Source organism: Nonomuraea ceibae (genome assembly GCF_019396325.1).
GTDB classification, from domain to species: domain Bacteria; phylum Actinomycetota; class Actinomycetes; order Streptosporangiales; family Streptosporangiaceae; genus Nonomuraea; species Nonomuraea ceibae.
The window spans coordinates 1-46020 of sequence record NZ_JAHKRO010000077.1 but is presented as its reverse complement, the minus strand read 5'-3'; the positions used below and the strand labels follow the sequence as shown (position 1 = coordinate 46020).

At 74.2% G+C, this 46020-nt stretch carries 44 protein-coding genes and 1 pseudogene; 23 read left to right on the top strand and 22 right to left on the bottom strand.

Annotated features, from left to right (window positions below; all coding sequences use genetic code 11):
• Nucleotides 1-610 precede the first annotated feature (610 nt).
• Nucleotides 611-1177, top strand: coding sequence for a PucR family transcriptional regulator (locus KME80_RS34490; RefSeq protein ID WP_246646249.1), 567 nt, complete (start codon nucleotides 611-613; stop codon nucleotides 1175-1177).
• On the opposite strand, the gene KME80_RS34485 is transcribed toward KME80_RS34490, so the two are convergent.
• Nucleotides 1164-4106: an AfsR/SARP family transcriptional regulator gene (locus tag KME80_RS34485; RefSeq protein ID WP_219510872.1), complete on the bottom strand. Its 2943-nt coding sequence runs from the start codon at nucleotides 4104-4106 to the stop codon at nucleotides 1164-1166. The two genes, KME80_RS34490 and KME80_RS34485, sit on opposite strands and share 14 nt — an antisense overlap.
• Nucleotides 4107-4349: 243 nt before the next feature.
• A complete protein-coding gene (locus KME80_RS52190) occupies nucleotides 4350-4484 on the bottom strand; it encodes a hypothetical protein (protein WP_281427312.1) in 135 nt (44 codons plus the stop codon).
• A gap of 20 nt (nucleotides 4485-4504) precedes the next feature.
• Here KME80_RS52190 and KME80_RS34480 point away from each other — a divergent pair, with 20 nt between their 5' ends.
• The 4 genes from KME80_RS34480 to KME80_RS34465 all read left to right on the top strand — a co-directional run bounded on the left by KME80_RS34480 (nucleotide 4505) and on the right by KME80_RS34465 (nucleotide 8995).
• Entirely contained in the window at nucleotides 4505-5830 is a 1326-nt protein-coding gene (locus tag KME80_RS34480) for a helix-turn-helix domain-containing protein (RefSeq protein WP_308126044.1), read from the top strand.
• A 47-nt stretch (nucleotides 5831-5877) separates the two neighbouring features.
• Nucleotides 5878-6471 carry a copper resistance CopC family protein gene (locus tag KME80_RS34475; protein ID WP_219510868.1) on the top strand — a complete coding sequence of 198 codons (594 nt, stop codon included), beginning with the start codon at nucleotides 5878-5880 and terminating at the stop codon, nucleotides 6469-6471.
• On the top strand, nucleotides 6468-8453 hold the full coding sequence (locus KME80_RS34470; RefSeq protein ID WP_219510866.1) for a bifunctional copper resistance protein CopD/cytochrome c oxidase assembly protein: 1986 nt from the start codon (nucleotides 6468-6470) through the stop codon (nucleotides 8451-8453). The genes KME80_RS34475 and KME80_RS34470 overlap by 4 nt, the downstream gene beginning before the upstream one ends.
• A 152-nt stretch (nucleotides 8454-8605) precedes the next feature.
• The gene (locus KME80_RS34465; protein WP_219510864.1) at nucleotides 8606-8995 is read left to right on the top strand and encodes a sensor histidine kinase; all 390 of its coding nucleotides are present in this window, start codon (nucleotides 8606-8608) and stop codon (nucleotides 8993-8995) included.
• Here the strand turns inward: KME80_RS34465 and map are convergent.
• A complete protein-coding gene (gene map, locus KME80_RS34460; RefSeq protein WP_219510862.1) occupies nucleotides 8982-9830 on the bottom strand; it encodes a type I methionyl aminopeptidase in 849 nt (282 codons plus the stop codon). The two genes, KME80_RS34465 and map, sit on opposite strands and share 14 nt — an antisense overlap.
• A gap of 32 nt (nucleotides 9831-9862) precedes the next feature.
• On the opposite strand from map, the gene KME80_RS34455 reads away from it, so the two are divergent.
• Nucleotides 9863-10039: a hypothetical protein gene (locus tag KME80_RS34455; RefSeq protein WP_219510860.1), complete on the top strand. Its 177-nt coding sequence runs from the start codon at nucleotides 9863-9865 to the stop codon at nucleotides 10037-10039.
• Here the strand turns inward: KME80_RS34455 and KME80_RS34450 are convergent.
• Together KME80_RS34450 and KME80_RS34445 are read right to left on the bottom strand one after the other, a co-directional pair.
• Nucleotides 10036-10677, bottom strand: coding sequence for a cyclase family protein (locus tag KME80_RS34450; RefSeq protein ID WP_219510858.1), 642 nt, complete (start codon nucleotides 10675-10677; stop codon nucleotides 10036-10038). The two genes, KME80_RS34455 and KME80_RS34450, sit on opposite strands and share 4 nt — an antisense overlap.
• Nucleotides 10674-10952 carry a CBU_0592 family membrane protein gene (locus KME80_RS34445; RefSeq protein ID WP_219510856.1) on the bottom strand — a complete coding sequence of 93 codons (279 nt, stop codon included), beginning with the start codon at nucleotides 10950-10952 and terminating at the stop codon, nucleotides 10674-10676. The genes KME80_RS34450 and KME80_RS34445 overlap by 4 nt, the downstream gene beginning before the upstream one ends.
• A 73-nt stretch (nucleotides 10953-11025) precedes the next feature.
• Between KME80_RS34445 and KME80_RS34440 the strand changes: the two genes are divergently transcribed.
• The gene (locus tag KME80_RS34440) at nucleotides 11026-11976 is read left to right on the top strand and encodes a LysR family transcriptional regulator (RefSeq protein ID WP_219510854.1); all 951 of its coding nucleotides are present in this window, start codon (nucleotides 11026-11028) and stop codon (nucleotides 11974-11976) included.
• A 634-nt stretch (nucleotides 11977-12610) separates the two neighbouring features.
• Here the strand turns inward: KME80_RS34440 and KME80_RS34435 are convergent.
• A complete protein-coding gene (locus KME80_RS34435) occupies nucleotides 12611-13189 on the bottom strand; it encodes a hypothetical protein (RefSeq protein ID WP_219510853.1) in 579 nt (192 codons plus the stop codon).
• Between the two features lie 182 nt (nucleotides 13190-13371).
• Between KME80_RS34435 and KME80_RS34430 the strand changes: the two genes are divergently transcribed.
• Together KME80_RS34430 and npdG are read left to right on the top strand one after the other, a co-directional pair.
• Nucleotides 13372-14514 (top strand): lipase family protein, encoded by a 1143-nt coding sequence (locus KME80_RS34430; protein WP_219510851.1) that lies wholly within the window; start codon nucleotides 13372-13374, stop codon nucleotides 14512-14514.
• Between the two features lie 94 nt (nucleotides 14515-14608).
• The gene (npdG, locus tag KME80_RS34425; protein WP_219510850.1) at nucleotides 14609-15262 is read left to right on the top strand and encodes an NADPH-dependent F420 reductase; all 654 of its coding nucleotides are present in this window, start codon (nucleotides 14609-14611) and stop codon (nucleotides 15260-15262) included.
• A 6-nt stretch (nucleotides 15263-15268) separates the two neighbouring features.
• Here the strand turns inward: npdG and KME80_RS34420 are convergent, their stop codons facing one another.
• Genes KME80_RS34420 through KME80_RS34395 form a run of 6 tightly spaced genes read right to left on the bottom strand, consistent with a single transcriptional unit; the run spans nucleotide 15269 to nucleotide 20990 of the window.
• Nucleotides 15269-15874, bottom strand: coding sequence for a response regulator transcription factor (locus KME80_RS34420; protein WP_219510847.1), 606 nt, complete (start codon nucleotides 15872-15874; stop codon nucleotides 15269-15271).
• Nucleotides 15871-17073 (bottom strand): sensor histidine kinase, encoded by a 1203-nt coding sequence (locus tag KME80_RS52955; RefSeq protein WP_219510843.1) that lies wholly within the window; start codon nucleotides 17071-17073, stop codon nucleotides 15871-15873. Before KME80_RS52955 ends, KME80_RS34420 begins: the two co-directional genes overlap by 4 nt.
• Nucleotides 17074-17081: 8 nt before the next feature.
• Nucleotides 17082-17792, bottom strand: coding sequence for an ABC transporter permease (locus KME80_RS34410; protein WP_219510840.1), 711 nt, complete (start codon nucleotides 17790-17792; stop codon nucleotides 17082-17084).
• Entirely contained in the window at nucleotides 17789-18676 is an 888-nt protein-coding gene (locus tag KME80_RS34405) for an ABC transporter ATP-binding protein (RefSeq protein ID WP_219510838.1), read from the bottom strand. Before KME80_RS34405 ends, KME80_RS34410 begins: the two co-directional genes overlap by 4 nt.
• Nucleotides 18677-18721: 45 nt before the next feature.
• A complete protein-coding gene (locus KME80_RS34400; protein ID WP_219510837.1) occupies nucleotides 18722-19420 on the bottom strand; it encodes an alpha/beta fold hydrolase in 699 nt (232 codons plus the stop codon).
• A 55-nt stretch (nucleotides 19421-19475) separates the two neighbouring features.
• Nucleotides 19476-20990 carry an aminotransferase-like domain-containing protein gene (locus KME80_RS34395; RefSeq protein WP_219510834.1) on the bottom strand — a complete coding sequence of 505 codons (1515 nt, stop codon included), beginning with the start codon at nucleotides 20988-20990 and terminating at the stop codon, nucleotides 19476-19478.
• Nucleotides 20991-21050: 60 nt separating this feature from the next.
• Here KME80_RS34395 and KME80_RS34390 point away from each other — a divergent pair, with 60 nt between their 5' ends.
• From KME80_RS34390 to KME80_RS34380, 3 genes are read left to right on the top strand one after another with little or no spacing between them, the layout of a single operon-like run.
• Nucleotides 21051-22223 carry a trans-sulfuration enzyme family protein gene (locus KME80_RS34390; RefSeq protein WP_219510832.1) on the top strand — a complete coding sequence of 391 codons (1173 nt, stop codon included), beginning with the start codon at nucleotides 21051-21053 and terminating at the stop codon, nucleotides 22221-22223.
• 27 nt (nucleotides 22224-22250) lie between these two features.
• Entirely contained in the window at nucleotides 22251-22547 is a 297-nt protein-coding gene (locus KME80_RS34385; protein ID WP_308126043.1) for an ArsR/SmtB family transcription factor, read from the top strand.
• Entirely contained in the window at nucleotides 22547-23467 is a 921-nt protein-coding gene (locus tag KME80_RS34380) for a threonine/serine dehydratase (RefSeq protein WP_219510831.1), read from the top strand. The genes KME80_RS34385 and KME80_RS34380 overlap by 1 nt, the downstream gene beginning before the upstream one ends.
• 87 nt (nucleotides 23468-23554) lie before the next feature.
• Here KME80_RS34380 and panB read toward each other — a convergent pair whose 3' ends face one another.
• Nucleotides 23555-24382 carry a 3-methyl-2-oxobutanoate hydroxymethyltransferase gene (panB, locus tag KME80_RS34375; protein ID WP_219510829.1) on the bottom strand — a complete coding sequence of 276 codons (828 nt, stop codon included), beginning with the start codon at nucleotides 24380-24382 and terminating at the stop codon, nucleotides 23555-23557.
• A gap of 135 nt (nucleotides 24383-24517) precedes the next feature.
• Here panB and KME80_RS34370 point away from each other — a divergent pair, with 135 nt between their 5' ends.
• The 3 genes from KME80_RS34370 (at nucleotide 24518) to KME80_RS34360 (ending at nucleotide 28032) form a co-directional block, all read left to right on the top strand.
• On the top strand, nucleotides 24518-25771 hold the full coding sequence (locus KME80_RS34370; protein ID WP_219510827.1) for an MFS transporter: 1254 nt from the start codon (nucleotides 24518-24520) through the stop codon (nucleotides 25769-25771).
• Nucleotides 25772-25862: 91 nt separating this feature from the next.
• Nucleotides 25863-27413, top strand: coding sequence for an MFS transporter (locus tag KME80_RS34365; RefSeq protein WP_219510825.1), 1551 nt, complete (start codon nucleotides 25863-25865; stop codon nucleotides 27411-27413).
• 7 nt (nucleotides 27414-27420) lie between these two features.
• Entirely contained in the window at nucleotides 27421-28032 is a 612-nt protein-coding gene (locus KME80_RS34360) for a TetR/AcrR family transcriptional regulator (RefSeq protein ID WP_219510823.1), read from the top strand.
• Nucleotides 28033-28059: 27 nt separating this feature from the next.
• Here the strand turns inward: KME80_RS34360 and KME80_RS34355 are convergent, their stop codons facing one another.
• Genes KME80_RS34355 through KME80_RS34345 form a run of 3 tightly spaced genes read right to left on the bottom strand, consistent with a single transcriptional unit; the run spans nucleotide 28060 to nucleotide 32598 of the window.
• Nucleotides 28060-29832 (bottom strand): NAD+ synthase, encoded by a 1773-nt coding sequence (locus KME80_RS34355; protein WP_219510820.1) that lies wholly within the window; start codon nucleotides 29830-29832, stop codon nucleotides 28060-28062.
• A gap of 53 nt (nucleotides 29833-29885) precedes the next feature.
• Nucleotides 29886-31358 carry a BTAD domain-containing putative transcriptional regulator gene (locus tag KME80_RS34350; RefSeq protein WP_219510817.1) on the bottom strand — a complete coding sequence of 491 codons (1473 nt, stop codon included), beginning with the start codon at nucleotides 31356-31358 and terminating at the stop codon, nucleotides 29886-29888.
• 43 nt (nucleotides 31359-31401) lie between these two features.
• Nucleotides 31402-32598 (bottom strand): MDR family MFS transporter, encoded by a 1197-nt coding sequence (locus KME80_RS34345; protein WP_219510814.1) that lies wholly within the window; start codon nucleotides 32596-32598, stop codon nucleotides 31402-31404.
• Between the two features lie 60 nt (nucleotides 32599-32658).
• Between KME80_RS34345 and KME80_RS34340 the strand changes: the two genes are divergently transcribed.
• Entirely contained in the window at nucleotides 32659-33630 is a 972-nt protein-coding gene (locus tag KME80_RS34340; RefSeq protein ID WP_219510812.1) for a DUF5937 family protein, read from the top strand.
• Here KME80_RS34340 and KME80_RS34335 read toward each other — a convergent pair.
• The gene (locus KME80_RS34335; protein ID WP_219510809.1) at nucleotides 33621-34661 is read right to left on the bottom strand and encodes a terpene synthase family protein; all 1041 of its coding nucleotides are present in this window, start codon (nucleotides 34659-34661) and stop codon (nucleotides 33621-33623) included. The two genes, KME80_RS34340 and KME80_RS34335, sit on opposite strands and share 10 nt — an antisense overlap.
• On the bottom strand, nucleotides 34658-35203 hold the full coding sequence (locus KME80_RS34330) for an EF-hand domain-containing protein (RefSeq protein WP_219510807.1): 546 nt from the start codon (nucleotides 35201-35203) through the stop codon (nucleotides 34658-34660). Before KME80_RS34330 ends, KME80_RS34335 begins: the two co-directional genes overlap by 4 nt.
• A gap of 152 nt (nucleotides 35204-35355) precedes the next feature.
• On the opposite strand from KME80_RS34330, the gene KME80_RS34325 reads away from it, so the two are divergent.
• Complete coding sequence (locus KME80_RS34325; protein WP_219510805.1) at nucleotides 35356-36717, top strand: glutamine synthetase family protein; 1362 nt, start codon at nucleotides 35356-35358, stop codon at nucleotides 36715-36717.
• Between the two features lie 15 nt (nucleotides 36718-36732).
• On the opposite strand, the gene KME80_RS52185 is transcribed toward KME80_RS34325, so the two are convergent.
• Entirely contained in the window at nucleotides 36733-37512 is a 780-nt protein-coding gene (locus KME80_RS52185) for an ion channel (RefSeq protein WP_281427310.1), read from the bottom strand.
• Nucleotides 37513-37785: 273 nt separating this feature from the next.
• On the opposite strand from KME80_RS52185, the gene KME80_RS34315 reads away from it, so the two are divergent.
• Complete coding sequence (locus tag KME80_RS34315; protein ID WP_219510803.1) at nucleotides 37786-38499, top strand: PaaI family thioesterase; 714 nt, start codon at nucleotides 37786-37788, stop codon at nucleotides 38497-38499.
• A 125-nt stretch (nucleotides 38500-38624) separates the two neighbouring features.
• The gene (locus KME80_RS34310; protein WP_219510800.1) at nucleotides 38625-39353 is read left to right on the top strand and encodes a type 1 glutamine amidotransferase; all 729 of its coding nucleotides are present in this window, start codon (nucleotides 38625-38627) and stop codon (nucleotides 39351-39353) included.
• Here KME80_RS34310 and KME80_RS34305 read toward each other — a convergent pair.
• Both KME80_RS34305 and KME80_RS53385 read right to left on the bottom strand, forming a co-directional pair.
• On the bottom strand, nucleotides 39331-39558 hold the full coding sequence (locus KME80_RS34305) for a hypothetical protein (protein WP_219510799.1): 228 nt from the start codon (nucleotides 39556-39558) through the stop codon (nucleotides 39331-39333). The two genes, KME80_RS34310 and KME80_RS34305, sit on opposite strands and share 23 nt — an antisense overlap.
• Nucleotides 39559-39617: 59 nt before the next feature.
• Nucleotides 39618-39860 (bottom strand): annotated as a pseudogene (locus KME80_RS53385) (HXXEE domain-containing protein); the annotation flags it as partial.
• A gap of 160 nt (nucleotides 39861-40020) precedes the next feature.
• On the opposite strand from KME80_RS53385, the gene KME80_RS34295 reads away from it, so the two are divergent.
• The 3 genes from KME80_RS34295 to KME80_RS34285 are packed head-to-tail and all read left to right on the top strand — an operon-like array spanning nucleotide 40021 to nucleotide 44602.
• Nucleotides 40021-42996 (top strand): bifunctional [glutamine synthetase] adenylyltransferase/[glutamine synthetase]-adenylyl-L-tyrosine phosphorylase, encoded by a 2976-nt coding sequence (locus KME80_RS34295; RefSeq protein WP_219510796.1) that lies wholly within the window; start codon nucleotides 40021-40023, stop codon nucleotides 42994-42996.
• 33 nt (nucleotides 42997-43029) lie between these two features.
• Entirely contained in the window at nucleotides 43030-44052 is a 1023-nt protein-coding gene (locus KME80_RS34290) for a hypothetical protein (protein WP_219510794.1), read from the top strand.
• Nucleotide 44053: 1 nt separating this feature from the next.
• Nucleotides 44054-44602, top strand: a complete 549-nt coding sequence (locus KME80_RS34285; protein ID WP_219510792.1) for a GNAT family N-acetyltransferase — start codon at nucleotides 44054-44056, stop codon at nucleotides 44600-44602.
• On the opposite strand, the gene KME80_RS34280 is transcribed toward KME80_RS34285, so the two are convergent.
• Entirely contained in the window at nucleotides 44569-45423 is an 855-nt protein-coding gene (locus KME80_RS34280) for a LysR family transcriptional regulator (RefSeq protein WP_308126042.1), read from the bottom strand. The two genes, KME80_RS34285 and KME80_RS34280, sit on opposite strands and share 34 nt — an antisense overlap.
• Before the next feature lie 84 nt (nucleotides 45424-45507).
• On the opposite strand from KME80_RS34280, the gene KME80_RS34275 reads away from it, so the two are divergent.
• On the top strand, nucleotides 45508-46020 hold a 513-nt coding region (locus KME80_RS34275), incomplete at its 3' end, for an MFS transporter (protein ID WP_219510789.1).

Here is a 46020-nt window from a genome sequence, read left to right as displayed (position 1 = left end):
AGCGCGGTGTCCTCGCCCGGCCGCAGCCGGGGCCCCTCGTCGCCACGGCGCATTCCCCAGAACCGGCACCACCCCCAGACCGACAACCGGCCCCAAGCCGACAACCGCCCCTACCGATGCCGCCCCCTCCACCGGTGGCGGCGCGCTCCCCGCCGGCGGCGCGCCTTCCCGGGAGGGGGCCGGCGCCCGTGGCGGTGCCGCCCCCGGGAGGGTGGGCGCTCCCGCTGAGGGCGCGCCCGCCGCTGGTGGCGCGCCTCCCGGGGTCGGCGTTCGGGGTGGTGGCGGGCCCTCCAGGGGCAGCGCCCCTCCCCGGAGGGCGGCCGCTCCTGCCGAGGCCGCGCCCTCCACCGGTAGGGCACCCGCCGCTGGTGGCGCGCCTTCCGAGGAGGGGGGTGGCGCGCGTGGCGGTGCCGCTCCCGTAGGGGTGGGCGCTCCCGCCGGGGCCGCGCCGCCCGCCGAGAGTGCACCCGCCGCTGGTGGCGCGCCCCCTAGGGCGGTGGCTGGCCGGGTTGGTGTGCCCTCCGGAGGGGTGGGCGCTTCCGTTGCGAGTGCCGGTTCGGCTGCTCGTGCTCCTTATGGGGAGGGCGGGTTCGGGGTTGAGGTGGCGGTGTTGGAGGGGTTGCTGGGGTGGGAGGTGGTGGCGGTCGCGGGGGAGGAGGGGGCCGTGGCCGTGGTGCCGTTGCGGGGGCGGAGCGCCGGGGAGGTGGCGGCGCGGGTGCGGGCCGGGGCGGAGGTGCTGGGGGCGCTGCCCGGGGTGCGGGTGTGCGCGGGGATGAGCGGGGAGCTGACGGGGGCGGCGGCGCTCAGGGGCGGTGTCGAGGAGGCGGGGCACGCCAGGCGGCTGGCGGCGGCGCGCGGCGGCGGCGTGGTCACCAGCGACGAGATCTACACGCACGCGCTGCTCCTGGCGACGGTGCCGGGCGAGGTGCGGAGCTCGTTCGCCGCCCGCCTGCTGGGCCCGGTGCTGGAGTACGACGCCCGGCACCAGTCGGAGCTGGTGGCGACGCTGCGCGCGTTCCTGGACTGCGCCGGCTCGTGGAACGCCTGCGCCGCGCGGATGCACGTGCACGTCAACACGGTCCGCTACCGGGTGAAGCGGGTGGAGGACCTGACGGGCAGGGACCTGTCGACGATGGCCGACCGGGTCGACTTCTTCCTGGCGCTCAGGGCGGGGTGACCGCGCCGAGGAGCGCGTGCACGGCGGCGTGCTCCTCCTCGGTGATGACCAGCCACTCGGGGTTGCCCAGCTCCACGGCCAGGGGCAGCGCCTCGGTGACGTACGGCAGCGCCGCCCGGGGCGCGCCGAGCGCCCGGTGCGCCTGCGACAGGCGGACGAGGCAGCGGAGCTGGCCGATCCGAAACCAGCTCGCCCGGCGCAGCCCGAGTGCCTGCCGCAGCGGCTCCAGCGCAGCCGCCGGTTCGCCCTCGTCGAGGAAGATCTCGCCGAGCACCGTCTGGACGAGCCCTTCGTGGCTGATGTCGCCGACCCGCCGCGCACTGGCCAGCGCCTCGGTCAGGGCCTGGCGCGCCTCGGCGGAGCGGCCGAGGCCGTGGCGGGCGGTGCCGAGCATGATGAGCGCGTACCGCTCGCCCACCTGGGAGCCGATCTCCCTGGCCAGGGCGAGCTGGGCGCGGGCGTGGCTCAGGCATTCGCGGTACGCGCGCCGTACCAGGAAGGTGTTGGCGAGGTTGCCGAGCGTCCGCTGCTCGCTGAAGCGGTCGCCCAGCTCGCGGGCGAGGACGAGCTGGGCGCGCAGGTGTTCGACGGCCTCGGCGGTGCGGCGCTGGAAGCTGAGCCCGCCGGCGAGGTGGCCGAGCGCGTGGTAGGTGCTCAGCCGGTCGCCGAGCCGCCGGCTGACCCGCAGCGCCTCGCGGTTGAGCGCGATGAGGTTGGCCGAGTCGTGCGCGCCGTGCAGGTACCACTGGAGGGAGAAGACGAGGGCCACGCCGAGCCTGGCGAGCCGCTCGTCGGGGCAGGCCATGGCCTGGGCCGCGGCGGCGACGAGGTTGGGCTCCTCGCGGGCGAGCCAGTCGCGGGCCTCGTCGGCGTCGCCCACGTGGTGCGGGGTCGCGTCGACGGGGTCGAGCTCGGGCCCGTCGGGCTGGACGCGGTGCGGGTCCATGGTGGTGCTGGCCAGGCGGGCCGAGGCGATCCAGTGGCCCAGCACGCGGGCCAGCGCGGCGGCCGCCTCGCCGGGTGACAGCCGCCCAGGCGCGGCGTGGGTGTCGGCGGGCCCGGCGGGGCCGCAGGTCAGCTCGGCGGCGAAGATGCGGACGAGGTCGTGGAGCTGGTAGCGGGGCGGCGCGGCCGGGTCGGAGCCGGACTGGTCGAGGAGGTGGGCGTCGACCAGCCGCTCCAGCGCGCGTTCGGCCTCCAGGACGCCGGTGCCGAGCAGGGCGGCGGCGGCCTCGGCGGTGATGTCGTGCACGTGCGGCAGGCCGATCAGGGCGAGCGTGCGGGCGGCCAGCCGGTCGAGCGGCCTGGCGCTGCGGGCCAGCGCGTTCCAGCTCGCGGCCAGGCTGGAGCGGACGGCGAGCTCGCCGGCCTCCAGCTCGTGCAGCCGCCTGCGCTCGTCGCCGAGCCGGGCGTTGAGCGCGGCCACGCTCCAGTCGGGCCGGTCGGCCAGGCGGGCGCCGGCGATCCGCAGGGCCAGCGGCAGCCCGTCGCAGAAGCGTACGAGCCGGGCCGTCTGCTCGGGGTCGGCGGTGATCCGCTGCGCGCCGGCCAGCGTGGACAGCACGGCGGCGGCCTCGGGGCCGGCCATCCGGGGCAGGTGGATCCGCACGGAGTCGTCGCCCGCGGCCAGGCTCTCGCGGCTCGTCACGAGGATCGCGGTGCCGCGCGGCGCCGACAGCAGCGGCTGGATCTGCGGCAGCCCGGCGGCGTCGTCCAGCAGGACCAGCATGCGCCGGCCCGCCATGCGGCTGCGCCAGGCCGCGGCGGCCTCGTCCACGTCGGCGGGCACGGCGTCGCCGGCGGCGCCGAGCGCCCGCAGGAACCGGCCGAGCACCTCCAGCGGCTCCAGCCCCGGCATCCCGGTCGTGGCGCCGCGCAGGTTCACGTACAGCTGCCCGTCGGGGAAGCGGTCCTTCACCATCGCGGCGACCCGGGCGGCCAGCGCGGACTTGCCCACGCCGGGCGGGCCGGAGATGACGACCAGGGGGCTGGGCGCGGAGCCGTCCCAGGGGGCCAGGTGCGTCTGGATGCGGATGATCTCCAGCCGTCGGCCCACGAACCCGCCCAGATCGCGCGGCAGCTCCCGGGGCACCACCGGCATGCGTCCCGCCGCAGGGGCGGCCTCGGGGGAGCGGGACCGGCCGGGCGGGGGCGCTGCGGGGGCCGGGCCGGGCTCGCGCAGGGCCAGCTCGTAGGCGGCGCGCAGGGCGGCGCCCGGGTCGACGCCCAGCTCCTCGCGCAGGATGCGGCCGCCCTCGTTGTAGACCTCCAGCGCCTCGGCCCGGTTGCCGCTGCGCAGCAGGGCCAGGACGAGCAGCTCGCGCAGCCGTTCGCGGATCGGGTGGCGGCGGGTCAGGTCGCGCAGCGGCGGGAGCGCGTCGTGCGGGCGGCCGAGCCCGAGCAGGGCCTCGGCGTGCCGCTCCGCGGCGGTCAGGCGCAGCTCGGCCAGCCGGGCGCGCTCGGCGTCGGCGAAGGGGCCGGGCACGCCCGTCAGCGGGTCGCCGTGCCACAGCGACAGCGCCTCCTCCAGGCTGGTCAGCGCCTCGGCGGCGCCGTCGCGGCGCATCGCCAGCCGGGCCGACTCGACGTGGCCGGCGAAGGCGACGGCGTCGACGTGGCGCGCCTCGACCTCCAGCCGGTAGCCGCCACCGCCGCCGACCAGCAGCTCGGAGTGGCGGTGCTGCTTCCTGGACGGCTCCAGGGCGCGCCTGAGCCCGGCCACGTACGTGTAGACGCTCTGTTCGGCGCTGCGCGGAGGGTGCTCGCCCCACAGGCTCTCGACGAGGCGGGGGATCGGCACCACCTGCCCGGGGTGGGAGGCGAGGACGGCGAGGACGGCGCGCTGGCGCGGTGAGCCGGGGTCGACGGCGGCGGCGCCGCGTAACGCCGCGACCGGACCGAGGAGCCGGATGCGGACGTGCTCGGCCATGAGCGATCTCCCCGCGTGCGACGCTGCGTGATCCGGATCGTCCTGGAAGGGGCGACTAGAAGCTCTGTAGAAGAAATATAGAACTATCGTCTAGCTTGAGGGGGCTGTGCGTGATGCGGGGGCGTCCGAGGTGTCCGGACGGTCTCCCGGTGCTGTTCGCGGGCCCGGAAGACGCCTCCTTGTGCGGAAGGCGGCATCTCCCGGGCCGTTGCGTAGACTCGTGAGAGCGGGAGCCCTCGGGGGTCAGCAGCAGGGCGAGACCTCGAAATGCGCGATGGCAGGAGACGTTTCGGCCACCACGGTCGTACCATTGCTGCCAACGGCCACAACGGCCGTGAAGATGGCGGTAAGTGCGGTCAGGGCAAGACGTGTGCGCATGGGGGGTTCTCCCTCGGGCGGTGTGCGTTGCTTGGACATCATCATCTCAGGGAGCAGCGGCTGTGACCACATCAGACCTGGTCGGACTCCGTATCAAGACGGTCCGGCGACAGCGCGGCATGTCGCAGGCACAGCTCGCGCACCCTGAATTGTCGGACAGCTACGTTTCCTTGATCGAGAGCGGCAAACGTACTCCCACCCCTTCGGTGCTGGAGCTGCTCGCTCAGAAGCTGGACTGTTCGCTCTCCTATCTGCTCAATGGCGTGACTGCCGAGCAGATGGAAGATATCGAACTCGCACTCGGTTACGCGAGGCTCGCCCTCGAGAACGGAGAGGTTCGCGAGGCTCGCACGCGCTTCGCCGAGCTGCTGGAGAACAATAACCTGACAGGTCTGACGGCGCTGCGTCAAGACACCGAATACGGCCTGGCGCTCGCCGTCGAGGCGTGCGGTGACCTTGACGAGGCGATCTCCATCCTCCGCCGCCTCCAGGCCGAGGAGCTCAGCCCGGAGCGCCGTATCGAGGTCGCCATCGCCCTGTGCCGCGCCTACCGCGTCAGCGACCGGCTCAGCGAGGCGGTCAAGGTCGGCGAGGGCATCCTCGGCGGCCCGGCCCGGCCGGCCTGGTCAGACGCGCTCGTCGAGTTCGGCGCGACGCTGCTGGCCGCCTACCTCGACAGCGGCGACCTGCTGCGCGCCCGCCAGTTCGCCGGCGAGCTGCTCAACGCCGCCGACATGCTCAACACCCCCAGGGCCACCGTCGCCGCCTACTGGAACGCCGCCCTGGTCGCCGAGAGCACCGGCCACGGCGAGGAGTCGCTGAGCCTGGCCGAGCGCGCGCTCGCCGTCCAGACGGAGAACGGCCAGCCGCGCAACAGCGCCCGCATCCGCATGGCGTACGCGAGCATGCTGCTGCGGCTGCGCCCCACCGCCGTCGAGGAGGCGCGCCAGGCGCTGCTGCGCGCCCGCCAGGAGCTCGCCCAGACCTCCGCCAGCACCACCGACCGCGCCAACAGCGAGGTCGAGCTGGCCCGCGCCGCCCTCATCGCCGGCGACCACGAGCAGGCGATCGTCCACGGCGAGGCCGGCCAGGCGCTGATGGCGGGCAACTCCAGGGCCCTGGAGGCCGAGGCGCACCTGCTGCTCAGCCGCGCCAAGGGCGCGCTCGGCAGGCAGGCCGAGGCCGAGGCCGAGCTGCGCGGGGTGCGCGACTGGCTGGAGCCGCTGCCCGACTCCCGCCGCGCCGCCCGCACCTGGTACGCGGCCGCCGAGACGATGGAGGTCCTCGGCGACGCCGAGGGCAGCGCCGACCTCTACCGCCGTGCGCTCGCCTGCGCGGGATTGTAACGGCGGAGTCCGGACCGGGCGGCGGCGTCGGTAGCCTTGGGGGTGCCATGAAGAAATCCCCGCTCGCGGCCCTCACCGCGATTCTCGCCGCCCTGTTCGTGCTCGCCACCGCCGCCCCCGCGCAGGCGCACGACACGCTCAAGAGCAGTGATCCCGCCAAGGGTGCCACGGTCAAGTCCGTGGACGAGGTCACGCTCGAGTTCTCCAACAAGGTGCGGATGCCGTTCGTGATCGTGCGCGGGCCCGGCGACGCCCAGCACCAGGCCGGCGACCCCGAGTCCGACGGGCCGGTGGTGAAGCAGCGGCTCAAGGGCGAGCTGCCCGACGGCAAGTACACGATCGCCTACCGCGTCGTCTCCTCCGACGGGCACCCGATCGAGGGGGAGATCCCGTTCACGGTCAAGGGCGCGTCCCCGTCCCCGGAGGCGAGCGCCGAGAGCAGCGCTGAGGCCACCGCCGAGGCGAGCACGGCGGCCTCCGCCGCGCCCTCCGCCGCGCCGTCCAGCGCGGCGCCCGCCGCCGACCAGGCGGCGGCCGAGGAGAGCTCCGGCACGTTCCCCGTCTGGCTGATCGTCGTCGTCGGCGCGCTCGTCGGCATCGGCATCGGCTTCCTGCTCAGCGCACGGAAGAAGAAGCCGTGACCAGGGCCGCGCGTCTCGCGCTTGCGGCGGCCGGGGCGGCGCTCGCCGCCCTCGTGGTCGCCATGGTCGCCGGAGGCGCGGCCTTCCCCCGCATCATCCTCGGCGTCCCCTCCTCGGGGGTGCTCACCCGGTGGGGCCTGCCGGTGTCCAAGCTCTTCATGGACGTCGCCGGCGTGACCACCGTCGGGCTCCTGCTGGCGGCGGCGGTCCTGCTGCCCAACGGCAAGTCCGGCAAGGGCCTGCTCGGCACGAGCGCGCTCGACTACCTGCGCGCGGCCTCCTGGACCGCCCTGACCTGGGCCGGGGCCGCGTTCCTCACGATGGTCTTCAGCGTCTCCGACGTGTGGGCCAAGCCCGTGCCGGAGATCCTCAACCGCGACTTCCTCGTCGGCTACGCCACCCAGGAGAGCCCCGGCATCTCGCTCACGCTGGTGATCCTGTTCGGGGTGTCGATCGCGCTGTTCTCGCGGGGCGCCATCACCGCCGGGGCGGCGGGCGCGCTGCTGGTGTTCTCGCTGGTCACGATGCTGCCCCCGGCGCTCACCGGCCACTCCTCGTCCTCGCCCAACCACGGCCTGGCCACCATCGGCCTGTCGCTGCACCTGCTGACGCTGGCGCTGTGGGTGGGCGGGCTGGGCGTGCTCGCCCTGCACGCGGTGCGCAAGCAGCCGCAGCTCGGCGTCGCCGCCGAGCGCTTCTCCCGGCTCGCCGTGTGGCTCTTCGTCGGCGTCGGCCTGTCCGGCGTCTTCAGCGTGCTCGCCCGGCTCACCGCCGTCTCCGACCTGTGGACGTCCAGCTACGGCATCCTCCTCGTCGCCAAGACCGTCGCGTTCGTCCTGCTCGGCTACGTCGGCTGGTGGCACCGGCAGCGCACGCTCGTCGCCCTGGAGGCCGGCGCGCCGCGCGCCTTCACCCGCCTGGCCTTCGGCGAGCTGATGCTCATGCTCGCCACCATCGGCCTGGCCGTCGCGCTCGCGCGCACCCCGCCGCCGCCCGTCAGCCTGCCCGCCGACCGCGCCTTCGACCTGCTCGGCTACCCGGTCCCGCCGCCGATCTCGCTGGCCAACATCGCCTCGCTGTGGTGGTTCGACCTGTTCTTCGCCACCGTCGCCGCCCTGCTGGCCGGACTGTACGGGGCGGGCGTGGTCAGGCTGCGGCGGCGCGGCGACACCTGGTCGTGGGGCCGCACCGCGTCCTGGTTCATCGGCGTCGTGGTGCTCGTCATCGCCACGCAGACCGGCCTGGCCCGCTACTCCAAGGTCATGTTCGACGTGCACATGATCGAGCACATGACGCTGGCCATGATCGTGCCGATCTTCCTGGTCCTCGGCGGGCCCGTCACGCTCGCGCTGCGCGCCCTCAAGCCGGCCGCCGTCCGGGGCGACCGGGGCCCCCGCGAATGGCTGCTGGCGATCCTGCACAGCAGGTTCGTCCGCGTCGCCGCCCACCCCGCCATCGCGACCGCGATCTTCATCGCGTCGACCTACGCGCTCTACTTCACGCCGCTGTTCGAGGCGGCCATGCAGGAGCACCTCGGGCACATCGCGATGACGCTGCACTTCCTCATCAGCGGCAGCCTGTTCTTCTGGGTCGTCATCGGCGTCGACCCCGGCCCCCACCAGCTCCCGCACGTCGGACGGCTGCTGCTGCTGTTCGTCACCATGCCCTTCCACGCGTTCTTCGGCATCGCGCTGATGATGACCGGCTCGGTCATCGCCTCCGGCTGGTACGAGCAGCTCGACCGCTCCTGGGGCGGCCCCCTGCTGCAGGAACAGCAGAACGGCGGCGCCATCGCCTGGGGCTTCGGCGAGATCCCCACGCTGATCGTGCTGCTGGCCATCGCCGTGCAGTGGTATCAGAGCGAGGACCGCAAGGCCCGCCGCGACGACCGCAAGGCCGACCGCGCCGAGGGCGGCGACCCCGAGCTCAACTCCTACAACGACTACCTGGCCAAGCTCAACCGCCTCGACAAGACCGAATAGCTGCCGCGCGCCCTCCTGCCCCCCACCCTCCGGCCCCGGCGGGTAGCCTTTTCGGCAAGGGGGAAGGTGTGCGCGATCCGCCAGGCCGCAGGCGGGCCGCGCCCGTTCGGGGCGCTGAGGAAGGCGGAAGTCGGTTGACGGAAGAGACGCGCATGCGCGGGGGAGAGAGCCTGGCGGAGGCGCTCGAAAGCTACCTCGCGGACTGGTCGCGGCGCACCGGTGTCACCGTCGAGACGTGGGCGCTGCCCGCCGAGGACGTGCCCGCGCCCATCGGCGAAGGCGTGCTCACGGCGATGCGTGAGGCCCTGGCCAACGCCGAGCGCCACAGCGGCGCCTCCGTCGTGTCGGTCGCCGTGACCGTCAGCAGCGGGGGGCTGCGCATGACGGTCAGCGACCACGGCCGCGGCTTCGCGCCCGGCCGGTCCGGGCGCGGCATCGCCCGCATGCGGGCCGCGTTCGCCGAGATCGGCGGCACCCTCACCGTCCGCAGCGTGGAGGGCGAGGGCACCACCGTGTCAGGGGTCGTGCCTAGGCGAGAGTGAGGATCTCGCTGCCGGTGTCGGTCACCACGATCGTGTGCTCGAACTGGGCGGTGCGCTTGCCGTCCTTGGTCACGGCCGTCCACTTGTCGGGCCAGATGTCGTACTCGATCGTGCCCAGCGTCAGCATCGGCTCGATCGTGAACGTCATGCCCGGCACCAGCTCCACCCGCAGCGACGGGTCGTCGTAGTGCGGCACCATCAGGCCCGAGTGGAACGTGGTGCCGATGCCGTGACCGGTGAAGTCACGCACCACGCCGTAGCCGAACCGCTTGGCGTACGCCTCGATGACCCGGCCCACGACGTTGAGCTGGCGGCCCGGCGCCACCGCCTTGATCGCCCGCATCATCGCCTCGCGGGTGCGCTCGACCAGCAGGCGCGACTCCTCGTCGACCTCGCCCACCAGGAACGTCGCGTCGGTGTCGCCGTGCACGCCGCCGATGTAGGCGGTGATGTCGACGTTGACGATGTCGCCGTCACGCAGCACGGTGTCGTCGGGGATGCCGTGGCAGATCACCTCGTTGATCGAGGTGCACAGCGACTTGGGGTAGCCCTTGTAGCCGAGCGTGCTCGGGTAGGCGCCGTGGGAGACGAGGAAGTCGTGGCCGATGCGGTCGAGCTCGTCGGTGGTGACGCCCGGCCGGACGTGCCGGCCGACCTCTTCGAGGGCCTGACCGGCGATCCGGCCCGCCACGCGCATCCGCTCGATCATCTCGGGGGTCTTCACGTCGGGCTCGCCGGTCTTGGGGCGCTTCTTGCCGACGTACTCCGGCCGCTCGATGTGGGCGGGGACCTTTCGCATGGGCGAAATTCGGCCGGGCTGGAGCAGAGTCGTCATGAAAACCGAGTCTACGGGGCAGAATTGGTCACGTGAGCGATGGCCAGTGGTGGTTCTGCCTCAAGCACATGCGCGTCGAGCCTGACCAGGGCTGCCCCAACAAGGACCGGCTCGGCCCCTACGAGAGCGAGCAGGAGGCGGCCGGCGCCCTGCAGCGCGCCGCCGAGCGCAACAAGACCTGGGACGAGGCCGACGAGGCCGACGACTAGACCACCGCGTAGGCCCGTACGGGGAACGTGCCCAGGCCCGCGATCATCGGCGGGGCGGCGTGAAACCTGAAGCCCTCGGCGGGCAGCCCGCCCAGGCCCGTCAGGTGCTCCACCACGGGGATGCCCGCCGCCAGCAGGATCGTGTGCGCGGGCCGTTCGCCGTGCGGCGGGGTGTCGTCGATGTTGAGCGAGTCGATGCCGACCAGCGCCGCGCCACGCTCGGCCAGGCTGCGCGCCGACTCCGGCGCCAGGTAGGGGTGGCCGTGGGTGTAGGCGGCGGTGCCGAAGTGGCGGTCCCAGCCGGTGTGGATCAGCACCGCGCGGCCCCGTACGTCCAGGTCCTCGCCGACCGTCACCTCGCGCTCCTGGCCCGCGCGCACCACCAGGCCCGGCAGGTCGGCCAGCTTGTCGAGCGGGACCGCGGCCAGGTCGGGGCCGTCGGCGTAGCGGTGGAAGGGCGTGTCGACGTACGTGCCCGTGTTGCCGACGAGCGTGACCGTGCCCATGTGGAACTCGGTGCCCGGCGCGTACACCTTCCTGGAGTCCTCCCGCGACAGGTGCACGCCCAGCTCGGGACCGGGGATGCCGGGGTAGGTCACCAGGCCGGGGGTGATGCGGTGGCTCAGTTCGACGATCATCCTTGCTCCTGGGCTTCCGACGGGGTTCTGGCGGCGGCGAGGCGGGCCAGCTTGACGAGGGCGACGATGCCGATGGCCGCCCACACGAGGTTGAGCCCCGCCGACGGCCAGGCGGCGTAGTAGGCGCTGTTGACCATCAGGCCGATGGATCCGGCCAGGTTGATGAGCTGGTACGGGACCGCGTCCCCGTTCAGGCGGGACGAGGAGACCAGGTAGTAGCCGGTCAGCAGCAGCGCCGCGCCGATCCAGCCCACGACGTCGAGGAGCAGATCCATGCGCGCCATTGTCCGGATTTATAGGGTTAAAGCGCAAATAAAAGATCCTAAATGATGTCGTAAGCTGTCCTTTATGGAGATCGACCCCCGACGGCTGCGGATTCTCCACGAGGTCGCCCGCCGGGGCGGCGTCATGCGGGCCGCCGAGGCGCTGTACCTCACCCCCTCGGCGATCTCCCAGCAACTCGCCCAGCTCGAACGCGAAGTCGGCCTCCCCCTCATCGACCGCTCCCAGCGCCGCGTCTCCCTCACCCCCGCCGGGCGCGTCCTCGCCGGATACGCCGAACGCGTCGAGGACGAGCTCGCCGAGGCCCGGCGCGAGCTCACCCGCTTCACCGACCGCCTCGCCGGACCCGTCCGCATCGCCGCCTTCCCCACCGTGATCACGCACGTGCTGGTCCCCGCCCTGCGCGACCTCGCCGACCGCCACCCCCGCATCGTCCCCTCCATCCACGAGGTGTACGGCCAGCCCGCCCTCCAGGAACTCAGGCACGGCGTCGTCGACGTCCTCATCACCGAGCAGGACATGAGCCTGCCCGTGCTTGCCCAGCCGTCCCTGTCCACCCGCGCCCTCTACGTCGACGAATACCGCATCGTCGTCCCCGCCTCCTGGACCGACCCGCCCCGCGACGTCGCCGACCTCGCCGACGTCCCCTGGATCACCGGCGAACCCGGCCAGGCCAGCGGCCAGGCCCTCGACCGCCTCGCCGGCCTGCACGGCTTCGAACCGCGCAAGCTCCACGTCATCACCGAGTTCGGCCCCGCCCTCGCCCTCGTCGCCGCCGGGCACGGCGTCGCCATCGTCCCCACCCTCGCCCTCCTCGACGTCCCCGAAGGCCAGGTACGGGTGACCGACATCCGCGACGTCGGCTCCCGCCGCATCGACGCCGTCACCCGCGTCAGCCGCACCCGCTCCGGCGAACCCGACCCCGTCCAGGCCGTCGTCATCTCCGCCATCGCCACCGCCACCGCCGCCCTCGACCCCACCCTCCGCACCCACCTCCCCCAACCGCAGAACCCCTGACCCGCCTGCGCTGTTGCCCGTCGGCCCCGGCCCCCTGAGGCGCTCAGGTGACCCGGAAGGCGCGTCCGCCGGCCCTCGCCCGCTGCCTGGCCGCTGAGGGCCCAGGCCCCTTGAAGGTCCAGGCCCCCACAGCCCGCCCCCCACGGCCCGCCCGAGACGGCCCGCCTGCGACGGCCCTCCTGCGACGGCCCGCGCACGGCGGACCGGCCCCCACGGCCCGCCTGCGACGGCCCGCGCACGGCGGACCGGCCGCGTCCTGGGCTGGTCTGCCCCGTACATGCTGGTCGCCGTACGCGGGCGCCGGTCTCCGCCGTCCACCCCCTCGCCGACCCGGCGCCGGGAAGGGGGCGGTCCCAGCGCGTACGCGCGCCTCAGCCGGGCCGCCGACTGCCTCCGGGGCGGCCACCTCCGAAGGGCCCGGCACCCCGAAGGTCAGGACCTTGAAGGGACGGCCACCGCTGGAGGGCCCGGCACCCCGAAAGGCCCGGCACCCCGAAGGGTCAGGGCCCTGAAGCAACGGCCACCGCCGGAGGGCCCGGCGCCCCCGAAGGGACGGCCGCCACTGGAGGGTCTGGCCACTCCAATGGCCCGGCCGCCACCGAAGGGGCGGGCGGTCGGAGGGGCCTGAACACCCCTAGTCGGGGATGTGGGGGCCGCTTACTCGGGTGAGGAGGCGGGCGAGGCGATCGCGGAGGCCGGGGCGTTGGGGGATCTCGCCGGCGGCGGTGCTGACGAGGTGCTGGGCGCCGTCGAAGGTGACGGGCCCGCGGGCGGGGACGGCGAGCGAGTCGTGGGCGAGGCTCGACAGTTCGGGGTCGCCGGACTCCAGGGCGAGGATGGTGGCCCCGGTGCGGCGGGCGTCGTCGACGCGTTCGAGGAGCGGGACGGGCGCCTGCTGCCCGGCGACGACGAACAGCGTCTCGCCCCGGGCCGCCTGCTGGATGCGGTCGAGGGTGACGCTGAGGTGGGGCGGGGCGCCGGGGGGCGGGGACCAGCGCACCAGCGTGGGGGTGAGCTGGGGCAGGTCGGACAGGCGGGCTTCGTCGGCGAGGTGGGCGGTCAGGTGCCAGGGTTCGTCGTCGGGGGTGCCGACGAGCAGCAGGCCGCCGGGGGTGCGGGTGGTCCGGAGGGCGCGGCCCAGCTCGCGGGTGCGTTCCACCCAGCCGGTATCGGCGAGGAGCTCGCGCAGGAGGCTGACCGATCCTGAGTCCATCCACCCATGGTGCATGACTGGTGCCGTTTCGGTGACCGTTCTCCCGGATGTGCCGTTCGGGCGTCGCAAATCTTCTGACAGATGGTGTCATTTCGGGCCTTGACAGGTGGTTACTCCCGGGTAACGATCGGCTCGCGGCGCCGCCGTCCCGTGAGCGATCCCACCCTGAGGAGGGGCGGCACATGAGATTACGTGTCCGCGTCAGCATGTCCATCGCCCTGTTACTGATCATGTCCCTCGTCGCCGCCCCGGCTCGGGCGGAGTCGGCGGGGGACGTCGTCTCCGCCGAGCCGACGACCGTCTACCTGCTGCCCGGCGAACTGCTGAAGGTGCCGGTGAACGCCTGGCACGTCGTCTACCGCTCCACCTCCGCGACCGGCCAGCCCAACGCCGTCTCCGGCACGCTCCTGGTGCCCAAGGCCGGCTACCCGCTGGGCAGGCGGCCCATCGTCGGCTACGCGCCCGGCACCCACGGGCTGGGCGACCAGTGCGCGCCGTCGGCCGCCATGCGGCAGGGCACCGAGGCCGAGCTGGCGTTCGTCAGCCTGCTCCTGCTCAAGGGCTTCGCGGTCGCGGTGACCGACTACGAGGGGCTCGGCACGCCGGGCCAGCACACGTACATGGCGGGCGTCTCCCAGGGCCACGCCGTGCTCGACGCGATCAGGGCCGCGACGCGCGTGCCCGGCGCGGGGCTGTCCGACCGCGCGCCGGTGGCGGTCATGGGCTACTCGCAGGGCGGCGCCACGGCCGGCTGGGCCGCCGAGCTGCACGCCTCGTACGCGCCGGAGCTGCGGCTCAAGGGCGTCGCCGCGGGCGGCGTGCCCGCCGACCTGCACGCTGTGGCCGACCACCTCGACGGCACCGCCGACTTCGGCCTGGCCGCGGCGGCCGGCGTCGGGCTCGACGCCGCCTACCCGGAGCTCGACCTGGAGGCCGACCTCAACGAGCGGGGCCGCGCGCTGCTGGCCGACGCCGCCGACGACTGCGTGGGCGACCTGGACGAGCTCGCCGGGCTGAGCTTCGCCGACCTGAGCCCCGTCGACCTGCTGAACCAGCCCAAGTGGCTGGCCCGCCTCGCCGAGAACCGGCTCGGCTCGGCCACGCCGAGGGTGCCGCTGTTCCTCTATCACGCGCGCGGCGACGAGACGATCCCGCACGCGGTCGGCGCGACCCTGCGCGACGAGTACTGCGCCGCCGGCGCGAACGTCCGCTGGGCGTCGCTGTCGGCCTCCAGCCACGTGCTCGGCGCCGTCCAGGGCGGGCCGCTCGCGATCGAGTGGCTGGCCCTGCGCCTGTACGGGCTGCCCGCGTCGGGCAACTGCTGACCGCCACCCCACCGGGCCCGCCATCCCCGGGCCCGGTGGGCAGCGGCGGCCCCGGAGGGACGCGCTGACCTGCCGGGCTGGCATGATCGAGCCTATGACTGACGTGAGCGGGCTTTCCATCGGCATTCTCGGCGGCACCGGTGACCAGGGGAAGGGGCTGGCGCGCCGGTTCGCGCTGGCGGGGCTCCAGGTGGCGATCGGGTCGCGCAGCGCCGAACGGGCGCGGGAGGCGGCCGAGTCCATCGGCTCCGGCGCGACCGGCGGCGCCAACGCCGACGTGGCCGCCGGCGCCGACATCGTGATCGTGGCCGTCCCGTACGACGGGCACAAGGCGCTGCTCGAATCGCTGACCGCCGAGCTGGCCGGGAAGATCGTCGTGGACTGCGTGAACCCGCTCGGGTTCGACAAGCAGGGCGCCTACGCACTGCCCGTGGCCGAGGGCAGCGCGGCGCAGCAGGCGGCGGCGGTGCTGCCCGGCAGCCGGGTGGTGGCCGCGTTCCACCACGTGTCGGCCGTCGTGCTCCTGGACCCGGCGGTGGACGAGGTGGACCTCGACGTGCTGGTGCTCGGCGACGACCGGGAGGCCACCGACACCGTGCAGGCCCTGGCCGGGGTCATCCCGGGGGTGCGCGGCGTCTACGGCGGGCGGCTGCGCAACGCCCACCAGGTCGAGGCGCTGACCGCCAACCTCATCTCGGTGAACCGCCGCTACAAGGCGCACGCCGGCGTGCGGATCACCGACATCTGACGGCGGTCACAGCCAGCCGGCGTCCTCGGCGATGCGGATGGCGTCGATCTTGTTGCGGGCGCCGGTCTTCGTGATCGCGCCCGTCAGGTAGTTGCGCACGGTGCCCGGCGACAGGTGCAGGCGGGCGGCGATCTCCTCGGCGGGGGCGCCCCTGGCCGCCTCCTTCAGCACCGTCGCCTCGCGCGGTGTGAGCGGGCTCTCGCCGTACTCCATCGCCGACGACACCAGCTCCGCGTCCAGCACGCGCAGCCCGGCGGCGGTGCGCCTGACGGCGTCGGCCAGCCGGTCGCCGGGCGCGTCCTTGACCAGGAACGCCTCGATGCCGGCGGCCAGCGCGCGCCGCACCTGGCCCGGCTGGCCCAGCGCGGTCAGCACCAGGATCCGGCACGACGGGAGGCGTTCGCGCAGCTCGGCGGCGGCGGTGATGCCGTCGACGCCCGGCAGGTCGATGTCGACGATCGCCACGTCGGGGCGCGTCCGCAGGGCGGCGGGCACGATCTCGTCGCCGCGCGTGACCTCGGCGGCCACCTCGAGGTCCGGCTCCAGCCGCAGCAGCGCCGTGAGGGCGGCGCGGATCATGTGCATGTCCTCGGCCAGCAGCACCCGGATCACGCCGGCACCTCCAGCGCCAGCAGGAACCCGTCGGGGCCCGACCGCGCCGCGTGCAACGTGCCGCCCGCCTGCTCCACCCGCTCCGCCAGCCCGACGAGCCCGCCCCCGGCGGGCGGCTCCGTGACGGCCGCGTCTCCGGGGACCGGATGCGCGTACCCGCCGGACATGGCGGCGGGCAGGGTGGCGGACATGGTGGCGGGCGGGGTGACGCCGTCGTTGGCCACTTCCAGGCGGAGCCGGCCGGCGTGGGCGGAGGTGGTGATCGTGCAGGTGGTGGCGCGGGTGTGGCGCAGGACGTTCGTGGCGGCCTCGCGGACGGCCCAGGCGAGCGCCTCGTCGGCGTGCCGGGGCAGCGGCGCGTCGGCCAGGTGCGCCTGGCAGCTCACGCCGGACGACTCCAGCAGCGCCACGGCGCGGTCGACCTCGCCGGTGAGCGACAGCCTGCGGTAGCCGCGCGCCACCTGGCGGACGTCCTGGGCCGCCTCCCTGGCCACCTTGACGAGCGCGGTGACCTCGCCGTGGGCGGCGGAGGGGTCGCGGGGGATCAGGCGCGCGGCCAGGTCGCCCTTGAGCGCGATCGCGGTGAGGCTGTGGCCCAGCCCGTCGTGCAGGTCGCGGGAGATGCGCAGCCGTTCCTTGAGCACGGCCGCCTCGGCCAGCTCGGCCCTGGCCTCCTCCAGGTCGGCCGACACCCGGACGAACCGGACGAGGGCGTAGCTGAGCGCGCCGGTGATGGGGACGGTCATCAGGTAGAAGAGCATGACGACGGGCGGAAGAACCTGGAAGAGCCCGGCCCACATGTAGGCCATCATGAGGCCGACCGTCGCGGCGCCCCAGCCCAGGGGCAGGAACACCAGCGCGGCGCCGGCGAGCATCGGCGCGGCCACCGCAGAGTAGCCCGCGGGCAGCAGGTAGTCGGGCACGTAGGTGACCACCGCCTGCAGCAGCACGGTGAGCGGGAACAGCGGCGGCCGCGCGCCGCGCAGGGCGGCCCGCATGTTGACGTGGTTCAGCCCGACGACGCCCGCCATCGCGGCGCTGGCCACGAGCCCGTTCGCCAGCGTGCCGGTGAGGAAGTAGAGCAGCCCGATGATCGAGTAGGCCACGGACACGGCGATCAGCAGGCCGCTCGCCAGCCGTCGTGCGGAGGACGCGGAGGACGCGGAGGAGACGGCGGAGGAGGCCGGGGAGGACGTCACGGCCACGATTATCGCCGAGGCTCCCACCTGAACCACCGCAGCGCGACCAGCCCGGCGGCCCCCCAGGCGGCCAGGTTGAGCGCGGGCGCCAGCACGTCCCCCCGGGCGACGGCGTCGACCACGGCGCTCGTCGGCAGCAGCCCGAGCAGCGTGCCGGCCCAGCCCGGCAGCGGGATCGGCATCGCGCCCGCGCCCACCGCGGCGAGCAGGAACACCGGCATGGTGTACGCGGCGGCCAGCTCGGCACGGGGGATCGCGGCGGTGTAGGCGGCGCCGAGCACGGCCATCACGGCCGACCCGAGCACCACGGCGGCCGCGTACAGCACCGGGTCGGGCGGGAACGGCACGTCGGCCAGCACCCGCACCGCGACCGTGGACAGCGCGACGAGCGCCACGGTCTGCGTGACCGTGCTGGCGATCTGCCCGGCCAGGATCTGCGCGTCGGTCAGCCTGCTGGTGCGCAGCCGCTTGAGCACGAGCTGGTCGCGCCGGCCGGTAAGGGCGACGGCGATGTTCATGAACGTGGTGATCGACAGCAGGATCGCCAGCGTGCCCTGGAAGATCTCGGTGGCGGCGGTCACGCCCTCGGAGGTCACGTTGCGCATGAGCACCGGCATGCCGACGGCCAGCCCGACGGGCGTGACGACGGAGGCGAAGAGCATGGCCTTGTCCCGCCAGAACAGCCGGGTGCCGAGGTTGTAGGCGGCGGCGAGGGTCATCGAACGCTCCCGGGCAGGTCGAGGAAGAGGTCTTCGAGGGTGGCGGCGCGGACCTCCAGGCCAGCCAGCCGCAGGCCGCGCCCGGCGGCCCAGGTCAGCAGCGTCTGCGCCGCCAGGTCAGGGTCGTCGGCGCGGCACACGGCCAGGTCGCCTTCGCGGGTGACGGGCAGCGGCAGGCTCTCCGGGTCCACCCCGTCGGGCAGCCGGAACGCGACCCGGCCGCCCCGCGCGGCCAGCGTCTCGGCCATGCCGCCCGAGGCGACGATCCGGCCCGCGTCCATGACGGCCAGGGACGAGGCGAGCCGCTGCGCCTCCTCCAGGTAGTGGGTGGTCAGCAGGACGGTGGTGCCGCGCCCGGCGAGCTCGCGGATCACCTGCCAGGTGTCGCGGCGGCCCTCGGGGTCCATGCCGGTGGTCGGCTCGTCGAGGAAGAGCACGTCGGGGCGGCCGAGCAGGGCGAGCGCCAGGTCGAGCCGCCGCTTCTCGCCGCCGGACAGCTGCCGCACCCGGGTGCCCGCCTTGGCCGACAGCCCCGCCAGCTCCAGCGCCTCCCCGCCGGGCCGGGGCGCGGCGGTGAAGCCGCCCCACGTGTCGACGGTCTGCGCCACCGTCAGGTCGGGGAAGAACCCCGCCTCCTGGAGCATGACGCCCGTGCGCTGCCGCACGGCCGCCCGGTCGGCCACCGGGTCGAGGCCGTGCACCCGCACCGTCCCGGCGTCGGGCCGGCGCAGCCCGGTCAGCAGCTCGACGGTCGTGGTCTTGCCGGAGCCGTTCCTGCCGAGCAGCGCGAAGATCTCTCCCTGGGACACCTCGAACGAGACGTCACGCACGGCCGGGAAGCCGCCGTAGCTCTTGCCGAGCCCCCGCACCTGAATCGCTGTCATGCGGACGACTCTTCCGGAGCCGGCGCCGCGGCGGCAGTGAGGAATTCACGACCTGCGCGAGAGCTTCAGCAGGGCGGCGGTCACCCCCTCGGGGTCGACGAGCTGGTGCAGGTGCAGGCCGGGCGCGTGCAGCACCGGCCAGCCGCGCCGGCGCGCGTCGTCGGCCACGGTGTCGTACGGCGGCCCGTACCAGAGGCAGGAGCAGCGGACGGCGTCCCACCCGGCGGGCACCGGGACGGGGTCGGTGTAGAAGGCGAGCGGGAGGCGCGGCTGCTCGGCCTCCACCCGGGCCCGCGCCGCCGCGTCGGGCGGGAACATGGGGGCGACGTCCTGCTCGCCCCACCAGTCGGTCCAGCGCGGCAGCAGCCCGTCGTCGCCGGCCAGCTCGCGCAGGAACGGCAGGAAGTCGTCCTGCCCGGGGCGCACCAGGCCGCGCGGCGGCGGCAGGTGGGCGTCGGCGAACACGCACGCCACCACCCGCTCGCCCAGCCCCTCCTTGATCACCGGCACGAACAGGCCGGCGTTGCTGTGCGCGGCCAGCACGAGCGGCCCGCCGCCGGGCGCGGCCTCCTGGACCGCGTCGCGCACGGCGGCGACGACGCGCGGCCAGTAGGGCGCGGGGCCGGCCGTCACCCCGGTCAGGTCGGGCACGACGGCGGTGTGGCCCCGGCGCTCCAGCGCCGCCGCCACGGGGGCCCAGGTGGACGGTCCCACGCTGGGGCTGTGTACGAGCACGAACGTCATGTGCTCACCTTGCCGCACCCGGCCCGCCCGGCGGCGGCGTGTCAGCTACCGGCGATCAGACGACGAGCGGCTGCCGGGCGGCGGGCCTGGCCGTGCCGTCGTAGGCGTCCCAGGCGGCGGCCAGCGCGCGCACCGCCCGGGACAGCTCCTCCTCCGGGAAGAGGAAGTGCAGCCGCAGGTGACGGGGGTGGCCGCCGAGCGGGTCGAAGGAGCGGCCCGGCGGCACCGCGACCCCGTGCCTGAGCGCGACCTGGGCGAAGGAGTCGGCGTCGCCGCGCGGCAGCCGTACCCAGATCGTCTGGCCGCCCGCGGCGGGCTCGAACGACCACGACGGCAACAGGGCGCGCAGCTCGGCGCGGAGGTGGTCGTGGCGGGCGCGCAGCTCCGCCACGCGCGCCCGCCGGATGCCGTCGAGGCGGCGCAGCAGCGCGGCGGCGGCGAGCTGGCCCATCACCTCGCCGCCGAGGTCGTGCACGGCGCGCAGCCGCGACAGCCGCGACGCCAGCGCGGCGGGGGCGCGGATCCAGCCGATCCGCAGCCCGCCCCACACCACCTTCGACAGCGACGCGATCGTGATCACCTGCTCGCCGCGCGAGCCGGGGAAGCCGCGCGAGCCGGGGGAGCCCGGGGAGTACGCGGCGAGGGGCGGCGGGGTCTCGCCGGTGAAGCAGAGCTCCGCGCACACCTCGTCGTCGATCAGCGGCACATCGTGCCGGGCGGCCAGCTCGGCCAGCCGCCGCCGCGCTCCGGCGGGCATCACCGAACCGGTCGGGTTGCTCGCCGTCGGCACCGCGTACACCAGGGCGGGCCGGTCCCTCATCGCGGCGGCCACGTCCGGCACGGAGGCCGCGCCAGGATCCGGGCGGGCGGGATCGAGGGCGGGATCGAGGCGGGCCGGGCGGACGACGGCGGCGGCGTGGCGGAAGACCTCCAGCGCGCCCGGGTACGTCGGCGAGCCCGTCAGGACCGTGTCGCCCGGCGTCAGCAGCAGCCCCGCGAGCAGGGTGAGCGCCTGCTGCGCGCCGTTCGTCACGACGATCTCGTGCGGGGTGGTGGGCAGCCCCCGGCCGGTGTAGTAGTCGGCCACGGCCTGGCGCAGCGTCGCGTTCCCGGCGGGCTGGTAGCCCAGGTCGCGCACGCCGGACAGGGCGGCGGCGGCCTCCGCGTACGCCTCGGCCAGCTCGGGCGGCGGCTCGTCGGGGGCGGCGCAGGTCAGCAGCGCCACGCCGTCCGGCGGATGCAGGATGTGCATGAGCAGCGGGTTGGCGGGCACGCCGTCCAGCGAGCGGGCGGCGGACAGGTCCATCGGGGCGACCCGGGTGCCGCTGCCCTGCCGGCGCACCACCCGGCCCTCCTGCTGGAGCAGGTCGTAGGCGGCCACCACGGTGCCCCGGCCGACCGCGAGCCGCGCGGCCAGCGCCCGGTCGGGCGGCAGCGTCTCGCCCGGGGCCAGCACGCCGTCGTCGACGAGGGCCCGCAGCCGGGCGGCCAGGAGCAGGTAGAGCGGCCCGCGCCCGGACGCCCACCGGCCCAGCAGGTCGACGAGATCATCGAGATTGGCCCCATTCATGAACCAATTTTGTCAGATTGGCCCTGACTTACCACGGCATTTCCGGAGACGCTTACCGTCATGAGCGCATACCGCCCCGAAACCCGAGCGGTCCACCTGCCCCAGCCCCCGGTCGAGGGCAGCCGCCCGATCGCCGTCCCCCTGTACCAGACGTCCGGATTCGTCTTCGACGACCCCGCGGTCATGGCCGACGCGATGAGCCGCCCCGACGGCTCGTTCGTCTACGGCCGCTACGGCAACCCGACCGTCCGCTCCCTGGAGGAGGCGGTCGCCGACCTGGAGGGCGGCGCCGCCGCGATCGCCACCGGCTCCGGCATGGGCGCGATCAGCACCGTCCTGCTCGGCCTGCTCAAGCCCGGCGACCACCTGATCGCCCAGCAGGCCCTGTACGGCGGCACCGCGGCGATGATCAACGAGCTGGCGGCCAGGTTCGGGATCGAGGTCGGCTTCGTCCCCGAGAACGACCCCGACGCCCTGCGCGCGGCGGTGCGGCCCGAGACCAGGCTCGTCTACCTGGAGACGATCGCCAACCCGATGGGCCGCGTCGCCGACCTGCCCGGCATGTGCGCGGCGGCCCGCGAGCTCGGCGTCCCGGTCGCCGTGGACAACACCTTCGCCACGCCCATGCTGTGCCGCCCGATCGAGCACGGCGCCGACATCGTCCTGCACTCCACGACCAAGTACCTGTCCGGGCACACCGACGTCGTCGGCGGCCTCGCGGTGTTCGCCGACGACGCCCTGCACCGGAAGACGTGGCACTTCGCCATCGAGCTCGGCGCGTCGGCCGACCCGTTCGCGGCCTGGCTGACGCTGCGCGGCCTGCAGACGCTCGCCCTGCGCATGGAACGGCACTGCGCCAACACCCGGCTGCTGGCGACCCGGCTCGCCGAGCACCCCGCCGTGGCCGCCGTGCACTGGCCCGGCCTGCCCTCGCACCCGTCGTACGAGCTGGCGGGCAAGCTGCTGCCCGACTTCGGCGGCGTGCTGGCCTTCGACCTGACCGGCGGGCGGGCCGCGGGGGAGCGGTTCATGCGCTCGGTACGGCTCGCGCTGCTGGCCCCGTCGCTGGGCGGCGTCGAGACGCTCGTCCTGCACCCGGCCACCACCTCCCACCGCGCGCTGCCCGCCGAGGAGCTGGCACGCCACGGGATCGGCGAGGGCACGGTACGGATCGCCGTCGGCATCGAGCACCCGGAGGACCTCTGGGCCGACATCGAGCAGGCTTTGACATAGCGCTTAGGCATTTAGGAAAATGCCTAAGTGCTGTCCGATCTGCGCGCGCTCGCCAGCGAACCGAGGCTGCTCATCCTGAGCTGGCTCAAGGACCCGGTCGCACACTTCCCGCCCCAGGTCCACGGCGACCTCGTGGACGACGGGGTGTGCGCGCAGTTCATCGCGAACAAGCTGGACATGACCCAGCCGAGCGCCACCGGGCACCTGAAGATCCTGGAGCGTGCCGGGCTCATCCGCGGCAGGCGCATCGGGCAGTGGGTGTTCTACCGGCGCGACGAGGAGCGGATGGCGCAGCTCAAACGGACGATCGTGGAGGAACTGTGATGCCGGTGTCGTACGAGGACGTGGTGGCCGCCGCCGGGCGCATCGGCGGGCATGTGCTGCGCACCCCGGTCCTCGAGGTGTCGCCCGGCCTGATCCTCAAGCTGGAGCTGCTCCAGCACTCCGGGTCGTTCAAGGTGCGGGGCGCGTTCAACCGGCTGCTGTCGGCCGGGGAGGTGCCGGACAGCGGGGTGATCGCGGCCAGCGGCGGCAACCACGGGCTCGCCGTCGCCCACGCCGCCCGCGCGCTCGGCGTCCGGGCGGAGATCTTCGTGCCGGAGGTGACGAGCGCGGTCAAGGTCGCCGGGCTGCGCGCGCTCGGCGCGGAGATCACGCAGACCGGCGCCATCTACGCGGAGGCGGCCGAGGCCGCCGCCAAGCGCGCCGCCGAGACGGGCGCGCTGTCCGTGCACGCCTACGACCAGCCCGAGGTCGTCGCCGGGCAGGGCACCGCCGGGCTGGAGCTCATGGCCCAGACCGGCGGCGTCGACACCGTCCTGGTGGCGGTGGGCGGCGGCGGCTTCGCCGCCGGCATAACCGTCGGCGCCGGCGCGGCGGGTGGTGAGGGGCCGCGGATCGTGGCCGTGGAGCCCGAGCGCATCCCCACCTTCCATGCCGCGCTGGCGGCCGGGCGGCCGGTCCCGGTCGAGGTGAGCGGGGTGGCGGCCGACGCGCTGGGCGCCAGCCGCCTGGGCGAGCTCGCCTACGGCATCCTGGCCGGGGCGGGCGCGCGGAGCGTGCTCGTCAGCGACGAGGCCATCGTGGCGGCCCGCCACACGCTGTGGGCCGAGCACCGCGTGGTCGCCGAGCACGCGGGCGCCACCGCGTACGCCGCCCTGCTGTCGGGCGCGTACGAGCCCGCGCCGGGCGAGCGGGTCGCGGTGCTGGTGTGCGGCTCCAACACCGACCCGGCCACCCTCTGAGCGGGCCGGGACGGGCGTGACCCCGTCCCGGCGGCGGCGCCGTGCGAACGCGCGCGTCCCTCCCGGGACGATGGCCGGGTAGGGGCGCTAGCGGTAGGTGTGCTCGGCGGCGGGGAAGGCGCCGGAGGCGACGTCGCCGGCGAACTCCCGCACCGCCCGTTCCAGGTCGGCGTCCAGGTCGGCGTAGCGCTTGACGAACCGCGCCGGCTCGGGCGTCAGCCCCATGAGGTCCTGCCAGACGAGCACCTGGGCGTCCGTGGCGGGGCCCGCGCCGATGCCGATCACGGGGATCGCCAGCGACGTGGTCACCCGTTCGGCCAGGTCGGCGGGCACGCACTCCAGCACGAGCGCGAACGCCCCGGCCCTGGCCAGGTCCTTGGCGTCGGCCATCAGCTCGTCGCCGGCCTGGCCGCGCCCCTGGACCCGGTAGCCGCCGAGCGTGCCGACCGACTGCGGCGTCAGCCCGAGGTGCGCCATGACCGGCACGCCGGCCCCGGTCAGCGCCTCGACCTGGGGCAGCACGCGGCGGCCGCCCTCCAGCTTGACGGCGTGCGCGCCCGCCTCCTTCATGAAGCGGGCCGCCGTCTCCAGCGCCTGCGCGGGCGAGGACTGGTAGGAGCCGAACGGCAGGTCGGCCACGACGAGCGCGCGGGACGAGCCGCGCACCACGGCCGCGGTCAGCGGCAGCAGCTCGTCGACGGTGACCGGCAGGGTCGAGTCGTGCCCGTACACGACCATCGCGGCCGAGTCGCCCACGAGCAGGACGGGGATGCCCGCGCGGTCGAACACGCGGGCGGTCATCGCGTCGTAGGCGGTGACCATGGGCCACCGCTCTCCGCGCTGCTTGGCCGCGGCGAGGTCGCGGACGGTGACACGGCGGCCGGTGACGCCGCCGTAGAGGGACGGTGAAGACATGGGTCAGCCTCCAGAAACGTCTCGAGGCGCCCCGGTGGCGTCCCCGGACTCCTCCCGATGATGTCACGCGGAACAAACCGGTGGCGAAAGTGTCGGTGCTCCTTGACACAATGGCTCGGGAGGTAAGCAATCACCATGGCTATCGAACCTTACCGGCGCCTGTTCCGGCTGCCCGGTGTGGGCGTTCTGCTCCTGGTCGGCCTGCTGGCCAGGGTGCCCTCGACGGCGACGGGCATGGCCCTGACGCTGCATGTCGTCAAGGGCCTCGGGCTCGGCTACACCCAGGCCGGCGTGGTCACGATGGCGAGCACCGTGGGCATGGCCCTCGGCTCGCCGCTGTCGGGAAGGTTCGTCGACAAGTACGGGCTCCGTCCCGTGCTGATCGTCACCACGGCCGCGCAGGCCGCGTTCTGGGCGGCGGCGCCCTCGCTGCCCTATCCGGCGCTGATCCCCGCGGCGGCCCTGGCCGGGCTGCTGGGGCTGCCGGTGTTCAGCGTGATCCGGCAGTGCATGGCCGCCATGGTGCCGCTGGACCAGCGCCGGGTGGCCTTCTCGCTCGACTCGATGTTCGTCGAGCTGTCCTACATGGCCGGGCCCGCGCTGGCGGTGTTCGGCATGACCGCCTTCGGCAGCGGGCCGACGCTGGCCGTCATCGCCGTGGGCCTGACGGGCTCGGGGCTGGCGCTGATCGTGCTCAACCCGCCGGTCAGGTCGGAGGCGGAGCTGGCGGAGGCGGTCGTCAAGGTGCCGCGCCGCCAGTGGCTCACGCCCCGGCTGGCCGCGCTGCTCGGCACCACGGCCGCCGCCACGTTCGTGCTCACCGCCAGCGAGCTGGCCCTGGTCGGCAGCATCGAGGGCGCGGGCCAGACCGAGTGGATCGGGCTGGCGGTCGGCATCTGGTGCCTCTACTCGCTGATCGGCGGGTTCGTCTACGGCGGGCTGTCGCGCGGGTTCTCGCCGCTGGTGCTCATCGGCGGCATGGGGCTGCTGACCGTCCCGGTGGGGCTGGTCTCGGGCGGCTGGTGGTGGCTGGTGCTGGCGCTGCTGCCCGCCGGTCTGCTGTGCGCGCCATCGCTGTCGTCCACGGTCGAGACCATGACCCGCTGGGTGCCGGCGGCGGCCAGGGGTGAGGCGATGGGGCTGCACGGCACCGCCCTGCTCATCGGCGGCGCGGCGTCTGCGCCCATCGCGGGCGCGGTCATCGACGCGCACGGCTCGGCCTGGGCGTTCGCGGTGGCGGGGCTGGCCGCGGTGCTGATGGTGCTGGTGGCGCTGCCGTTCTGGCGAGGCGGCGCGAGCCGGGGCGACGAGGGCGGCGGCAAGGGCGGCACCGCGGCGGAGCGCCCGGACGAGGCCTCGGAGACGGTGCCGGACGAGCTGCCCGCCTGAGCTAACGAAACGATACCGTTGCGTATCGGAATGCCTTGCGATACGGTGGCGTAGCGAAACATTGCCGTATCGAAATTAAGGCTTCCCTTTGATGGACGAGAACACAGGACACCCACGCCGCTGGGCCATCCTCGGCGTGCTGGTGTTCAGCCTGCTGGCGGTCGTGATCGACAACACGATCCTCAACGTGGCGATGAAGACCATCGCCGACCCGGTGGCGGGGCTGGGGGCGACGCAGAGCGAGCTGGAATGGGCGATCAACTCCTACACGCTGGTGTTCGCCGGGCTCCTGTTCACCTTCGGCGTGATCGGTGACCGCACCGGGCGCAAGCGCATGCTGTTCGTCGGCATGGTGCTGTTCGGCCTGTCGTCACTGGCCAGCGCCTACGCCCAGGACCCCACGCAGCTCATCATGGCCAGGGCGGCGATGGGCATCGGCGGCGCGGCCATCATGCCCGCCACGCTGGCCATCATCTCCAACGTCTTCCCGCCCGGCGAGCGCGGCAAGGCCATCGGCTTCTGGGCCGGCGGCGTCGGCCTCGCCGTGGCGGTCGGCCCCATCACCGGCGGGCTGCTCATCGAGCACTTCTGGTGGGGCTCGGTCTTCCTGATCAACGTGCCGATCGTGCTCATCAGCCTCGTGCTCATCGCCACCGTCGTGCCCGAGTCGCGTGACCCCAAGCCGTCCAGGCTCGACCCGGTCGGCGTGCTGCTGTCGATCGTCGGCCTGGTGGCCGTCGTCTACGGCATCATCCGGGGCGGCGAGCTGGCCACGATCGCCTCGGCCGAGGTCCTCGTGCCCACCCTGGCCGGCCTGGCGGTGCTCGCCGTGTTCGTCTGGTGGGAGCGGCGCATCGACAACCCGGTCTTCGACGTGCGCAGCTTCGGCAACGTCCGGTTCAGCTCGGCCATCGGCATGATGGGCATCGTCTTCTTCGCGATGATGGGCGGGATGTTCTTCCTGACCTTCTACCTGCAGATCGTGCTGGACTACAGCCCGGTGCAGGCGGGGGCGCTGATGATCCCGTTCGCCGCGGCGCAGCTCATCTTCGCGCCGCTCAGCCAGCGGATCACCCAGCGGTTCGGGGCCAAGCTCTCGGCGACGGTCAGCCTGACCGTGGTCACGCTGGCGCTGGCCTCCTACGCCTTCTTCGACCAGAACACGCCGATCGTGCTCATCGAGGCGGTGTTCTTCGTGCAGGGCGCGGCGATGGCCAACGTCATGCCGCCCGCCACCACCGCGATCATGGAGTCGCTGCCCCGGGAGAAGGCCGGCGTCGGCTCGGCCATGAGCAACACCGTCCGGCAGGTCGCGGGCGCGCTCGGCGTGGCCGTGCTCGGCTCCGTCCTGTCCTCCAGCTACCGGGGCGAGATCGCGCCCGCGCTGGCCGGGCTGCCCGCCGACGTCCAGCACGCCGGTGGCGAGTCGGTCATGGCGACCGTCGAGGTCGCCCGGTCGCTCGGCGAGCGCGGCCAGGCCCTGCTGCAGCCCGCTTTCGACGCCTTCGTCCACGGCATGCACACCACGGCGTGGGTGTCGGCGGCCATCGGCCTGGTGGGCATCGCCGTCGTGGCACGCTGGATGCCGGGAAAGCCCCGGCCGGCGCAGCAGGCGGAGCAGAAGGAACCAGCGGTAGTGTGAGGCCTCGATGACCATCCGGGAACCGGTGACGACCCGCCCAGCGGGCCGCCCACGCAGCGAGAAGGCCGAGAAGGCGATCGTCGAGGCGACCCTCGACCTGATAGCCGACGGCATGGGGATCTCCGAGCTGTCCATCGAGGCGATCGCCGCGCGGGCAGGTGTCGGCAAGACGACGATCTACCGGCGGTGGTCCAACAAGGAGGACCTGGTCGTCGACGCCCTCGCCACGCTGAAGGCGCCGCTGCCGCCGCTGGCCGGTCTGTCGGTGCGCGACGACCTGATCGCGCTGGTCGACGTGATCCGGCTGGAGGGCGGCCGCTCGACGCGCTCCCGCTGCATCATGAACGTCGTGATGGGCGAGGCCGACCGGCACCCGCGCCTGACCGAGCGCTTCTTCAAGCGGGCGGTCGAGCCGCGCCGGCGGGCCATGGAGGACGTGCTGGCGCGCGGCGTCGCCACCGGCGAGCTGGACCCGGACCTCGACGTGGAGGTCGGCATGGCGCTGCTGTCGGGCGCCATGGTCTGGTACACCAAGTGGGGCCCCGCCGGCGACCTCCCGGCCGACCTGGCCGAGCGGGTCGTCGACCGGGTCCTCACCGGCCTGCTGCCCCGGCCCTGAGCCCTCGCGGCGGCCGGGGCCGGCCCGTCAGGGCGCGGCCTCGCGCCACCGGTTGGTGATGGGCAGCCTGCGGTCGCGGCCGAAGTTCTTCGGCGTGATCTTGGGGCCGGGCGGATACTGCCGCCGCTTGTACTCGGCCAGGTCCACCAGCCGGATCACCCGCTCCACCAGCGCCGGGTCGTGCCCGGCGGCGATGAGCTCGCGCGAGCCCAGGTCCTTCTCCACGTAGTCGTCCAGCAGCCGGTCCAGCACCTCGTAGGGCGGCAGCGAGTCGGTGTCACGCTGGTCGGGCCGCAGCTCGGCGCTGGGCTCCTTGGTGATGGAGTTCTCCGGGACGGGCCGTTCCGCCTCCAGCAGGAAGCCCGGGTCGGTGTGCTCGTTGCGCCAGCGGGCCAGCTCCCACACCATCAGCTTCGGCACGTCCTTGATCGGCGCGAACCCGCCGGCCGAATCGCCGTAGAGGGTCGAGTAGCCGGTCGCCAGCTCGCTCTTGTTGCCGGTGGTCAGCACCAGGTGGCCGTGCTCGTTCGACAGGCCCATGAGGATCATGCCGCGCACCCTGGCCTGGAGGTTCTCGGCGGCCAGGCCGGACAGGTCGATCTCCTTCTCGAAGGAGTTGACGATCTCGGCGATGGGCACCACCTGCGAGCGCAGCCCCTGCCGCCGCACCAGCTCCTCGGCGTCGGCCAGCGAGTGCTCGGAGGAGTAGCGCGAGGGCATGAGCACCACGTTGACCCGGTCGGGGCCGATCGCGTCGGCGGCGATCGTCGCGGTCAGCGCCGAGTCGATGCCGCCGGACAGGCCCAGGATGACCGAACGGAAGCCGTTCTTGGCCACGTAGTCGCGCACCGCGAGCACCAGCGCCGAATAGACCTCGGCGTGCGTGCCGAGCGGCTCGGCGATCGACGGGGGCTCGGGCTCGTACGGCTCGACCGGGTCCTGGGAGAGCACCAGCCGCTCCACGGTGATCGCCGTGCCGTCGCCCGCGTCGTACGGGAACGTGCCGGGCTCGGCCGAGGAGACCGGCAGGTCGAGGTCGGCGATCAGCAGCTCCTCGCGGAACTGGGCAGCCCGCGCCACCAGCTCGCCCGCGTCGCCGACCACCAGCGAGTCGCCGTCGAAGACCAGCTCGTCCTGGCCGCCGACCTGGTTGACGTAGACGAGCGCGCATCCGGCCTCGCGCGCCCTGCGGGCGCACAGCTCCAGGCGTACGTCGTCCTTCTCCTTCTCGTACGGCGAGGCGTTGGGCACGACGAGCAGGCCCGCGCCCGCTTCGCCCACGACGGCGACCGGGCCGCCCTCCTGCCACAGGTCCTCGCACACCGCGATCGCCACGTCGACCCCGTGCAGCCGGAAGATCGGCAGCCGGTCGCCGCGCACGAAGTAGCGGTATTCGTCGAACACGCCGTAGTTGGGCAGGTGGTGCTTGGCCGTGCGGGTGACGACGCGGCCCCGGTGGAGCAGGGCGGCCGCGTCGAGCGGGGCGCCCTTCGGGCGGCCGAGCCGGGGCTCCAGGCCGGCGCGGTCGACGTAGCCGACGACTACCGGCAGCTCGCCCAGCCCCTCCTCGGCCAGCCTGACCGCCACCGCTTCGAGGGCGGCGATGCTCGCGTCCACGAAGGACGTCCGCAGCACCAGGTCCTCGGCGGGATAGCCGGTGAGGAACATCTCGGTGAACACGGCCAGGTGAGCACCGCGGTCGGCGGCGTCGCGGGTCCACGCGACGAGCTTGTCGGCGTTGCCCGCCAGATCGCCGACGGTCGGGTTGGTCTGTGCCAAGGCAATGCGCAGTTGTGCCACGGGCACCAGCCTAGTACGGCCCCGTTTTTATCGTCCAAGCGACGAGAAGTCGGTCATCGCGGGACGGTCGTGCCGGGAGTCACCAGGCCCGACTCGTAGGCGGCCACCACGAGCTGCGCCCGCTGCGACAGCCCCAGATGCGCCAGCAGCGCCCGCACCGACGCCGCGGCCTCCTCCTCGGGCAGCGCGAGCGTCTGGGCGATCTGCGCGTTCGTCAGGCCGCGCGCCACCAGTCGCAGCACGTCGAGCCGGGAGTCGGACAGCCCAGCCAGCGCGGGCGGCGAGCCCGGGTCGGCGCGGCCGGCGAAGCCCGCGATGAGCCGCGTCGTGACCGCCGGGTCGATGAGCGCGTCGCCCGCCGACGCGGCGCGGATCGCCGCCACGAGCTGCTCGGGCGGCGAGGTCTTCAGGACGAAGCCGCTCACCCCGGCGCGCAGCGCGGCGTAGAGGTTCTCGTCGCTGCCGAACGTGGTCATCATGATGACCTTGGGCGGGTCCGGGTCGGCGAGGATGCGGCGGGCCGCGGCCAGGCCGTCGAGGTGCGGCATCTGGATGTCGAGCAGCACCACGTCCGGGGCGGCCTCGCGGACCGCGGCGATCGCCCGCTCGCCGTCGGTGGCCTCGCCGGCGAACTCCAGCCCGGGCTCGGCGGACAGCATCACCCGCAGGCCCGTCCGTACGAGGGCCTGGTCGTCGGCCACCAGCACCCGCAACGGCCGGCCGGCGCTCCCGGAGGGTAAGGCGGCGGCGGGGGGCGTGAAGGCGGCGGGCTGCGGGGCGGGGGCGTCGAGGCGCTGGGCGAGGATGTCGCCCTCCAGGCGCTTGAGCCCGGCCGTGAGGTCGAGGCCCAGCTCGTCGCGCCACAGCGCGCGGGCGCGGCGCAGCGCTGCCAGCGCGTCGCCCTGGCGGCCGGTGCGGTAGAGGGCCAGCGCGAGCAGCCGCCACGGCTCCTCGCGCAGCGGGCAGGCGGCGGCGTGCGCCTCCAGGTCGGGCACCAGCGCGGTGGCGCGGCCGAGCGCCAGCCCGGCGGCGGCGCGCCGCTCCACGGCGGTCAGCCGCAGCTCCTCCAGGCGGGCCGCCTCCGTCACCGCCCACAGCAGCTCGCCGAACTCGGCCAGCGCCGGTCCGCGCCACAGCGCCAGCGCCGTGTCGAGGGCCGCCCACACCTCGGCGGCGGTGCCCTCGGTCCTGGCCAGCGCCTCGAACCGCCACGCGTCGACCTGGTCCTGCCCGGCGCGCAGGGCGTAGCCGGGCGGCGCCGACACCAGCACGGCGGCCTCCTCCCGGGGAGCCCGGCCGGGTTCGAGCGCGCGGCGCAGGCGGGAGACGTAGCCCTGGATGGTCGACAGCGCCTGCGCGGGCGGCCCGGCGGGCCACAGCTCGTCGATGAGCGTGCTCACGGGCACGGCGCGGCCGCCGGCGACGAGCAGGCGCGCGAGCACCGCCCGCTGCCGCTGCCCGCCCAGGTCGAGGGGGTCGGGACCGATCCAGGCCCGGAACGGCCCCAAGGCGGTGAAGGTCAGCATGGTAGGCGCAAGCGTAGGGCCACCGGCGGCCCCGGTACAGCGGTCAGCGGCGGCGGATCGCGGGCCCGAGCGCCAGCATCGCGACGGCCGAGACCAGGCCGATGCCGCCGACCGTGAACCACAGCGCCGCCTGCCCGCCGGCCTCCAGCAGCCAGCTCCCCAGCAGCGGCGCCAGCACGGCCGCAGCCGACCAGGCGAACCCGAACAGCCCCGAGTAGCGCCCGCGCAGATGGGCGGGGGCCAGCCGGGCCACGATCGCGCCCGCGATGCCCGCCGTCACGATCTCGCCCGCCGTCCACACCACGATCGTCACCGCCAGCCAGAAGGTGGTCGTGACGAACGCCGTCAGCGCGAACCCGACGCCCATCACCGCCAGCCCCAGCGCCAGCGTCCTGGCCGGGTCGAGCCGGCCCAGCCAGCCCGACACCAGTGGCTGCACGATCACGATGAGCACCCCGTTGAGCGCCATGGCCAGCCCGAACTGCCCGGTGGTGAGCCCGGTCAGCTCGGTCATGGCCATCGGCAGCGTGGTGTACGTCTGCGCGTAGACCAGCGCGTTGCCGAGCGTCACCAGCGTGAACGCGACCATCAGCCGGTCGCGCAGCACCATCCCGAACCCGCCCGACGACTCCCGCTCGGCCGGCCGGGTCTCCGGGATCGCCCGCCAGACCAGCACCGCGAACGCCACGCAGCCCACCGCGTCCACCCAGAACAGCCAGTGGAACCCGAGCTGCGCCAGCCACCCGCCCGCCGTCATCCCGACCGAGTAGCCCAGGTTGATCGCCCAGAACAGCAGCCCGTACGCGCGCGGCCGCTCGACCGGCGAGACCAGGTCGGCGACCAGCGCGTTGGAGGCCGGCCGGTAGGCGTCGACGACCAGGCCGAGCACGAACATCGAGGCCAGGATCGCGGGCAGCGTCGTGCTGTAGCCGAGCGACAACATCATCACGGCGGTGGCCAGCATGCCGCCCGCCAGCGTCGCCCGGCGGCCGATCCGGTCGGCGAGCACCCCCGCCAGGAGCTGCGACACCAGCGACCCGGCGCCGAACACCGCCATCACCATCCCGGCGGCGGCCAGCGACAGGCCGCGCGCCTGGGTCAGGTAGACGCCGGTGAACGGCATCACCATGGTGCCGAGGCGGTTCACCAGAGTGCCGCCCCACAGGGCCCAGAACGGGCGGGGCAGCCCGCCGAGCTGCGAACGCAGGAAGGACGGCTTCTCGACAGTCGTGCTATTCACCCGCTAAGAGTGATATTGGGGGATTTGGTGGGGCGAACGATTTAGCGCACACTAAAAGGCATGTCGGTGACCTGGACTCTCAAGCCCGAGGACATGGCGCGCATCCGGTTCGCGTTCTCCCCGATGTGGGAGCTCGTGGCCAGCCTGCGCACGCTCCAGGACCCCGCCCGCCAGTCCATCCACCTGCCGTGGATCAAGTGCGTGCGGCCCCGCCTGGCGGGCCTCGACCTGGCCGAGCTGTTCGCGCTCGTGCCCGCCTCCGGCTACCTCGCCGACTTCCTCACCCCGCCGCCCGACACGCCGCTGCCCGACTTCGCCGCCGAGCTCGCCCGCGTACGCGCCACCCGCCCCGAACGCGCGGCCGCCGAGGCCGCCCGCGTCCAGGGCACCGACCGGGCGGTGCTCGACCGGTTCCTGGCCGACCCGGCGGCCGGGGTCGAACGCGTCGCCGCCGCGCTGGAGGCGTACTGGGAGACGTGCTTCGCCGAGTTCTGGCCGCGCGTCTACGGCCTGCTGGAACGCGACGTGCTGCGCCGCTCGCGGCAGCTCGCCCAGGGCGGCGCCCGAGAGCTGTTCGCCGGCCTCGGCCCGGCCGTGACCTGGACGGGGGAGCGGCTGCTCGTCGACCGGCCCTGGTGCGCCACGGGCGGGCTGCACGGCGACGGCCTGGTGCTGGTGCCGACCGCCTTCTACTGGCCGTCGGTGGCCGTCATGTCCGCGCCCTACCAGTCGATGCTCGTCTACCCGGTCCTCGGCGTCGGCACGCTGTGGGAGAGCGGGCCGCCGCCCGCGCCCGGCGCGCTCGCCGCGCTCATCGGCCGCAGCCGGGCCGCGATCCTGCTCGCGCTGGACGAGCCCAGCACCACTTCCGCGCTCGCCGGGCGGATGGCGCTCACCCCCGGCGCCGTCAGCCAGCACCTCGGCGTGCTCAGCGGCAGCGGCCTGGCCGTCGGCATGCGCGTCGGCAAGCAGGTCGTCTACCGCCGCACCCCCACCGGCGACGCGCTGGCCGCCACCGGCGCTCAGCTGTAGCGGGTGGACTCCATCAGCCAGTCCAGGTGCGCGCGCGGCGCCGCCAGATAGGCGCACGCCACCTTGCTCACGTCCCTGGCCGTACGCGGTCCGAGGTCGTCCAGCGGCAGCCGCCTGGCCGCCTCCTGCATGTCGCGGCAGCGCTCGGCGATCCGGTCCACCACCCAGGCCACCGCCTCACGCTCGCCCAGGCCCAGCTCCCGCCCCGCGATCACCACCAGGTTGTGCGCGTCGCCGCGCTCCTTGGGCCGCGACGCCACGTCGTTGCACCAGGCGGTGACGTCGCTGCAGGCGTTCACCAGCTCCTGCCACGGCTCCGACCGGTGCACCCACGCCGGCACCTCCACCCGCAGGCACGGCTCCACCAGGTCGTACAGGTAGGGGCCGACCGTGCCCCGGCGCAGCGCCGGGTAGTCGGCCAGCGACGGCGCCGCGCCCGACGCCCGGTTGGCCGCCTCCGTCCGGCAGGCGTAGTGCTGGCGCTGCAGGTTGACCGCGAACCGCCGCCGCCACTGGTCGCTCATCCGCGAGCTCGTCACCCGCCACAGATCGGCGAACGCGGCCTCCAGCGGATGCCCGGTCGAGCCCTCCAGCATGCCCTGGAACACCTCCAGCCGGCACTGCCCCTCGTCCAGCTCGTCGTCCAGGTGGAACAGCCACGTCAGCCACTGCGCGAACAGCGCCGCCGCCGCCGCGTCGAACTCGGCGAACGCCCGCCCCGCCATCCGGTGGAAGCCCACCCCCGGATCGGCGTGCAGCCCGGTGCGCCGCGCCCAGTCGATGACGGCCGCCTCGATCGCGTAGACCGCCGGATGCATGCGGCACGGCGCCGCCATCGCCGGCACCCGCTCGGTCAGCGCCAGCAGCGCCACCGCCGCCGAGCCGCCCCTGCGGGGCAACGGCAGCAGCGGCTTCCAGTGCAGCACCGACCGCAGCGCGGACCGCACCGACGCCAGCACGGTCGTGTTCGCCGCCGTGTTGGCCGTCGTGTTCGCCGTCGTGTTCGCCGTCGTGTCCCTGGTGGCGTTCACAGCGGTCCGTAGAGCCAGTTGCCCGCGGCGTTCGGATCTTCGCTCACGTAGTACTCGCGAGCCGCCAGGACCAGCTCCTCCACGGTGAGCGCCCCTCTGCCGGAGCGGTCCAGCCGCTCGAACGCCTCGTCCACGTCGTCGTAGGCGGTGCCGAACGCGGCCAGCATCGTGCGGAACTCCTTCGGGCCCACGTGCCCGTCGCCGTCGATGTCGCACAGCTCCGCGACCGCCACCGCCGCCGGCCGGAACACCTCGTCGTAGCCGCCGCCGGTGACGAACGCGGCAGTCATGCCCACGCGGAAGTCCTCCCGCGTCAGGCCCAGATCGCGGTCGCGGCCGAGCGCCTCCGACAGCGCCGTCCAGATCCCGTCGAAGCTGTCGACGAGGCTGCTGCCGGTGACCGAGGTGGGGGACTCCCCGAAACCCACCAGCAGGCGGGCGCCCAGCCCCAGCAGGTCCTCACGCGCCACGACGCCCGCGCCCCCGGCGTCGATGTGGTCGAAGGCCCGATCGAGCTTGTGATTGAGCAGGTCGATAGCCACCAATGCCTCCCCCGAGACTGACTGCGTGATCACAGTAAGTCCGGCCGGGCCCTTTGTCAGCGAGGCTCGCACCGGCGGCCCGCGTAACCTGTGCGAAACACGGACACGGCATGCTGATATGAGACCTGTACTGCCACTGACGAGGGGACGCCGTGGACCGCCAGCAGGAGTTCGTGCTCCGCACCCTTGAGGAACGCGACATCCGGTTCATCCGGCTCTGGTTCACCGACGTGCTCGGCTTCCTCAAGTCCGTCGCGATCGCCCCCGCCGAGCTGGAAGGCGCCTTCGCCGAGGGCATCGGCTTCGACGGCTCGGCCATCGAGGGCTTCGCCCGCGTCTACGAGGCCGACATGCTGGCCAAGCCCGACCCGTCGACGTTCCAGATCCTGCCCTGGCGCAGCGAGACGCCCGGCGCCGGCCGCATCTTCTGCGACATCCTCATGCCCGACGGCTCGCCCTCCCACGCCGACCCCCGCTGGGTGCTCAAGCGCACGCTCGCCAAGTGCGCCGACATGGGCTTCACCTTCTACACCCACCCGGAGATCGAGTTCTTCCTGCTGAAGAACCGGCCCGAGCCCGGCGTGCGGCCCGAGCCCATCGACTCCGGCGGCTACTTCGACCACACCCCCCACAGCTCCGGCCACGACTTCCGCCGCCAGGCGATCATGATGCTGGAGTCGATGGGCATCTCGGTCGAGTTCAGCCACCACGAGGGCGCGCCCGGCCAGCAGGAGATCGACCTGCGCTACGCCGACGCCCTCACCACCGCCGACAACATCATGACCTTCCGCCTGGTCATGAAGGAGGTCGCGCTGGAGCAGGGCATCTGGGCCTCGTTCATGCCCAAGCCGTTCACCGAGCACCCCGGCTCCGGCATGCACACCCACATGTCGCTGTTCGAGGGCGACCGCAACGCCTTCTACGAGGCCGGCGCCGACTACCAGCTGTCCAAGATCGGCCGCTCGTTCATCGCCGGGCTGCTCAAGCACGCCGCCGAGATCACCGCCATCACCAACCAGTGGGTCAACTCCTACAAGCGGCTGTGGGGCGGCGCCGAGGCCATCGCCGGGCAGGGCGGCGAGGCGCCCTCCTACGTGTGCTGGGGCCACAACAACCGCTCCGCGCTCGTCCGGGTGCCCATGTACAAGCCGCACAAGGGCGGCTCGTCGCGCATCGAGTTCCGCTCGCTCGACTCCGCCTGCAACCCCTACCTGGCCTTCGCGCTCATCCTGGCCGCCGGGCTCAAGGGCATCGAGCACGGCTACGAGCTGCCGCCGGCCGCCGAGGACAACGTCTGGACCCTGACCAGCGCCGAGCGGCGCGCGCTCGGCATCCGGCCGCTGCCGCAGTCGCTCGACGACGCCATCGCCGTCATGGAGCAGAGCGAGCTGGTCGCCGAGACGCTCGGCGAGCACGTCTTCGACTTCTTCCTGCGCAACAAGCGCAGCGAGTGGCGCGAATACCGGCGCCACGTCACCGAGTTCGAGCTGGGCCGCTACCTGCCGGTCCTGTAGACGCGGGCGGGCCGGTCAGCGGCCGTCGAGGCGCTCGGTGAGGGCCGCCAGCTCCTCGCGCAGCCGGCCCAGCTCGCCGACCGCCTGCCGCAGCTCGCCGAGCTCACGCCGCATCCCGGCCAGCTCCTCCAGCGCCTGCTTCAGCTCGGCCTCGCTGCGCCGCTCCGCCGCCGCGCTCGCCTGGAAGCGCTCCACGAACCAGGAGGCGATGGCCGCGGTCACGACGCCCAGCAGCGCGATGCCCGCCGTCATCAGGCCCGCCGCCACCAGCCTGCCCTCCGGGGTGACGGGGAAGCGGTCGCCGTAGCCGACGGTGGTCATCGTCGTCAGCGCCCACCACAGCGCGTCGCCGATCGTCTTGATGTTGCCGTCGGCGTGCGAGCGCTCGATGTCGAGCACGGCGACGCTGCCCACCAGCGCCAGGAACAGCGCCGTGCCGCTCACGTACACGACCGCGCGCACGCGCAGCGGCAGCCTGACCCGGGCCGCGACCACCTGGAGCAGCAGCAGCGCCCGCAGCAGCCAGAGCGGGCGCAGCATCGGCAGCAGCACCACCACCAGGGCGGGCACGTTGCGCACCACGAACCGCAGCCGGCGCGGCGCGAGCGTCAGCCGCACCGCGTAGTCCAGCGCGAACAGCGCCCACGCGGCGACCTGGACATACCACAGGACGCGGTCGGCCCCGGGAGGCAGGGCCGGCACGACGACGGGCAGCGCCCAGCTCGCCAGGAAGCAGACGCCGATGGCCAGGAGCGCCGGTCCGGTGCGTCGTTCCCAGAGGGTCAGCCGGTCCATGCGGGCCAGTCTGCCGGGTGCCGGGCGCGGTACAGAACGTGACCATTGTCACTTCGGCCCGGAAGTCACGTGGGAACGCCGGGCCCGCCGTATCTTTTAGCGATCACCTGAACCGTTCCACGCGGGGGAGTGGGGAAGTTCGTGTGGGTTTGTTGCGTTATGTCGTAGCGCAGGCCCCGGGTGCTGGTAGATCAACGCTTCCAGTAAAATCGGCCTGTTCTAAATGATATTTCTGGACTTAACGCCCTTAGTGGCGATATTGGAGGGTGTGGCATGACGACGGCTGCCCTGCAGACCGTGCTGACCGTTCCCGAGCGCTTCCGGGGCCCCGCGGGTGTCGCCAACGGCGGCTGGCTGGCCGGAACCCTCGCCGACGCGCTCAACGGCAAACGATCGGCGGTCGAGGTCACGCTGCACGCCCCCACGCCCCTCGACAGCGAGCTGCGCCTGGAGCACGTCGCCAACACCGTCTCCCTCTACGACGGGGACAAGCTGCTCGTCGAGGCCATCCCCGTGGCCGAGGACGTGGCCGCGCCGCCGTTCGTCGCCTTCACCGAGGCCGCCCGCGCCGAGGCCGGCTTCGCCGGGCACCGCGGCCACGCCTTCCCCGAGTGCTTCGCCTGCGGCCTGCGCGAGCCGGGCGACGGCCTGCGCATCTTCCCCGGCCCGGTGGACGGCGACGGCCTCGTCGCGGCCGGCTGGCGGGTGCCGTTCACGGTCGCGGACGAGGACGGCGTCCCCGCCTCGATCGTCGCCGCCGCCCTCGACTGCGTCACCGGCTGGGCCCACTTCCAGCCCGGCGAGTCCGCCCTGCTCGGCCGCCTGGCCGTCCAGTTCCACCGCGACGTCATCCCCGGCGGCGCCTACTCGGTCGTCGGCCGCGCCACCGGCCGCGAGGGCCGCAAGCTGTTCGGCGAGAGCGCCGTGTACGAGGTGGACGGCACGCTCGTCGCCGCCGCCCAGGCCACCTGGATCACGCCCCGCTAGCACGCCCGTCCGGTCCGCCCCTGTCGGCCGGGGGCGGACCGGAACGAGACCGCCGGATGCCGGCCGGGTCAGCCGAGGTCGCGCGCTGGTGTCGAGCGCAAGATTGTCCGGCACAATCCTGAAATATGCGCATCACCGTGATCGAGCACGAGGCCGACGCCGGGCTCGGCTACCTGGGCCGCTGGCTGGAGCTCCCCTGTGACGTCGTCCGGCCGTACCGGGGAGAGCCCGTGCCCGAAGCCGCAGCGGACGGGCTCGTCGTGCTCGGTGGCGAGGCCGCCGCCTGGGAGGACGAGCGCTGGCCCTGGCTGCCCGCCACCCGCGAGCTGCTGCGCCGCTCGGTCGCCGACGCGACCCCCACGCTGGCCGTCTGCCTGGGCGCCCAGCTCCTCACCCTGGCCTGCGGCGGCACGGTCGAGCGCGGCGGCAACGGGCTGGAGGCCGGCGTGTCCGAGCTGACCGCCCTGCCGCAGGCCGCCTCCGACCCCCTCTTCGCCGGGATCGCCGCGCGGCCCGGCCCGGTGCCGGCCGTCCAGTACCACGGCGACGCGATGACGCGCCTGCCCGACGGCGCGGTGCCGCTGATGACCGGCGCCCAGTACCCCAACCAGGCGTACCGGCTCGGCCCGGCGGCCTGGGCGGTGCAGTTCCACCCCGAGGCGACGCCGGACATCTTCGCCTCCTGGACGGCCGCCACCGGCCTGGAATCGGCCGGCCGCCTCGACGAGCAGGTCCGCGCCGCCGCCCCCGCCCTGGAGTGGGCCTGGCGCCCGCTGGCCGAGGCGTTCACCGCGACGATCCGCGCCGCCGCCCGGCAGCGCGCGGGCGACCTCAGAACCAGCGATCGCGGCTGAACCGCCGCCGCACCCGCGCCCCGGGAGCGGGGCCGTCGCCGGGGCCGTCGCCGGGACCGTTGCCGGGGCCATCAGCGGGGCGGCGGGCGGCGACGGCGTGGGCGACCGCGTGGACGCCCCCCAGCAGCAGCGGGAACGCCGCCAGCCCCGCCCAGCTCTTCGCCCGCCCGCGACGGGCACGCCGGACGCCTTGAGCCGGCGCCACGCCCACACCGAGAACGGGATCACCACCAGCGGCGACGTCACCACGCCCGGCGTGTAGCCGCGCGTGGCGGCGGCCTGGGCGAGGTGCACCACCCCGTGCGCGCCGAAGCCCAGCAGCACCGTCTGGAAGGTGGCGCTGCGCCCGCCGGTGCGCGCCCCCAGCGCCGACGCGCCGGCCATCACGCCGCCCATGAGCCCGATGGCCACGTTGACGTGCCGCTGCGACACCTCCAGGCGCTCCCACGGCACGCCCGGGAACCGCTTCTCCAGCCGGGGCCTGGCCGCCCGCGCCCAGCCGGCCATGGTGGCCAGCTCCTCCGCGTCGTGCACCATCCAGGCCGCGAGCAGCCCCCACGTCACCGTCGCCGGCACCCTCTCCACGTCCGCCCCCTTTCTACGTGACACAACGCAACGTTGCGTTTCAGTCTAGGCCGCGCCGGTCCGGGCCTGTCAAGATGGAGGGGTGCCCAGGATCGAGTCCACCGCCGCGCGCCTCGCCAAGCTCGGATTCGCCGACGGAGCCACGGCGGCGCGGCTCGTCCAGCAGGCCCCCGCCGACCTCACCGACCTGCTCGACGCGCTCGTCGGGGTCGCCGACCCCGACCTGGCGCTGGCCTCGCTCGCCCGGCTCGCCGAGAGCGACCCGGGCGCCCTCGACCGGCTCCGCGCCGACGCCCGGCTCCGCGAGCGCGTCCTCGCCGTCCTCGGCGTCAGCGCCGCCCTGGGCGATCACCTCGTACGCCACCCCGCCCACCTCGACCTGCTGGCCACACCCCGCCCGGACGATCCCCGCACAGCGCTGCTCGACGCCGTGGGCGCCCGCGCCGACCTCCAGCGGCCCGTGGCCGGACGGGACGACGCCCTGGTCGCGTTGCGCGTCGCCTACCGGGGACGGCTGGCGCACCTGGCCGCCCGCGACCTGACCAGGGAGGCGTCCCAGGCCGAGGTGACCGCGGAGCTGTCCGACCTGGCCGGGGCCGCGCTGGAGGCGGCGCTGGCCGTGGCACGCGCCGAGGTCGGCGAGGGCGGTGAGGTCGCTGAGATCGGCGAGGGCGGCGAGGGTGACGTGCGCCTGGCCGTGATCGGGATGGGCAAGTGCGGCGCCCGGGAGCTCAACTACATCAGCGACGTCGACGTGATCTTCGTGGCGGAGCCGCGCGAGGGCGCCGACGAGACCAAGGCGCTGCGCACCGCCACCCGGCTCGCGCAGGCCATGATGCGCGCCTGCTCGACCGCCACCCCCGAGGGCGCGCTGTGGGAGGTGGACGCCGGGCTGCGGCCCGAGGGCAGGTCAGGCCCGCTGGTGCGGACCCTGGCCAGCCACCTGGCCTACTACCGGCGCTGGGCCAAGACATGGGAGTTCCAGGCCCTGCTGAAGGCCCGGCCGGTGGCGGGCGACCTGGAGCTGGGCGCCGCGTACGTGGAGGCGGTCAACGAGCTCGTCTGGTCGGCCGCCACCCGGGAGAACTTCGTCGAGGACGTCCAGGCGATGCGCCGCCGCGTGGAGGCGCACGTCAAGACGGAGGGCGAGCGCCAGATCAAGCTCGGGCCGGGCGGGCTGCGCGACATCGAGTTCGCGGTGCAGCTCCTCCAGCTCGTGCACGGCCGGCTCGACCCGCTGCTGCGCCGCCGGGCGACGCTGCCGGCGCTGGCCGCGCTCTCGCGGGGCGGCTACGTGGGGCGCGACGACTCGCGCGGGCTGGCCGAGGCGTACACGTTCCTGCGCCAGGTCGAGCACCTGCTGCAGCTTCACCGGCTGCGGCGCACCCACGTGCTGCCGGAGGACCCGGCCGACCTGCGCCGGCTCGGCCGGGCGCTCGGCATGCAGGCCGACCCGGTGGGGGAGTTCACCCAGCGCTGGCGGCGCCACGCCCGGGAGGCGCGGCGGCTGCACGAGAAGCTGTTCTACCGGCCGCTGCTCCAGGCGGTGGCCCGGCTGCCGGAGTCGGAGGCCAGGCTGTCGCCGTCGGCGGCGGCGGCCCGCCTGTCGGCGCTCGGGTTCGTCGACCCGGAGGGCGCGCTGCGCCACATCGCCGCGCTGACCGCCGGGGTGTCCCGGCGGGCGGCGATCCAGCGGACGCTGCTGCCGGTCATGCTCGGCTGGTTCGCCGACACGCCCGACCCCGACGCCGGGCTGCTCGGCTTCCGGCAGGTGAGCGACAAGCTCGGCACCACGCCGTGGTACCTGCGGCTGCTGCGCGACGAGACGGCCGTGGCCGCCCGGATGGCGCGGGTGCTGGGCACCAGCCGCTACGCCGCCGGGCTGCTCATGCACGCCCCCGACGCGGTCGCGCTGCTCGGCAGCGACGACGACCTGGCCCCCAGGCCGCCGGAGTCGCTGCTCGGCGAGGCGTCGGCGGCCGTCTCCCGCTACGGCGACGACGCCGAGACGGCCGTGGCCGCGGTGCGGGCGCTGCGCCGCCGCGAGCTGTTCCGCACCGCCGTCGCCGACGTGTCGGGGCTGGCCGACATCGAGCAGGTCGGGGCCGCGCTGTCGGCGCTCAACGACGTGACGATCCGGGCCGCGCTCGGCGCCGCGCTCGGCAAGGTCGAGGCCGAGCGCCGCAGCCCGCTCCCCACCCGGTTCGCGGTCATCGCGATGGGCCGGCTCGGCGGCATGGAGTCGTCCTACGCCAGCGACGCCGACGTGATGTTCGTGCACCTGCCGCTGCCCGGCGCCGGCGAGCGCGAGGCCACCGATGCCGCCCACGCCGTCGCCAACGAGCTGCGCCGGCTGCTGTCGCTGCCCGCCCCCGACCCGCCCCTGCACATCGACCCCGACCTGCGCCCCGAGGGCAGGCAGGGCCCGCTCGTGCGCACACTCGCCTCCTACGGCGCCTACTACGCGCGCTGGTCGGCGCCGTGGGAGGCGCAGGCGCTGCTGCGCGCCCGCTTCTCGGCCGGCGACGCCGAGGTCGGCGCCGCCTTCACCGCGATGGTGGACGAGCTGCGCTACCCCGCCGGCGGGCTCACCGGCGAGGCCGTACGCCACATCAGGCGGCTCAAGGCGCGCATGGAGGCCGAACGGCTGCCGCGCGGCGCCGACCCCGCGCTGCACACCAAGCTCGGCCCCGGCGGGCTGTCGGACGTCGAGTGGGTGGCGCAGCTCCTGCAGCTCCGGCACGCCGGTGACACGCCGTCGTTGCGCACCACCCGTACCCTGGAGGCGCTGCGCGCGGCCGTCGCCGCGGGGCTGCTCGACGCCGCCGACGAGGCCGTGCTCGGTGAGGCGTGGCGGTGCGCCTCCCGCGTCCGCGACGCGATCATGCTGGTCAAGGGGCGGCCCGGCGACAGCGTGCCCGCCGACGCGCGCGAACGCCGCCTGCTCGCCCAGGCGCTCGGCTACCCGCCCGACGGCTCGGAGGACTTCCTCGACGACTACCGCCGCGTCACCCGCCGCGCCCGCCAGGTCGTCGAGCGCGTCTTCTACGAAGGTTGACACCCCCCGAGGCCCAGGGTGTAAGTATCAGAGGTGTTATCCGCCTACGTTGATCTCGCCCTCGGCCTCGTGCTGTCGTTCCTGCTGCTGTCGCTGCTGGTCAGCGGGCTGAACGAGGCGGTCGTCCGGGTCCTGTCGATCCGCAGCAAGTTCCTGTGGGCCTACCTGCGCGACACTCTCGACGGCGCCGACGCGCGCGGCAGGTCGTGGCTGCCGGGCCGGGTGCGCGACGTGTTCGCGGCGCTGCCGTTCGCCCGCGACCCCAGGCCCGCGCACGACCCGAAGCCGGCGCCCGCCGAGTCGGCCGAGGTGCCGGCGAGCGACGGCGGCGGCGCCCTGACGAGCCTGCTGTACGAGCGCGTCCGCGAGATCGACCACCCCAAGCGGGGCCGCACCAGCATCTCCAACCTGCCGCCCGGCCGCTTCTCCGTGGCGGTCATGGAGATGGCCGCCCGCGAGCCCGGCGGCGTCGAAGGGCTGCTGGAGAAGCTCAAGGCCATGGGCAGCCCGCTGTACGGCCACCTCAACGGCGTGTGGGAGAGCGCCCAGCGTGACCTCGACCGGTTCCGGCAGGGCGTGGAGAGCTGGTTCGACAGCGAGATGCAGCGGCTGTCGATGCTCTACAAGCGCTACGTCAAGTGGGTGGTGACCGCGCTGGGGCTGCTGGTGACGCTGCTGTTCACCATGGACGGCCTGGAGTACGGCAAGACGCTGCTGCGCGACAACGCCTTCCGCGCCTCGGTGACCGCCGTGTCCGGGCCCGAGGCGTACGAGGAGCTCAAGGCCCGCTGCGAGCAGGCCGACCCGGTGGGCTGCATCACCGACACGCTCAGCGAGCCGGCGCTGGTCAAGCTGTTCGACCACGCGATCGTCAGCGTGTCGATCCCGGCCGAGGGCGATCCGTCGGTGCACTGGAACGGCGGCCTGTGGTGGGACCGGCTCACCACACCGAGCCACTGGCCCGGCTTCCTGCTGACGTACGTGGCGCTGCTGTTCGGGGCGCCGTTCTGGTGGGACGTCCTGCGGCGGATCACCGGCATCCGGTCGCGGCGTTAGCATGCCGGACGTGGAGACCGAACGTCTGATCATGCGCAGGTGGCGCGAGGCCGACCGTGAGCCGTTCGCGGCGCTCAACGCCGACCCCGAGGTCATGGAGCACTTCCCGGCCACGCTGAGCCGGGCCGAGAGCGACGCCTTCGCCGACAAGATCGAGCAGCGCTTCGACGAGCACGGCTACGGGCTGTGGGCGCTGGAGGTGCGGGAGAGCGGCGAGTTCATCGGGTTCACCGGGCTGGCGCTGCAGACGTTCGACGCGCCGTTCCTGCCCGCGGTGGAGATCGGCTGGCGGCTGGCCAGGAAGGCGTGGGGCCACGGTTATGCCATCGAGGCCGCCCGCCGGGCCGCCGCCCACGCCTTCGGAGAGGCCGGGCTGACGGAGATCATCTCCATGACGGCCCTGACCAACACCCGTTCCCAGGCGGTGATGCGGCGGCTCGGCATGACCCGCGACCACTCCTGCGACTTCGAGCACCCGAGCGTCCCCGAGGGCAGCCCGTTGCGCCCGCACGTCCTCTACCGGCTCGGGCGCGGCTCGCTCATCGCGTAGAGCACGTCGCGCAGCGCCTCCTCCCGGCCGCGCGGCCAGACCAGCCGCAGTGCCAGCCGGTGCGCAGGCCGGTGCGCCCCTGGCGCGAGCGCCACCAGCGCGCCCGACGCCAGGTCGTCCTCGACGGCGAAGTCCGGCAGCAGCGCCCTGCCGAAGCCCCGCCTGGCCCACTCGCGGGCCGTGGCGACGCTGGTCAGCTCCCGGCGCGGGCCCGTCACCTCCGGCAGCCGGTCGGCGGCCTGCCGGATCGAGCAGCCGGGCGCGGAGACGAGCAGCGGGTCGCGGTCGCCGTCCGGGGCCGCGACCAGCAGCAGCTCGACCTCGCCCACGTCGGCGAAGTCCAGGTCCGGCGGCGCGTCGAAGCCCAGCGTGCCCACGGCCGGGCCCGCGTCGAGCAGCAGCGCCGCGTCCACGCCGCCGCCCGCCAGCTCGGCCAGCAGCGCCTGCCGGGGCAGCGACCGCACCTCCACGTCCAGGTCGGGCCGGCGCTCCGCCAGGCGGCGCACCACGGCGGGCAGCCGGGTGGCCGCCAGCATCTCCAGCGCCCCCACCGTGACCCGCCGCCGCGCGCCCGTGACCGCGCGCCGCACCTCCTCGGCATGGTCGAGCAGCGCCTGCGCCCGGCCGAGCAGCTCCGTGCCGTGGCCGGTCAGGCGCATCCCGCGCGGCGTCCGCTCGAACAACGACACCCCGAGCCCCGCCTCCAGCCTGCGCACCTGCTCCGACACCGACGCCGGAGCCAGCCCGAGCCCGTGCGCGGCCCCGGTGACCGTGCCCGCCCCGGCCACCGCTACGAAGCATCGCAAATGACGCAGATCCACGATGCCGAGCATACGGTCCGCCCGAACGCGCCCCACGGTCCCGGCTGTTGAACGCGCCCCCGGCCCGCCCGCAGGCTGGCCCGCATGAAGCTCCTCGGGGTCTGCCTCGCCTACTTCCTCGTCCTGCTGGACACCACCGTGCTCACCATCGCCCTGCCCGACCTGCGCGCCTCCCTCGGCGGATCGGTCGCCGGGCAGCAGTGGGCCGTCAACGCCTACACCGTCGCCTTCGCGGCCACCCTCCTCACCGGCGGGGCCGTCGCCGACCGCTACGGGGCCGCCCGGGTGTTCAGGGCGGGCGTGGCCGCGTTCGGGCTGCTCTCCCTGGCGTGCGCCGCCGCGCCCGCGCTCGGCGTGCTCGTCGGCGCGCGGGCGGCGCTCGGCGTGGCGGGCGCGCTCTGCGTGGGCGGCTCGCTCGGCCTGCTCGCCGAGCTGTACCCGGCGCCGGCCGCGCGGGCGCGCGCCACCGGCGTGTGGGCCGCCGCCACCGGCACCGCCCTCGCCGCCGGGCCGCTCCTCGGCGGCCTGCTCGTGGGGCTGGCCGGGTGGGGGGCGGTGTTCCTGGTGGACGCCCCGCTCGCCGCCCTCCGCCTGCTC

Coding starts and splice junctions, on each gene's coding strand:
- KME80_RS34390 (WP_219510832.1), top strand. CDS start 21,051: ATGAGCGCATACCGCCCCGAAACCCGAGCGGTCCACCTGCCCCAGCCC.
- KME80_RS34410 (WP_219510840.1), bottom strand. CDS start 17,792: ATGACCCTCGCCGCCGCCTACAACCTCGGCACCCGGCTGTTCTGGCGG.
- KME80_RS34445 (WP_219510856.1), bottom strand. CDS start 10,952: ATGGATCTGCTCCTCGACGTCGTGGGCTGGATCGGCGCGGCGCTGCTG.
- KME80_RS34430 (WP_219510851.1), top strand. CDS start 13,372: ATGAGATTACGTGTCCGCGTCAGCATGTCCATCGCCCTGTTACTGATC.
- KME80_RS34405 (WP_219510838.1), bottom strand. CDS start 18,676: ATGACAGCGATTCAGGTGCGGGGGCTCGGCAAGAGCTACGGCGGCTTC.
- KME80_RS34315 (WP_219510803.1), top strand. CDS start 37,786: ATGACGACGGCTGCCCTGCAGACCGTGCTGACCGTTCCCGAGCGCTTC.
- KME80_RS34395 (WP_219510834.1), bottom strand. CDS start 20,990: ATGAATGGGGCCAATCTCGATGATCTCGTCGACCTGCTGGGCCGGTGG.
- KME80_RS34485 (WP_219510872.1), bottom strand. CDS start 4,106: ATGGCCGAGCACGTCCGCATCCGGCTCCTCGGTCCGGTCGCGGCGTTA.
- KME80_RS34475 (WP_219510868.1), top strand. CDS start 5,878: ATGAAGAAATCCCCGCTCGCGGCCCTCACCGCGATTCTCGCCGCCCTG.
- KME80_RS52185 (WP_281427310.1), bottom strand. CDS start 37,512: ATGGACCGGCTGACCCTCTGGGAACGACGCACCGGACCGGCGCTCCTG.
- KME80_RS34360 (WP_219510823.1), top strand. CDS start 27,421: ATGACCATCCGGGAACCGGTGACGACCCGCCCAGCGGGCCGCCCACGC.
- KME80_RS34380 (WP_219510831.1), top strand. CDS start 22,547: ATGCCGGTGTCGTACGAGGACGTGGTGGCCGCCGCCGGGCGCATCGGC.
- KME80_RS34365 (WP_219510825.1), top strand. CDS start 25,863: ATGGACGAGAACACAGGACACCCACGCCGCTGGGCCATCCTCGGCGTG.
- KME80_RS34465 (WP_219510864.1), top strand. CDS start 8,606: ATGCGCGGGGGAGAGAGCCTGGCGGAGGCGCTCGAAAGCTACCTCGCG.
- KME80_RS34340 (WP_219510812.1), top strand. CDS start 32,659: ATGTCGGTGACCTGGACTCTCAAGCCCGAGGACATGGCGCGCATCCGG.
- KME80_RS34440 (WP_219510854.1), top strand. CDS start 11,026: ATGGAGATCGACCCCCGACGGCTGCGGATTCTCCACGAGGTCGCCCGC.
- KME80_RS34370 (WP_219510827.1), top strand. CDS start 24,518: ATGGCTATCGAACCTTACCGGCGCCTGTTCCGGCTGCCCGGTGTGGGC.
- KME80_RS34310 (WP_219510800.1), top strand. CDS start 38,625: ATGCGCATCACCGTGATCGAGCACGAGGCCGACGCCGGGCTCGGCTAC.
- KME80_RS34435 (WP_219510853.1), bottom strand. CDS start 13,189: ATGGACTCAGGATCGGTCAGCCTCCTGCGCGAGCTCCTCGCCGATACC.
- KME80_RS52190 (WP_281427312.1), bottom strand. CDS start 4,484: ATGCGCACACGTCTTGCCCTGACCGCACTTACCGCCATCTTCACGGCC.
- map (WP_219510862.1), bottom strand. CDS start 9,830: ATGACGACTCTGCTCCAGCCCGGCCGAATTTCGCCCATGCGAAAGGTC.
- npdG (WP_219510850.1), top strand. CDS start 14,609: ATGACTGACGTGAGCGGGCTTTCCATCGGCATTCTCGGCGGCACCGGT.
- KME80_RS34400 (WP_219510837.1), bottom strand. CDS start 19,420: ATGACGTTCGTGCTCGTACACAGCCCCAGCGTGGGACCGTCCACCTGG.
- KME80_RS34285 (WP_219510792.1), top strand. CDS start 44,054: ATGCCGGACGTGGAGACCGAACGTCTGATCATGCGCAGGTGGCGCGAG.
- KME80_RS34450 (WP_219510858.1), bottom strand. CDS start 10,677: ATGATCGTCGAACTGAGCCACCGCATCACCCCCGGCCTGGTGACCTAC.
- KME80_RS34350 (WP_219510817.1), bottom strand. CDS start 31,358: ATGCTGACCTTCACCGCCTTGGGGCCGTTCCGGGCCTGGATCGGTCCC.
- panB (WP_219510829.1), bottom strand. CDS start 24,382: ATGTCTTCACCGTCCCTCTACGGCGGCGTCACCGGCCGCCGTGTCACC.